Source organism: Mesorhizobium tianshanense (assembly GCF_007830515.1).
GTDB lineage: Bacteria > Pseudomonadota > Alphaproteobacteria > Rhizobiales > Rhizobiaceae > Mesorhizobium > Mesorhizobium tianshanense.
The window spans coordinates 169051-222388 of sequence record NZ_VLKT01000004.1 but is presented as its reverse complement, the minus strand read 5'-3'; the positions used below and the strand labels follow the sequence as shown (position 1 = coordinate 222388).

Below are 53338 nucleotides of genomic sequence, written 5' to 3'. Positions count from 1 at the left end.
CGATCTATGAGGGTGCGCGCGACATGGCCCGCGACATCGCCAAGACCGACGCCTACCAAACCTCACGCTATCAACGGAAGAAGGTGGAGATGCTGTTCGCGCACCTCAAGCGCATCCTGAAGCTCGACAGACTGCGATTGCGCGGCCCCTGTGGTGCCCGCGATGAGTTCCACCTCGCAGCCATCGCCCAGAACCTCAGGAAATTGGCCAAGATCTGCACTACCCGGACGCCAATCCCAGCCAGTTAGGGCAAGGAGGCCGCCTCGACCCAATCGCAACTCGTCGCGGCGAAAAGAACGCCCGGCTTAATCACCGACTTCTTCAACACAATCGGTGGTTCGCGGCCATTTACCGAGCCGTCTCAGCACGCTGTCGCGAACCTTGTCTCACGCCGTACTGCACTCACCAAGCCAACCCGCACTACTTCGCAGTTGGGGGAATTCTTCACCGCTGCGGACACGCAGCGTGTTGACCTGCCGGAGTCGCCAGTCCGGATCAGAGCGACGAGTGTCTTTCACCCAGAAGATGGATCTGGAAGATTGTGGATCGTCATGCCGATCGACAACGACGGCTCAGCCGGCCGATTCGGTATTCCGCCGATAGACGCGGTTGCGGTTTGGAAAGTGGTTCGATCTCGCAAACCCTTGCTGCGGCAGCGCGGGATGCGCAAGGTCTTCTCCCATTTCCCGTTGCCCTTTCGCGCCACACCAGATCACCAGGCCGCCCAGCGACGTCGCAGGCATTCCGTGCTCTGGCCAAAGCGGGCCCAAGGTGCATCAAAAAGGATGAAGGGCAGTATCGGTACTTCGCGCGGATGGGCCTCGAAATCCCGCATCTATAGGCGCCCGACACCAAACTAGCCGCGAAGCCTGAGGAACAAGTCTCGCGCATTGAACAGTTCAGAGCGCAGCAGCACGAAGAGAGCCGTACCATAGACAGCGGCTCCAAGGACAATTGCGCCAATAAGGAGTGTTTCCTCGGCGGCGTGCTCAGGCGCGCTGCGTAGCCACGCGCTGACGGCGCCGAACATCAGGAGGGCGGCGAGAGCCAGTCGTGGGAAGATCTCAAGGGGTCTCAGCACGTCGATACGCGCGATGCGCTGAGCGTAGAAGAGGAAGATTGGTAGGAGGACCAGGCTGCAGGCTACGAGCGCCACCATTGTCAACTCAAGGCTGATCTGCGCAGTGACGGACAACAGCATCGTTGCGACAACAGTGTAGGCTATGTTCAACATCAGGATCAACCTGGAGTGACCCATTGCAAGGATCGTAAACGCGCAGAGGCTGTCGATAGTGCGTTGCAGGCCCAGCAGCATGAGAATCTGGACAGCGACGACCCCGCTGGCCCATTGCGGGCCGAAGATAAAGGGAACCGCGATCGGTGCGATCGCGGCAAACCCGATGAATGCAGGAAATCCCGCTATCCCGGCCATGCGGACGGTCGTGTTGAAGAAACGGTCGATCTTTTCGGGTTGATCTTGAATCCGCGCCACGGTGGGCATGGTGACAGCCATCAGCGGACTGAGGAATACTTGCACCAGAAGGTCGAGCGGACGACGGGCGAGAGCATAGATTCCGACCGCATGGGGGCCGAGGAACGTACCGAGCAGGACCTTTGGAATTTCCTCGTTCAAAAAATTCCAAAAAGTCTGGATGATAAGCGGGCCGCCAAATCCTAATAGGTCACGAACCTTTGCATAGGAGAAGGTCAGACCGGGCCGCCAAGAACTGCCAAGGAGAAGAACAGCGGTTTCCACAACGGCTTTTGCAAGGTGCATCCAAACCATGCTCCACACGCCGAAACCGGCTATTGCCAAGACGATGCCGAGTGTGCCGCCGACGAGGGTGCCGGCAATTGTACGCAACGCGAACAAGCGGAACTCGAGTTGGCGCTTCAACACAGCCGCAGGTACCGACGAGAGGGCCTGAATTACGACGACCACGCTGCTCCAGCGAATGAGATCTTCGAGAATGGGCTGTCCGAATGCTGCAGCAATCAAACCGGCAGACGTCCAGATGAGCCCGCTAATCACAGCGCCGGTCGCGGCGAGAAGCCAGAAGGCCGAGTCAAAGTGTGAGGACTCGATTTTAGGATGCTGGATGAGTGCCTCAGGTATTCCGATCGTGACCGGAACAGCAAGAATGACGGGTACAACCATGGAGAGGGCGGCGAGGCCGAATGCTTCAGGTCCCAGATGCCTGGCTAGTACGACAAAAACGGCAAACATGGCTGCTTGCCGACCCCATGTTTCGACTGCTGCCCAGGCTGCGCCGCTGACAATCTTCGCGCCGATCGATGTCATCGCACGTCTCTTTGCCTGTTGGCATACAGGCCTGCGACTCTCGATCGCGCAGCCAAGGCTTTCCGCCTTCGTCTCACGGCTGCGACGCTAGCGGTCTGGCCTGGTCTACGTGAATAAAAAGGAGAGCCGTCGACCTCTCTCCAGCTATCGTTTGCCGAACTGGAACCTCGCGAACGCAGAGCCGTCGCGGGCCACGGACAGCGTTTAGCGTGCTTGCTCGTCATTCTATTCCACCACCCACAAGCACCCATGGCTGAGGATACTGTGGTTGGAGAGGAAGGGTTGCTGCATCCAGTTCTTATTGGTCATAGGCAGCTCTGGAGATCCTCTTTCTAGCGCAATCAAATTAGGCGGTGTTACGGCTGATATCCTGATGTCATCGCCGCGGGCGCGTTGCTGGGATTGGAATTCGTTCGAGTGCATCGTGCCAAACCTTACGCCGGAGCGTGGGAACGTAAACGTCCCCAAACGGCGTATGTCTGTTTGGTGCAGCCTGATTGCCGATTGACCATCCCGCGTTCCACACGCCCATCCGCGCGGGCGATCAAGACGCGGGCTTGGCAACTGTCTCTTTGCGTGCTGGCCCAACAACAAGGTGCTCGGTCCGCTCGGCGGAGACCTTTCCAGCTTATATTCCCGCTCGACCCTTCTCTTTGAGCGCACGCCAGTCACGCAGCTTGGCGTTTCACATCCCCGGGTTGCGCCGCGGACCGTCAAGCTGACCGTTCAAGGGAATGTAATCGCTGAACCAGCGCTTGATGTACTCGCCCTCTGATTCGAGCGCGATGGCCGTCGCGGTAGTAGCGCATCATGATGTGCCACAGGATCGGCATCGAAGACCGATCACGACCATCGGCTTGGGACGGCTCTCTGTTTCCTTGGCGAGCCGCGGCCCAAACCCTGCGCGAGGATACCAACGTTCATAAGCCTTCCCCACCAGCAAACACGGGTCTCGCACGCCAGTGAGTTCTGTTACCATGGGCGATCGGCGTTCAACGACGCGAGCGAACGGATGATGGAAGCGCACCGATGTGGACTTTTAGGCGGACCTTCAGCACCATGCTTGATAATCAATTGCGACTGCGACTTAGGCCGTTTGAGATAGGCGACTGGTCAGCGTCTGCTGTCATTGTTGCACCCCATCCGGATGATGAGACGCTGGGTTGCGGTGGCGTTGCGGCCAAAAAGATTGCCTCGGGCGCCCAGGTCCGTTTTGTTTTCGTCACCGATGGCGCCGCGTCTCATCGCCACCTTATGCATCCTGAAACCTTGCGGGCGACACGCGAGGCCGAAGCCATAGAAGCAGTTCGTCGTCTGGGCGCATCATCCGAAAGTGTTACATTCTTACGCCTTCCAGACGGGGCGGCCAATCATCACCTTCATGAGATAACAGATGCGGTCGTGTCGAGGCTCAACTCATGGCGGCCGCAGTGCGTTTTCGTGAACCATGCAAAGGATCCGACTTCCGATCATGTCGCCGTCAATGCAGCAGTTCGCGCGGCGCTTCGTGCCTATGGTCGTCCTGTCACGGTATTCGAGTATCCAGTCTGGTATTGGTACCATTGGCCATGGACAAGTCTGTGGGGCGATTTGCCGAATATGTGGCGTGTTACTTTGCGGCAGACGATCAAGACGGCGGCAGGGCTGCGGGCGCCGTTCACGCTCAATAGCCTCGCCTATGTTGGCGATGTTATCGGCGTAAAGCGTGAAGCGCTGGCGGCGCATGCGTCGCAGATGCAGCGCCTGGAGAACCAAGATGAATGGCGGACGCTGTCGGACTTGTCGGGGGGAGATTTCGTCGGGCGGTTGCTGGCCGACTACGAAATGTTCACACGCTACGAAATCAATATTTAGCATGTGTGGCCGCCTGATCGCGGTCATTATGATCGGGTGCACCCTCGCAAGTTGCGACGCCGCTCAGGGACAGGGACCTCCCGAAGAAATGCTAGAGTCGGGTCTTGTTTTTGAACGCAAAGAGATTGCCCCCTATTCAGGAGACGTAAAGCTTGTTGGCGATATAGACGGCGATAATCGACTGGATTTCGTCCTTGGCGGCTTCCCCGAGGATGCGATGTCTTGGTGGCGGTGGCCCGATCTGGTCCGCACCGTAATCGCGAAGCCCCACGTCGAGTTCACCACCGACGGCGTGCTTGCCGACATCGATGGGGACGGTGATCCCGACATCGTCACGGCCGATGGGCCCGATGCTGTCAATCTCGTCTGGTTCGAGAACCCGCGGCCGAATGATAACCCGACCCACGGTCCCAGCTGGAAGCGTCGGGAAATCGGTGCAGTCGGCGGCTGGGGCAAAGACATCAAGGCGGCCGATTTCGACGGGGACGGCCTCGTTGATATCGTCGTTCGGGCGCCTGGCGAAGTGATGATTTTCTTCCAAGAAAGCCCCAGTTCCTGGACCCGCGTGGGCTTGTTCTCCTTCAACTTAGGCGAAGAGGGAATGGCAATCGGGGATATTGACGGCGATGCTGATGTCGATCTCGTCCTGCAAGGAGTATGGGCGTCCAATCCAGGCGCAGCGGCAGCACGCGATCCAGCACTATGGCGCAGCTACGAGCTTGGTCCGTTCAATCCTGCATTCAAGGCGCTCGTCACCGACCTTGACCAGGACGGCCGCGCCGACATTCTGACTTCGAGTTCGGAGCACACTGACGACGTCGCCTGGTTCCAGCCCCTCGCCGGACCGACGGGCCGCTGGATCCGCCATGTCATCCAGCCATCTGTCGCGGGCGCCCATACGCTGCAGGCTGCCGACATGGACGGAGACGGGGACAACGATGTCGTGGTCGGGCAGATGCATACGACCGAGGAGCGCACACTCGCGATCCATTACAATATCGACGGGCAAGGAACGCGCTGGGCCCGTCAAGTGATCGACGATGTGGGTCTCCACAACGGCGTCGTCGCCGATGTCGACAGGGACGGCGATTTCGACATCTATGGGGCGAACTGGGTGGGCAACCCGCCCGTCAGAGTTTGGATCAATCGGCTGGATCCGCCTGCATCGGTCCGCCTCGACCGCTGGACCTATCATCGCATAACGAACGGGCATGTCCGCTCCTTTGGGCTCGCTTTTTCCGACATGGATGGTGATGGTCGCACAGACATCATCTCGGGTCCGTTCTGGTACCGTCAACCGTCCGAAGCCTGGAGCACAGAATGGGAACGGATCCGGCTTGCTGAGGGTGTGGACGCGGTTGCAGCCCTGGATCTCGATGGCGATGGGCGCGGGGAGGTCATAGCACAGCGCGGTGGAGGCAGGGCGCTGCACCTGGTGTGGCTCCATGCCGAGGACATCGAAGCGCACCGCTTTGAAGTGCACGGGATCGGAGAGGTTCCCGCCGCCAGTCATGAGCTCGGCTCTCAGGGCCATGCGCTAGCCCAGATCGTAAAAGGTGGGAAGCCGGAGCTGGCGGTCTCGAGCGGCAGTGGGGTTTTCTATTTTAAGATTCCTGACGATCCAACAGTCGAGCCATGGCCGCGCACCCGCATCTGCGTCGAAGCGTCTGATGAAGGGATCGCATTCGCCGATATCGATGGCGACGGTCTACTTGACCTTGTCGCCACGACCGGCGATGCAAAGACGGCCGCATGGTGGCGCAATCCAGGTGACGGCTCGCCAGACTGGGAGCTTCGGCAGGTTGGAAAAGTTCCTGAAATGGTCTATCCCGACCGCGTGGCGGCCGCCGATCTTGATGGCGATGGACGTGCGGACATCGTCGTGACCGAGGAAAATGGCAAAGCCGACAGCGCTAAGGCGTATTGGTGGCACAACCCCGGCGACAGCTCCTCCGACTGGGAGCAACACGAAATCACCACGCGCGGTTCCCTCAACAGCCTTTCAGTGTCCGATATGACTGGGGACGGCAGGGTGGATCTTATCATGGGCGAGCATCGCGGCGCACATCGCCTCTCAAGCTGGCATAATCTGGGTGGAGGACGGTTCATCGAGCAGCTGGTCGGCGAAGGGATGGAAAGCCATCTGGGAGCAAGGACGGTCGACCTCGACGGTGACGGGGATCTCGACATCGTGTCGATCGCATGGGACGCATTCGAAGCCATCCATGTCTGGCGCAATGACGCGGTCGGCGTGGATGCTGATGGCGACCAAAAGGTCCGCTGACGGGGAGGGGTGAGCATCGGCCGGCGCGCCGCATGAACCGTAGCGACCTCGTCCGGCACCACCTGTTTAGTTTACACCGGTGCGCGGGCGCTCAAGTCCGGGAAAATTCGATGCGCTGAACGAATTCAACCGCTCGACGTATTAAACCATTCGACGTTGTCGATGGCAGGTTGACCAAGCCAGTGCCGCAAGCCGGGCCGCTCATGCCTTTATGACGTTGTCGGTGCGTGACTGGCTACGCGCACAAGCATTTCTGGTATCGAGCACCAGCTTTGCGTGCTTGGTGACGTTCTGCCAATCAATCGCATCATGGTCTGTCGAGATGACAACGGCATCATACGATGCCAGACTGCTAGCGCAGATATCCACAGAGCGGCGACCTGCCAGGGTGGCGTACTCTCTTGTTCCGGGTATTTCCGGTACATAGGGGTCGTGGTAATCAACGACTGCCCCGCGTCGCTCCATGATGTCGATCAGCTTCAACGATGGGCTTTCTCGTGTGTCACCCACGTTTTTCTTGTAGGACATCCCGATCACCAAGATCCGCGAACCGCTCAGGCCGCGGCTGGCTCGCTGGTCCAAGGCCTCCACAAGGCGGGCAACCACATAATGCGGCATGTTCGTGTTGATTTCACCGGCAAGTTCGATGAAGCGCGTTGCTACTTCGTACTCTCTTGCCTTCCAGGTCAGATAGAATGGGTCGATCGGGATGCAGTGCCCGCCGAGCCCTGGGCCTGGATAAAACGCCATATATCCGAACGGCTTGGTCTTGGCGGCTTCGATCACCTCCCAGACGTCGATGCCCATCCTGTCAAAAATCACCTTTAGCTCATTGACCAACGCAATGTTCACAGAGCGAAATATGTTCTCGGTCAGCTTCACAGCCTCTGCCGTTGCGGTGGAGGCCACGGGAACGGTTTGCACAATGATCTGGTCGTACAGTTCCTTGGCAACCTGTAGGGACGATGGGTCGTCGGCGCCTATCACCTTTGCAACCGTGGCGGTGGTGTGTACATCGTTGCCTGGGTCCACCCGTTCGGGCGAATAGGCGAGAAAAAAGTCCTTTCCTAGAGAAAGATTCGTCGCCTCGAGCAGCGGCTGCACGACCTCTCGCGTCGTTCCTGGCCAGGTCGTCGACTCCAGAACGACAAGTTGACCAGGGCGCAGCCGCTCCGCGATCGCACGTGCGCTGTTTTCGACGAACGACAGGTTCGGCTCCCGGTTTTTGGTAAGCGGCGTTGGCACCGCTATCAAGATCGCGTCGGGTTCGCCCAGGTCGGCGAAATCGCTGGTGGCGCGAAACCGGTTGCTGTCGACAGCCACCTTGATGGCAGCACCAGGCAAATGATCTATGCCGGTTTCTCCGCGGTTAAGAAGTGCAACCCGAGACGCGTCGATGTCGAAACCGATGACCTTGAACCCCGCGTCCAGCGAGATCATGGCGAGCGGCAAACCAACGTAGCCGAGGCCCATGATGCCAATGGTGCAGTCCCGCGTCCGGATGCGGTTAACCAGGTCCTGAAGGTCTGGAGCAGTCTGCATGAGATGCTGGCAACTTTCGCTTCAATGTCGACAATAAAGGATCGCCTCAATTACCGCGGGGAAGCAGTTCACAGCAATCAGCAAAATGTATGCGCTTTGCCAGTCCCGGAGCTGAAAATAGCATGGGTTGCACCATTGGGAGAACAGCCGAAGTGCTTACCCCAAGCCAAGTTGTCAAATAAATCTTGCGCTGCCACATTTAACTCTCAAGCGTCCTAAGGATCTGGGAGCCACCTTCGCTCGCGAGATCGAAGATGCCGCGTTTGGCGAAGGGACGCACATTGCATCAGTCGATTAAACTGTTCGGTTGAGGTGGATTATGACGCAATCGATCCTGGTAACTGGTGGAGCGGGCAATATCGGCAGTGCCCTCACTCGCGCGTTGGTCAAGCTACCTCAGACCCAGGTGGTCGTCGCTGACAACCTGTCGACCGGAAGTCGAGACAAGGTACAAATAGACGCGGGCAATCTGACCGTAGTAAAGGCGGATGCGAACGATTTCGACGACATCTCATCGTTGTTCTACCGCTTCCATTTCACCCACGTCTTTCACTTAGCAGCCGTGGTCGGTGTGCAGCGGACTTTGGCAAATCCGTTGCTCGTGCTGCGCGACATCACCGGTATCGAGAACGTGCTGAGGCTATGCAAGAACACCGGCGTCGAGCGTGTCTACTTCGCTTCGTCATCGGAGGTATATGGCGAGCCTTTCGAGTTTCCTCAAAACGAGAGCACCACGCCGCTTAACTCACGCCTGCCGTATGCAGTGGTGAAGAATCTTGGAGAGGTCTATCTGCGCACTTTTCAGCGTGAGTTTGGACTGCCATTTACCATTTTTCGCTTCTTCAACACCTACGGACCACGTCAGAGCGAGGATTTCGTTCTGCCGCGATTTGTGCGTGCAGCCCAGCGCGGCGAGCCCCTGACGATTTACGGGGACGGTTCTCAGACCCGCACCTTCTGCTATGTCGACGACACGGTTGACGCTTGCATCGCGGTTCATCGAACGCGCGCGCACGAGAACGAAGTGATCAACGTTGGCAGCGACGTGGAAATGAGCATTCGACAGCTGGCCGACTTTGTCATCGAAGTGCTGGGCTCGTCATCGAAATTGGAATTCCGACCGCCCCTTGCGGAGGGCGACATGACGCGCCGCTGTCCTGACACGAACAAGATGAAGGCTATATTGAACCGTCCCCTGGTGCCGCTCGAAGAGGGCATTCGCCGCCTCGCCGACCACCTCTCCCGACCGGAAGACCGCCCTGCACTTAGAAGAGTCGCCTGAACGAGCTGACGGTGGGGAGTGACATGAAGCTCGTATATGTCGGTCAGCCCTACGACAGACTTTTTCCGCCTGTTCAAAACTCAATCGGTCTGATCGTCTACAATACGGCGCTGCGGCTCGGCGAAGGCCTGCAGATTACGCTCTATGGCAAGCATTATCGAGACGACACGGTGCCCGCGGACCTGCCGTTCGCGGTGCGGCGGGCTCCGGCGCGGCGTGACCGCGCGCTGCAGCGGGTCATCCACCAGTTTCCGCGTCTGGCGCGCTGGTTGCGGCTGGATCGGAAGGCCGATGACCACTCGCAATATCGTAACAAGGTTCGTCGCTACCTCGCCGTCGATCAACCAGATATCGTCCATGTGATGAATTACTGGGCGTGGTGCCGGGAACTGAAGGCAGCCAACTCATCTCATCGGCTCGTGCTTGAGATGCAGTGTGAGTGGCTGTCACAGCGTGACCACGCTCAGGTGGCCCGTCAGCTCAAGGTGGTGGATGCGGTCGTCGCCGTAAGCGACCACATCGCAACGACCTTTCGTTCTGCATTCCCGGACTATCCTGGCGTCGTTGCCACTGTCGGTAACGGCGTGGACGTTTCTTACTTTCGGCCGAGCGAGCAGCGGGCTTCCGCATCCGCCAGAACCCGACGTGTCATTCTGTTCGTTGGGCGGGTGTCGCCAGAGAAGGGGCTTCACACACTGATCGAGGCCTTCAGTGAGGTTGCGGCCAGGTTCGCGGACGTGGAACTTCGGATCGCAGGGCCGCATTCTCCGCTTCCGCTGGACTTCCTGACCAGCCTCTCGTCGGATCCTCGGGTAACCGCGTTGAGCCGTTTCTACGATCGCTGGGGCAATTGCCAATATCGGGAACACTTAGAAGAACTCATCGAGCGCCACGGGTTACGTGATCGAGTTCACTTCATGGGTAACGTGCCCCACAAGGACCTCGTAGCGACGTACCATGAGGCCGACATTGTTGTGAATCCGTCCCTCAGCGAGAGCTTCGGAATATCGGTCGTGGAGGGCATGGCATGCGGGATACCGGTGGTGGGAACGCGCGTGGGCGGGATGTGTGAATCCATTCTAGCTGGCAGGACCGGGATGCTGGTCGAAGTCGATGCTCCTGGCGAGCTCGCCCAGGCATTGATCACGATGCTGGAGGATACGGTCCGGGCAAGCGAAATGGGAAGCGAAGGGCGCAAGCGTGCCGTCGAGCTGTATTCGTGGGAGGCGCGCGCAGAACGGCTCAAGTCCGTCTATCAGAAACTGCGCCCAGGCAAGCGGGTCCATGTTTCCACAAAGATCGTGAGTCATTGAGCCTTAGCGGTGGGCGGCGATCGCAAGTGCCTCGCAGCTTGTAGGCCGATGTGATGCGCATGCGGCGATCCTCAGTGTAGCGCTCAACCCGTATCGGTCTACGGACCAAACCATGTCGGTTGGAATGGGCCCGTCAGGCCCGCCGCTCTCTTCACCAACGGCCGTCAGGTGCACCCAGCCCAAAGGGCGGAGTGAAGGAGGCCGGAGTGAACCTAGCTGTAACGCTCCGCAACCTGTTCGAGGCGGGTGGCCTCAGGATCGTAACGCGAGCGGCGACCGAGATTTTGCGCGGGGCCCGCCTACGAGCCGCCGGTCCAGCAGCACATGCATCGAACCTGAACGCAGGTGACCAATGTTTACGACATCGATTGCGCCCCGCCGCGTGGGGGCGGCAGGGCGCGTCCACGCATTTGAACCGGTGCCGCAAAGCGCTGCCGCGATTGAGCAGGGCGCTCGGCCCAACAGGTTCGACACCATCTGCGTGTTCGCCGAAGCGGTCGGTCCTAGATGCGCACCGCCCACAGGTGACAATGAGCTCGAAGACGCCAGGCGCGAGGGCTTCAGCGCAAGGCCCGGGCAATCGCGTCGTTTATTGCATCGATGGACCGCCCGTCGGATAGACGCGGTTTCGCTCGCCGGACCGCCAGCGGAGGATCGGCAGCCGCATATGGATCGCGCGTTTCTCAACAAGATGCCAGCTGAGAAAGCCCGCGCAGACTGCTATAGGCAAGGTCAAGATCGTTAGCTGCATAGGCGTGATTGCCGGAACATACATGATCATTAGCTTCTGAACCGGCCATGCGTAGAGATACACGCCGTACGATATATCATTTCTTCGGTTAATCGAATTTAAGACGCTGTTCTCGTTTAGAAACGCCAAATACAGGAGCAGATAACCTCCAAACACGCCCACTGCGAGGGGCGCTAACCGTTCCGAGAACATCCCTGCTATGAGAAGGATACAGCACAAAAGCGCTACCCGATTGCTCCTCCTCACATTCTCCTTGAGCAGCTGAAACAACGCCCCAATGGAAAATATCATCGTAAAACGTACGGCATCGTCCACGTTACCGATGGGCTCAAAGTTTCCTAGATCGTAGCGAAAGTAGACACCTTGTGAAATGGAACTAACGAGCATGATTGCCAGTAAAACCGAGATGGTCGAGAAGACAAGCGTGGCGTGGCCGACGCAGAATACCACGATTGCCACAAGCACATAACAGCGAAACTCGTATGCTATAGTCCATAGCGATCCATTAACATCTGGTGCATGGGAGCCGGCAAACGCCGATCCTACCTGCGCCGGGTTCAGCAAGAGCGCCATTTTGAAAAGCTTAGCCGCCCACCGGCTCGGAGAGAGTTCATCAAAGTCACCACCTCCCAGCCAAAATACCAGACTAATGCTGATCAAGTATGCTACAACAAATCCCGGAACTATACGAAGTACACGTCTGGACATAAAGGTGTATATGCTGCTTCGCATGGCGCTGTCGAGAACGAGGAAGCCGCTAATGAAGAAGAAACTGTAAACAGCCACCTGGCCGGAGGTCAACGTACCGAAGATATTCTTCAGAACTTCACGATTAGAGTTTCCATCTATAAGTTCCTGCGAGTGGGATATGATAACAAGTGACGCAAATAGTAGCCGGAATAAGCTTAGAGCGTTTGGCTTTCGTAAGTCGAAATCACTCATTTGGTCGCCCCCGCGATGTGATCTCTTGCGTTGCGCCCATTGCGACTCAGCAAGGAGAGCCGTGTTTGGGCGGAGCGCGTCAAAGTAAGCTTAGAGGCCGCCGGCGGGTATTATAAGTTCGTCCTTTGAGTACCGAATACATCCTTTCGAGGGTACGTTCCTCACGACGGAGTGGATGATTCCAACGTCTCCGAAGCAAGCGGAGCAATGTTACTTTCATCGATGCGATCGGAGACCGTGTTTCGGATGACTGGTCGTCACGATTTCTTCCGACTGTGCCCAAGTGCCGGCACACGCCAGCGGACAAGGCCAAGACCAACGAGAGCCAGCGCCGTGAAGCCCGCGCCTGCCAGGAAGGTCATCTGCGGTCCAAAAGCGTCCCAGAGCATGCCTGCAAGCAGGCTCGCGGCCAGCAGCGCGAGCCCGCCTGACAGGTTGAACATCCCGAAGGCGGTACCTCTCAGCTCCGGTGGCGCGGTATCGGCGACGAGCGTTGCCAGAAGCCCTTGCGTAAGCCCCAAATGCAGGCCCCAGAGGGCCACGCCGAGCGCTACACCGGCAAGGCTTTCAGGAAGTGCCAGCGCAAGGTCCGCAGCAATCAGGATCAAGAAGCCGAGAATCAGCACGGTCAGGCGATTGACGCGGTCTGAGAGCGCGCCGGCCGGATAGGCGGCAAGCGAGTAGACCACATTCATGACCACGAGCACCAGGGGAGCGAGAACGATCGACAAACCCATGTCCTGCGCGCGCAGTATGAGAAAGGCCTCGCTGAATCTTGCCAAGGTGAACACGGTAGCGACGCAAACGACGAGCCAGAAGGGCAAGCCCAGGCGCCGCAACTCGGGCAGACTCAACGGCGCGCGCACCTTGCGCAGGTCTGCAGGTCGAGCCGGCTCACGCACGGCAATGAGAAGCACCGCAACCGCCAGAACGCCAGGAACAACAGCGGCCCAGAACACGGTCACAAACTGATTGGCACTGAGCCACATCAGGCCGATCGCCAGAAGCGGCCCGACGAACGCGCCAACCGTGTCAAGCGACTGGCGAAGCCCGAAACTGGCGCCGCGCGCGTGAGCCGGGGCGATGTCTGCAATCAGCGCATCGCGGGGCGCACCGCGGATACCCTTGCCGATGCGGTCGACAAAACGTGCCGCCACCAGCCATTCGACCGAGGCGGCCAGCGGGAAGACCGGCTTGCTGAGCGCGGCGAGACCGTAGCCGATGACAGCCAGAAGCTTGCGTTTTCCCAGCCAATCGGACAGCGCTCCGGAGAAGACCTTGGTGATGGCGGCCGCCGCTTCGGCGACGCCTTCGATGATGCCAACCATCACCATCGATGCCCCCATGACGGTCACCAGGTAAATCGGCAGCAAAGCGTGGATCATCTCCGACGAGACATCCATCAGCAGCGAGACGAAGCCAAGCGCCCAGATTCCGCTGGGGATAGAGCGAAGGGAGGCGGGGGTGTCTTGCGACGTCTCGAACTGTTTCATATTCCCGCCCTTAGCGGTTCGATACTGCCGCGATCGCGCCTTTCAAGACTTAACGTGACGTCATTCAGACCAACGTCAGGGCACGCTGTCGGGCGAACTGAGAAACCGACCCCTCGGTTATGAGAGGAGGCATCGACGACTTGGGATTTCGCCTTTCCCCCGCATTGTCGAGAACGATGCACGGAAAGGCGATGCTTCAGCCATGAAGAGATGGCAGCGATGCTGCGGCTGCATGCGCTTGGCTGGGGAGCGAAGCGGCTGGCAAAGGAGTTGGATGCGCGCGCAATACGATGCGTCGGCTCACGACCCGTTGCTGCCGATGACTGGAGCATCGGTGTGAGGCAGCGTCCGTCCATTGCGAACCTTCGCGATCAGTCTAGCCAAAGCTCCTGCTTGCGCTCTTCAAATCCGAGCACGCGCTTGCTGTCGGTCCACCGTGCAACCTCGCCCTCCATTCCATCCGGGTCCTTGAAGGTCACCAGACGGACAGCGCCGAAATCTGTGATAGTCCCATCCGAAGCGCCGGCCTTCACCAGACGTCGTCTGACTTCCTGCAAGCGCTCTTCATCATCTACCTTAAGCGCGAGATGATCTATGTGACCTCTCTTCCCCATCTGCGTCGACCCATCTTCATACCCCGTTGGTTCCGGCATTTGGAACGGATGAAGGGCAAAGCCACCTCCCACGTCGATAAGCGAGTGGCGAAGAGTGCGGCCACCGGGACCGGGCTCGGACAGATCGAACTTCGTATCCGCGTCGAAGATTTCTTCATAGAAGCGAATGAAACGGTCCATATCGTGTGTGAACAACGTGAGATGGTGCGCACCGACGGTTACAGGCATATCGAGCCTCCCTTGCCGATAAGATAATATGAAAAGCATACCTTTTCGTATTGATCCAGGCGACCTGGACCCACGATTGCGATGCTCAGTCGCTGAAAGGCACCAGCGTCTTTAGCAGAGAGTGCTCGCTCGGTCCTTGCCCCAAACATTGCTTGCCAGTTGGTGCGCCTAAAGCACGGTCACGACCAGGGCTGTGCAGACTTCCTTGCCATCGAGACGGTAGCTGTGGGGAACGCTTGAGTCGAAATACATGGCGTCACCGGCGTTGAGCGACGTCTCCTCCCCGACCACATCGACCGCCAAGCGACCGCACAGAACGTAGATGAACTCCACGCTACCGTGCTGGTGCGGCTCCGATGTCGGCGCATCGAGCGGAAACTCGGCGTAAAAGGACTCCATTTTGCGGTTGGCTACCGGGTAATCCAGGCTTTCGAACAAGAATGTGGGTGGGGTCGCGTCCGGCGGCACGGGAAGCTTGAGCCGCTGTTCCTTCCGGACCACCGCGATGAGCGGCTTTTGCGTTTCGGCGGTGAAGAAATGGTCGAGGCCGACGCCGAAAACCATCGCGATCCGAAGCAGGGTCGGGAGCGTGGGAAACATCTGGCCGCGCTCGATCTTCGACAGCAGAGCAGAAGAAAGGCCGGTGTGGGCGGCGAGCTGCACCAGTCCCAGTTTCTTCCTAAGCCGCAGCGCCTTCACGCGGGGGCCGATTCCATAGCGCGCGAGCTCGTTGGTGAGCGTGTCGGAAAGCACGTCGCAAACTCCTTTTCGTCCGGTGAAACATTTCTAGCTGAATTATCGCCACGAGAAAATGAATTCTTTTATCACGAAAATTTCATTGGAAAGAAAATGAGTTTTCTCCAAATGACAATCCGTGCCGTTTGCATCGGCACATCGGTCCATCAACACGAGAGCAATGCCATGAAACTGAAAATCACGATTCTGGGCGCGGCGTTCGCCCTCGCAACGAGCGTCAGCGTGCTGGCCTCGGAAAGAGATATTGTGGATACCGCCGTTAAGGCAGGCCAGTTCAAGACCCTCGCAGCCGCGCTTGAGGCCGCAGGTCTCGTGTCCACCCTCAAGGGCGCTGGCCCGTTCACGGTCTTCGCTCCCACCGACGAAGCCTTTGCCAAGTTGCCCGCCGGTACCGTGGAAAACCTGCTGAAGCCGGAGAACAAGCAGCAACTCACTGATCTCCTGACCTATCACGTGGTCCCGGGGAAGGTGACCGCCGCAGACGTGGCAGGTTTGGATGAAGCCAAATCCGTGAACGGCAAGATGATCGACGTCGAAGTCGACGGCCGGTCCGTCAAGGTCAACGACGCCGTCATCACCGCAACCGATGTCGCGGCGTCGAACGGCGTCATTCACATCATCGATAAGGTGATCCTGCCTCCGCAAGGCTGATAATCCAGCTCCAACCCAGGAAAAAGACCATGAAGTTCATCAACATCCTGACCCTCATTTTCGTCATCGTGGGCGGGCTGAACTGGGGGCTTGTCGGCCTGTTCAGCTTCGATCTTGTGGCTGCGATCTTTGGAGCGGGCTCAGCGCTCGTCAGGATCGTCTATATCTTGGTAGGGCTTTCGGCGGCCTGGCAGGTCGTCCCGCTGTTTGCCTCGATGGGCTCCGGCGAACTGGCCGCAGAGCGAACCCGCTAGTCCTATGGAGGGGGCGGCTTCATAGGCAAGCGGTCCCCTCCATCTCTGCCATATGGATAAATCCTTGCTCATGTTGATCGCATTTGGGGCCGCGAGCTTCGGCGCGGCGGCAACCGGCACGATATTTCGGCCGGGCAATTGGTACAAACAACTCGACAAGCCGCTATGGCGGCCGCCGGATTGGCTGTTTGCGCCTGTCTGGACGGTGCTCTATGTGTCGATTGCCCTGTCGGGCTGGCTCGTCTGGCGCGAGGCAGGCATCGCCGGGGCGGCGCTGCCGCTCGGCATCTATGCATTGCAGCTTCTGCTCAACGCCGCCTGGACGCCGATCTTCTTTGGGCTTCAGCGACCGGGCCTGGCGCTGGTGGAGATCGTGTTGCTCTGGGGCTCGATTGTCGCCACAATTGTCCTGTTCTACCCGGTGAGCGCGGCCGCGGCCTGGTTACTGATCCCCTACTTGGCCTGGCTGAGCTTCGCGTCAGCTCTCAACTTCTCCATCTGGCGACGCATCCGCGCGAATACCGCCGCGAAGGGCGCTCTATGAAGCCGCGGTGGGTCGATGTGAAGGACCGGATCCAGCAGGGCTACCGGTATGCTCTGGTCGCGCCCGCCGGGGGTGACTTCCATCCCGATTTCCGGCCAGACCTGACGCCGGCGGAGATGCTGGCACTCGGGGTTTTCGGCGGTAAGTACATGACCGATTGCCGTGACGAATTCCCCCAAACCTGGTTCGCCAAGGCGCGCCTCTCGCCGCGGCGCAAAGATCCATCGCTCAACTGGTTCGGTGTGGATGCCAGCCAGCCGCTCAGCGTCTGGAGGGCCAAGGGTTGGATACATCCCGACGATCCGCGCGGCTGGTTCCAATGGTACTGCCGCTATTACCAAGGCCGTCGCGTGCCCGGCGAGGACGAGCGACAGATCGGCCGCTGGAAGGCAATACGCCGCCATGTCGGCCAGCTTCGCCGCGCCTGCGAGCCTGGTGATGGACGGTGCCGCCCGCGCCAGCGTCAAGCCTTGTTGCACTGGGCGTATGACAGTCGAGCGCTTTGAAAGGGAGTGTCGGCAAGTATGAGGCCTATACAGTCAACGCGAGTCCTTGGCTCTTAGGACATAACACCGCAAATGGCTCGCTATTGCTCGGTGTGTACACAGCCAAACCCTGTTCCTTAGTTGCCGCGGGAAGCGATAGGGCCGCGGCAAGATTACAGTCCTTCCCACTTTTACGTCCGCTACGGAATCCGATCATCGTCGTCGACGAACTGGTACGCAGCACGACAAATGATCCCGTGTCGGGTGATCCGAAAGAGATGCCCGGCCTATCAATGTCAAAAGAGCGGCCGTCAGACCAACGGCAGCCTTTCAGGTGTGGCGCGGAGACGCAGCCCAAAAAACCCGAGCAGCGCACGCAGCGACCGCCCTTACCGGACCAGGCGAGAGCTTTCGGTACGGCGTCTGACCGTCTGCAATGTCGATACTTGTGTTCCGGACCGGCCGGTTTTTGTCGGACCAGGTGCCGACCAGAAAGATCAGAACACGAATTCGACGGACGTCAGCGGCCAGGAGCCGCGGGTCCATTCGATCGGTACGCCGTTGCGGTCCTCATTGACGGCATTGATGCGGAATACGGGCGTTCCGGGCGTCAACCGCAGGATTTCCGCTTCGTCGGGCGATGCAAAGCCGCCACTGATGCGCGTCTCCGCCCGCCGGTAGTTCTCGATACCATGCGCTCGGAAAACATCGGTCACCGACTGACACGCGCCGTAACTCTGCTCGAAATCAGGAAAGAGATGGGCCGGAAAGACCTTGGTGTTGACGTAAACCGGCTGCTTATCGGACGTTCTGATCCGGCACAGCCGGATAATGGTGGTAGCAGGTGCGAGGCGCAACCGCTCCGCCACGACCGGTTCGGCCGGTTCCCGAAGGATCAGCAGCGTCTGGGTGCCGATTTCCTGGCCGTGGGCTTCGAAATTATCGAGAAAGCGCTGTCCGTCGCGAACCGTGAATGTCGAGGGCAGGTTTCGCACGAAGATGCCGACGCCCTTGCGGGCGGTGAGGTGACCCTCGTGCTGTAACTGCTGCAGCGCCCGGCGAAGTGTGATGCGGGTGACCGCGAGTTTCTCCGCCAGATGAGTTTCTCCGGGAAGTTGGCTGCCTGGCGCAAGGCTGCCGCTCTCGATCAGATTGAAGATGTGATCGTAGATCTGCTGCCAGATTGGCGTATCGCTGCGTGGGCGAAAGACCAGGCCGTCAAAGGCCACAAGGCGATTGCCGCTGCGCTCGTGTGTTGGAATTTTCGTATTCTGGTTCATGAAGCCTTGCTCACCGGCGATCGTTGTGCCGACCGTCGGTCTACGCGGGAGAGTCCAGAGGAATAGACGATTTGTCCATGAACCATGGTGGCCACCACACGCGGATGCGCCGGATCGCTGGCATCGACGAGGATCAGATCCGCCCGGGTGCCGGCAACAAGCAATCCGCGGTCCTCGAGGCCGGCTACCCGGGCCGGATTTGCCGAAACCAGATTCCAGATCGAGGGGAAGTCGCTGGCGCCTGGCGAAGACAGCCTGAAGGCAGCATGCAGGGGTGACGGATAGTGGTAATCGCTGGTCAGCACCGTGCAGAGCCCGGCTCTGATGGCCTCTGTGGCATTTAGCGCACCATTGTGACTGCCGCCGCGCACGACATTGGGCGCGCCGAGGATCACATCCTCACCCATTTGTCGCGCGGCCCTCGCCGTCTCGAGCGTCAGCGGAAATTCCGAGGCCTTTGCGCCGAGACCGCGAAAATACATACGTTCCTCGGGAGACGCTTCGTCATGGGCAAGAAGCACATTGCCATTGGCCCGTGCGGTCGCTGCCAACTTCTCCATCGCGATCGCCACCTTGGCCCGGCGGGACCAGATCTGGTCGAGCAACGTCATGTATTCCTCCCGGCTCAAGCCGGACCGTTCCGCCATCTGGCCGATCTTGCGGGCGATCGTGCCGTTCAACACCGAGCCTGTCGTATGATCGTTGAAGGCGATGATCGGTCGCGGCGAAAGTGAGAGCCATTGTATGACCTGCGCCATCTGATCAAGTGCGAAGGTTTCCCACCGCAGATGCAAACGCGTATCGCAGCCAAGAGTATCGCGGAGATCGCAGAGTGCGCCGATCAGGTGTTCGGCAGCGTCGAGCGAGCGAAGTCCAGGCTCCCATGACACCGTGACGCCGTGGAAGGCCGTGGTTACGCCATTGGCGACAAGCTGGCGGTCCGTATCTTTCAGCGCCAGTGCGGTGTCGAAGCGGACGCCCGGCCGCGGCATGATTTGACGCTCGAAGCCGTCGCCGTGGATGTCGACGATACCCGGAAGCACGAGCAGACCATCGGCATCGATTGTGGACGCATGGGACGCTTGCACCTCCGACAGTATTCCGCCCGTAACGCTCAGGTCCGTCTTTGCAAGCCCCCGGTCGGTAAGGACGCGACCACCCTGGATATGCCAGTTCACTGTATCCCTCAAAAAGCTACGGCTGCCGGTGGCGCCGACGAAATGTCACGAGCACGTCATCTGCTGCGTATAGGGGTAAGCGGGTAACAGTTTCCTGTCTATACAGCAAAGGAAAAAAGATGATCCGCACCATCGCAACCGCACTCGCCATAACGCTCGCTTCCGCCCTTCCAGCTTTTGCGGAACCGGTGAAATTCGCGGTAACCGACATGGAGGGACTGGAGGCTCTGCAGCAGGAATTCGGCGCTTTCCAGACCGCTCTTGAAGAGGCGACCGGCCTGGACATCGAACTGTTTCCGGTCAGTTCGCGGACCACTGCCGTCGAGGCCATGAAATCCGGGCAGGTCGATCTTGTCCTGACCGGTCCTGCTGAATACGTCATCATGAAGGAATTGGACGAGCCGAAGATTGTTGTTGCCTGGCAGCGCCCCGATTATTTCGCTCAGATCGCCGTACTGGCGAATGGGCCGATCCGCTCGATTGAGGACTTGAAGGGCAAGAAGGTCGCATTCGGCTCGATCGGCTCCACCTCTCAGCACCTCGGCCCGGCGCAGGCGCTGGCCGATTTCAACCTGAAATACGCCACCGATTACGAACCGGTGATCATATCGCGCAACATCGCGGCCGAGGCTCTCATCCGCGGCGACATCGCCGCTATCGGCTTGAATTTCGGCTATCTGAACTCGGTCCGTGAAGCGTTCCCCGACGTCGCCTTCTCGGTAGTCGCACGTGGCCGCGATCTGCCAAACGACATCCTTGTCGCTCGCAAGGACATTTCAGACGACGTGCTCGTCAAGGTCCGCGATGCCTTTGCGAAAAACGGCAACGAACTGATGAAAGCGATCCTGACCGGCGAAGACAACCAGAAATTCAAGGGCGGCTTCTTCCTGACCGATGTCAAGGATTCGGACTACGATTATGTCCGCTCGATGTATCGCACGATCGGGATAGAGACCCTTACCGACTTCGTAAACTGAGGCCTGCGTCCTTTTGCTTCATCGCAAAGGCCGGCGGCTAACCGCCGGCCTGCTTCGCAATCCCGGTCTGGGCCGGTCAGGGCCAAGAGGTCTACCATGACAGCAATCATTCGCGCGCACGACCTTGCAAAGAGCTATGCGAACGGAAAGGCCATTTTCTCCGATATCGGCCTCAACATAGCATCGCGCGAACGGGTTGCCTTGATTGGCTCGAACGGCGCTGGAAAATCCACGCTGCTCAAATGCATTATCGGCCTTCTGCCGTCGAGCGGCGGCGAGGTCGTCACCCTCGGCGAAAGTTTTCGCTCGTCGCCATCCGCCGCCCAGCTGCGGCGCATACGCAAGCAGATCGGATTTGTCTTCCAGCACCACGGATTGGTTAGCCGCCAATCCGTTCTCACAAACGTCTTGCAGGGGAAGCTCGGACTGCCCGGCGGCTGGCGCGGCTGGCATCATTCCATCGCTAGGCAACGCTGGCGCGAGGAGGCGATGCAGGCACTCGCCGATGTGCGGCTTCTCGGCAAGGCAGGCGCCCGCGCCGACGCGCTTTCAGGAGGGCAGGCGCAGCGGGTGGCGATCGCCCGGGCGCTGATACGGCGTCCGAAGCTTTTGATAGCGGACGAACCGGCGGCAAGTCTCGATCCGGCGGCTGGACACGATGTGATGCGCGTTTTTTCCGAGCTCACCCAGGAACATGCAATTACCTTGGTCTACACCACGCACGACATGGAACATGCTCTCGACTATTCCGATCGCATGATAGCGCTCAAGGCGGGCAGGATCTTCTTCGACCGGCCAACGGCGCAGGTGACCCGCGCTGATCTGAAAGACGTCTTCGATGCATGACCGCCTTTCGCCGAGCCGGGTTCCGTCGGTCTCGCCGCTCACTTTCAGCTTCGCCGTCGCTCTGGCGGCTCTCGTGATCGTTTCCGCCGGGCAGGTTGCGCCTTCGCCTGAGCAATTGGCAGGCGGAGTGCCCCGCATGGCCAATCTCGTCGGCCGCATGATACCTCCAAACATCGAGCCGGATTTCCTCCTGCGCGTGTTCTGGCGCATGATCGAAACCTTTCAGATCGCGCTCGTGGGAACGGCAATCGGTGTCGTCCTGAGCCTGCCTTTTGCCTGGCTCTCGGCCAAGGAGATAACCCCGATCGGCCCGTTCCGGCATGTTTCCAGGATGCTGGTTTCGTTGTTCAGAACCGTTCCAGACCTGGTCTGGGCGCTTGTTTTCGTGTCCGCCGTTGGTCTCGGGGCTGTTGCCGGAACGATGACCATCATCGTCGATACGATCGGCTTTTGCGGGCGGTTCTTCGCCGAGGCGATGGAGGATGCCGACAAAAGACCTCAGGAAGCGCTGTTTGCAATCGGCGCCGGGCGGTTTTCGGTCCTGTGCGGGGCCGTCCTGCCTGACGCCATGCCGTCGCTGATAAACACCACGCTCTTTGCGCTTGAAAAAGCAGTGCGCTCGTCCGTTGTTCTCGGCCTTGTCGGAGCGGGCGGCATCGGCCAGGAACTGAAAGTCGCGTTCGACCTGTTCCAGTACAAGAATGCCTCGACCATTATTCTCGTGATCTTCGTCATCGTGGTGTTGATGGAGTTCGTGACGGATCGCTTGCGCTCGAAGGTCCAGTAGTCGCAGGCCAGCCATGAGGTGCGGGCGCGTTGATGCTGATCAAGGTGCGCGATACCGGCGCTACCGATCCCCCTCAATTTACGCCACAGCCCACTACCAAGATTGCCGTTGGCACGGCCCCTGCCGTTTAACCCCTCGGTGCCGATATTCTCAACAATTGGGTGAGCCCGATGCCAGAAAATGGAAGGCGCGGGGGAGAGGGAGTAGCAGCAGCGGATGTGGCGGACGGAAAGTCGTTGCGGCTGCATCGGGTGGAGTCGCGGGTTTCTGGGTCACAAGTTTCAAAACAACTCTGCCTTCAGTCGGGCGGCGAGCAGATCCGCGAACCGCCGGGTTCGTTGCAGAGGCACTCGTGTGGGTTGCCAAAGCAATTGGATAGGCATTCTTTCAGCCTCGAATTCCGCAAGGACGATCTCCACCGTTTTCCGCTCGATGAGATCGGCGATTTGCCAAAAAGGGAGCCGCGCAAGTCCGATTCCCTCGCTTGCCGCGGTGCGTGTGACCGCAGCGCTGTTGGTGCACAGGCAACCTCTCACCCTAACGGACCGAAAATCGCCCTCGATACAAAAAGGCCATTCATCGAAGATGCCCTGGTCGGCCCGGACAATGCAGTTGTGCTCGGCGAGGTCCTGTGGGCGCTTCGGCCGGCCGTGCCTGGCGAAATAGGATTCGGCTCCGAAGGTGACGACGCGCATTGAATTCACGCGGCGCGCGATCAGGTTCTCGTTGGCGGACTCGCCGATCCGGACCGTAAGGTCGAGGCCTTCGTCGAACAGATCCACCTGTTCGTCGGAGGCTTTCAGCTCGACCTCGACCCGGGGATACAGGCGCAGGAAATCGCATACCGCCGGTCCGACATATGATGACGCGAACAGCACGGGCGCGCCGACACGCAGCAAGCCTGATATCTCATCCCTGGCGCCCGCGGCCTCGTTTCGCGCCTGCAGGATCTCTGCGAACGCCGGCTGGATGCGCTCGTAAAACGCTCGGCCGGCCGCGGTCGGCTCCGACTTTCGCGTCGACCGCTTGACCAGTTCGACGCCAACGGCGCTCTCGAGCGCCAACAGTGACCGGTTCACGGACTGCAGCGACCGGCGCAGGTGGCGTGAGGCGGCCGCCTGGCTGCCCTTTTCTACGACGGCCAGAAACGCCTGGAGATCATCTAGTCGCTCCATCACGCTTTTCCGCTTTGCGGCATGCTGTATCACCAAAGCCAACTATGGCGGATATGGTTCCGCGCGCCAACTTCCTTTCTGCAATCGCCGGTGATGCAGCAAGAGCAAGGGAATGCAGATGGAACCACGTCCTGGGCCCCCGACCAGAGCGTTAATGGATCCGGCCACCGGGGTCAGGCGCATCCCGCTTCGGCCCCACGAAATGCGCAAGGCCGTTACAAGCGTCGAAGACATGTTCGTCCTGGCGCATCTGGGCATTCCGCGGATCAACGCCTCCGACTGGCACCTGGGCATCGACGGTATGGTCGGGCGGGTCGCCTCCTGGTCGCTTGACGATCTCAATGCAAGGCCGAAAAGGACCGTCGAGGCGGTCCATCAATGCTGTGGAAACCCCCAGGAGCCGAAGGTTCCGACCAGGCGTGTCTCGAACGTCGTCTGGGGCGGCGTCGCCCTCGATGAACTGCTGCGCGACGTGGACGTCGATCCGTCAGCAAGATACCTGTGGTCCTACGGCTGCGATCACGGCCACATCGCGGGTGCACATGTCGATGCTTACGTGAAAGATCTGCCGCTCGATCGCGTGGCCCAAGGCGACGTGCTCGTCGCCTATGAGCTCAACGGCGCGCCGCTTCCGGCCGAACATGGCTTCCCGGCCAGGCTTGTCGTTCCCGGCTATTACGGCACAAACAGCGTCAAATGGCTTTCGCGCCTGCATCTTGCAGCCGATCGGCCGACCAGTGTCTTCACCACGAGGCTCTACAACGATGTCGTGGAAACGGCCGACGGCCGGTTGTTCCATCGCCCGGTGTGGGAGATTGCTCCGGAGTCGGTTCTCGTTTCCCCGGCTCCGGGAGCGATCCTGGCCCGCGGCCAGCCAACGCAGGTGTGGGGGTGGGGCTGGTCCTTTCGGCCCGCTGCACTGGTGGAGGTCAGTCTCGACGGGGGCGCTAGCTACCGTGCGGCCAGCCTCGAACCTCGCTGCGGTTGGGCATGGCAGCGTTTCTCCCTCTTGTGGCGGCCGAATGTTCCGGGGAAAATCGCGTTGCGGGTGCGGGCGGCGGACGAGGATGGGAACGTCCAGCCGGACAACGGCGCGCGCAACGCCCTACATACGGTCCACGTCACAGTCGAGTGAGGGAGATTTAATGCCGGTCACCTTGAAGCAGGGCGTTCGCCTGGCAAGGCATGAGGAACTGGATAAAATCAGCACGCTGGTCTCCGATGCCTTCGCATCGTTCCGGCACGCTCTGCCCCGGCACATCTTTGAACCTTACGTAAACGATGCCTGCGATCTTGCGGGGCGATGGGAGGATGCGAGCCTGGCGGTGCTCGAACATCAAGGACGGCTCGTCGGGACGGTCAGCTACTACGCGGAGGCTTCCCACGAAGACATGGGCTGGCCTCCCGGGCTGGCAGGCCTCAGGACCCTCGCGGTTGCTCCCTCGGCGCAGGGCCGCGGCTATGGCCGCGCGCTTTGCGAATGGTGCGTGATGCGCGCCCGCCAGCAGGGCGCAGGTGCCCTTGCGCTCCACACTGCCTCGTTCATGACGCCGGCATGCACGCTGTATGAGAACCTCGGCTTCCAGAGGCGCCCCTCCTATGACCTGTTCGCATCTGATATTATCGGCTTTGACCCGGCCCTCGGCGATCAAACGGTCATCGCTTACCTATTGCCGCTACAGCATGTCGACAGCCCTGATCGATAAAGGTCCGACCACTGTTGGAACGGTATGGAGCATCTCGCTTTCCGAGATGCTGTCTCGCAGCTTCCGTCCGTTGTTCCGATGCCCATGGATCCTAACTCGAGCTGTGAGACGCCAACCTCAACCGATCGGCGATTGCCAACGAGCCCGACGGGAGTTGGCCAGGTCTAACGTTGTCGAGCAATAAGGAGCCTGAAATGGGTGCACCTTCTCCTGAACTCTGCAATCTTTGGCTGGCGCGAGCTTTCAATGCCCAGGACGTCGAAGCCGCTGCTGCGATGTATCATCCAGATGTGTCGATCGTTCAGGTCGATCAAGTCCATGGTGGTACCAGGACAGCGCGTGGGCGCGACGGCATCCGCGAGACGATGGCCGCCTATATCGGCATGAAGCCTCACATGGACGTTGTCACGCATCACACCACGGTGTCAGGAGGCTTCGCCATGACCCGTTCGCAGTGGCTCATCAGGGGTGAGGACGACCAGCGCAGGCCGATCGAAGTGCATCATCACGGGATGGAGGTGCATCGGAAGCTGCCTGACACCACTTGGGCCTACTTCATTGACCATCCCTTCGGCGCCGATCCTTCCTGGGCGGTCGAAGCTCCGCCTGCGACCAAATAAGGAAGCCCGGTGGGAAGGAGAGGGCGTTGTTCGCCGCGTACCCCCGGAGAAGTTACCGTACCGCGAGGAGGCGCTTTGGCGACCATCTTCACACCGCAGCACATTTGCTTGCGTACATTATAGTGCCAGATAGTGCCAGGCCGGGATTGGTTTCGATTTCGGACTTGAAAGTCATCGACATGTGCCATATTTTTTGCACAAGAAATATAGCTATCTATATGGCGGAGCGCATCCTATGGGTCAGGCACTAAAGATACCCGGGCTGAATGAACCTCTCATCTTGTCCTATATGGACCGGGTCGGGAAAATTGCCATCGAACAGGTTGCGGACGGTTTTGGCATGTCCAAGGGCCAGCTGGCCCAGACCGCGGGCCTTGCTCGCGAGACCCTCTATCGGTCGGAGCGCAGCAGGACGGCAAAGACACAGGGACGTCTACGTGAAATGCTCGAGATCATCAGCCGCGTAATGGACTGGGCGGGCGGCAAGGAACAGGCGATGGCCTGGTATCGGGCTCAGCCGCTTCCAGCATTTGGCGGACGCACCGCTGAAGCGCTGGTGAAGGAGGGCAAGGCCGCTGCGGTCCGCGATTATCTCGATCATATGGCCGTTGGTGGCTTTGCTTGAGGTTTGTCAGAACCTGCTACAGGGCGCACGATCCACGTTGGTCTTTCAAGCCCACTTCCGGTGACGGGGCGGCAATCAGAGGCGCCCGGTTCAATCCCAAAGGTGTGCCGGCACTTTATCTGGCGTTGACCGTCATGACAGCGGTCAAGGAAGCCAACCAGGGTTTCGCACATCGGATCGACCCTTGCGTGCTGTGCTCCTACGAAGTCGATTGCGACGACGTTGCGGACCTGACGATAGAGCAAGGAAGGGGAGAATTCTCCGTCACGCTCGAGGACATGGCCTGCGCCTGGGCGACGGCTCTCAGCGATGGAAATCGCCCAGCGTCATGGTCCATCCATGACCGACTGCGGCCTCAAGGCATTGCTGGTATTCTGGTTCCGAGTTTTGCCCCGGGTGCCGAGACGGAGGATCGCAACCTGGTGCTTTGGGACTGGGGTCCGGATCTTCCGCACAGGGTAACTGTATTCGACCCGAGCGGCCGGCTGCCAAAGGACCAACTGTCATGGCGATAAAGCATTCGCGGAAGGGCAGGGGCGTTTTCGGCCGAGGTGTCAGCGCCAACCCAAGGCCGGGGCGATATGGGTCAGGATCGCTTCGATGACATGGGCATTGTAGTCGACGCCGAGCTGGTTGGGGACGGTGAGCAGCAGCGTGTCTGCCTCCATGATGGCGTCGTCCTTCTTCAGTTCCTCGATGAGGACGTCCGGCTCGGCGGCATAGGTGCGGCCGAACACGGCGCGCGTGTCCGCTTCGATGTAGCCGAAATGATCCTCGCTCTCACTGCTGCCGAAATAGGCGCGGTCGCGATCGTCGACCAACGCGAAGATGCTACGGCTCACGGACACGCGCGGCTCGCGTTCGTGACCGGCCGCCGTCCAGGCCGCACGAAAAGCCCGGATCTGGTCGGCCTGCTGGATGTGAAAGGGTTTTCCGCTCTCGTCGAACTTGAGCGTGGAGCTCTGCAGGTTCATTCCTGATTTCGCCGCCCATTCCGCGGTGGCATTGGTGGCGGCGCCCCACCAGATCCTGTCGCGCAGACCCTCCGAGTGCGGCTCGACCCGAAGCAGGCCGGGAGGATTGGGAAACATCGGCCGCGGATTGGGCTGGGCAAAGCCTTTGCCGCGCAAGACCTCGAGCAGCACCTGCGTGTGTCGCCGGGCCATGTCGGCATCGCTCTCGCCCTCTTGCGGGGCGTAGCCGAAGTAGCGCCATCCGTCGATCACCTGCTCGGGCGAGCCGCGGCTGATGCCCAACTGCAAACGCCCGCCGGCGATCAGGTCGGCAGCGCCCGCGTCCTCGGCCATGTAGAGCGGGTTCTCGTAGCGCATGTCGATGACGGCCGTGCCGATCTCGATCCTACGAGTCTTGGCGCCGGCGGCCGCCAGCAGCGGGAACGGCGAGCCGAGTTGACGGGCAAAGTGATGCACGCGAAAGTACGCCCCATCCGCGCCCAGTTCCTCGGCAGCCACGGCAAGCTCAATGGACTGCAGGAGTGCGTCGGATGCAGACCGCGTCTGCGACTGGGGCGAGGGCGCCCAGTGTCCGAACGACAGAAAACCGATCTTCTTCATGAGGCCGCCGCGTCAGGTGAGAGGTGTTCGCGTTATCTAGTTACGAAACCGTTGGCGCGCTACACCGAATTCGGGGCTGAAAGATGCAGAGAAGGGCAGGAGAGGGTTTTTTGCTGCAGCCCCTCTCCTTGGTGAGATTGATGCGGATTTTCTAATGGACAATCAGCCTGATGATGAGCCCACGCTTGGGGACAAGGAGATCGGTATCGGTCGCGCCATCTTCCAGCGATCAAGCCGGTTCAAGCGCACCAATGCTTGGCAGTGGAGGTGGCGCCGCTACCGAAGCAACTTCGCGCCTCACTCTACATCTCCGTCACAAATTTTGTCCGCAGATAGGCGTCAAGCCCTTCGATCCCGCTCTCCGAGCCATAGCCGGATTCATTGAAGCCACCGAACGGTGTTTCCGGTGTCGACACCATCATATGGTTGACGCCGACCATGCCGGCTTCAACTGCCGCCTCGGTCTTCTGGGCGAGGCTTAGATTGCGGGTGAAGACAAAAGAAGCCAAGCCGTAACGCAGCGAGTTTGCCCGCTCGATCATGTCGTCGAAGGTTGAGAAAGTGGTCGTCGGCGCGATTGGCCCGAACGGCTCCTCAGACATGATACGCGCCGTATCCGGTACGTCTTTCAGCAATGTCGGTGCGTAGAAGTAGCCCTTGTTACCGATACGATTGCCGCCAGTGACGACGGTCGAGCCTTTCGCCGTTGCGTCGCTGACGAAAGCGTCCATGGCGTCGAGCCGCCGAGGCGCAATCATCGGGCCCATTTGCGCGCTGGTGTCGAGGCCGTCCCCAACTCTGAGCTTTTCGGCGCGGGCTGCGAAGCCCTTGATGAAGCGGCCATAGACAGCCTCATGCACGTAGAAGCGGGTCGGCGAGGTGCATACCTGACCGGCATTGCGGAACTTGAATGCGACGACCGTATCAAGCGTCTTATCGAGATCGGCATCCTCATAGACGATGACAGGGGCGTGACCGCCAAGCTCCATGGTGCAGCGCTTCAACGTGTCCGCCGCCTGTTTCTGCAGCAGCTTTCCAACCGCAGTCGAGCCGGTCAGCGAGACCTTCTTCGGGATCGGCGAGGCGATAAGATAGGACGAGACCCGCGCAGGCTCGCCGAACACGATGTTGAGAACGCCTGCCGGAAGACCGGCGTCCTGGAAACAGTGGGCGATGGCCACGGCGGTTCCGGGCGTTTCCTCCGCCGGCTTCAGGATGATCGAACAGCCGGCGCCGAGTGCGCCTGAAATCTTGCGGATGACATTGCTGGCCGGAAAGTTCCAGGCCGCGAACGCAACGACGGGACCAACCGGCTCCTTGAAGACCATCTGCCGCACGCCGGGCAGCCGGGCAGGGACGATGCGCCCGTAGGCGCGCTTGCCTTCTTCCGCATACCAGCGGGTCGCATCGGCGGCGAACTGCACCTCGCCCGTGGCCTCGACCAGCGCCTTGCCGTTTTCCATCGTCAATATACGGGCGATGGTATCCTTGCGCTGCTCGATCAGGTCGGCGGCCTTGTTCATGATCGCCCAGCGCTGCATCGCGGTCATGGCCTTCCATAGCTTGAAGCCTTTGGCTGAGGCCGCAAGAGCGCGGTCGAGATCGGCCGCCGTAGCGTGCGGCACGGTTGCCAGCACCTCTTCGGTGGCGGGATTGATCAACGGTTCGGACTTGCCGTCCGACCCCTGGCACCACGCGCCGTCAATCAACAACTCGATCGTCTCTGGATACATGTCCTGGCCCTTTCTAGCCCGGCGGTCCCACGGAAAAGCCGCCGGCAGTGCACGTCGAAAATTTCCGCGATGGCTTGACCAGTACATTGTATACAGTATGGTGTCGACATGATTTTAGCGCGCATCCAAAAGTTATCGGTCGCCATCCCTGAGAATCTCGCCGAGATGCTGGAAGAGGAGATTATCTTCGGTCGCCTCAAGTCCCGGGAGCGATTGACCGAGGAGATGGTCGCCGCGCGTTACGGCGTCAGCCGGTCACCGGTACGCGAGGCGCTGAGGCTGCTCGAGCGGGACGGTCTTGTGATGCGCGAGGCCAGGCGCGGCATCTGGGTCTCGCCGATGTCGCAGCGCGATTTCGATGAGGTCTATACCTGTCGGATCGAGCTTGAGGGGTTGGTTGCCAAACAGGCCGCCGAATCCGCCGACATCGAAAAGAAGGCCGAGTTTAAGAACCTGCTGTCGGAGCTGAAGTTGGCTCAGGCCCGAAACGATGCGCGGCAGTTCTTCATCGTCGACGTGCGCGGTTCTTTCCTGACCTACACCCTAGCCGGCAACAAGACCCTGACGCGCCTGCTCGGCGGGTTGGAAAAGCAGGCCCTGCGGTATCGCTATCACGCCTATGAGCAGGATCCCAAGATCATCCAGCTCTCGCTAGATGATACGGCGCGCATCTATGACGCGATCACCGAAGGCGATGGCGAAAGTGCCAAGGCGATGACCGAAAACCTCATTCGGGAAATCTGGCAGAGCATGCGGGCCGGCATTCGCGATGCCTTCGGAGAGGGCTAGTTCGTGTCTGCGTTCTCATCAGCCTTCAGCGTCATCGATTCCCATACGGCCGGTCACCCAACGCGAGTCATATTGAGCGGCGTCCCGAAGCTCATTGGTTCGAGCGTGCGGGAGAAGCGGGACCATTTTCGTCAACGTTTCGACCATCTTCGCCCGGCATTGCTGCATGAGCCGCGTGGTCATGCCGCCATGGTCGGTCTGGTGCCGGTTGCCTCGGATGTCGCCGACTACGGCGCATTCTTCATCTCGTCCTATGTCTATCTCGACATGTGCGGTCATGGCACGATCGGCTTTGCCAGGACGCTGGCCTTCACCGGTCAGATCAGTGCGACGACAGGCGACAGTTTCACGCTGGAAACGCCGGCCGGGATCGTAACGGTTCATCTCAACTGGAACGAAGACGGTTCGCTCGACCGGGCGCGCATTGCCAATGTTCCAAGCTATGTCGGGCTCGAGCATCTGAGCGTTGTTGTCGAGGGTGTCGGCAATGTCGACGCCGCCATCGTCTATGCCGGCATGTGGTACGCGCTGGTGGACGCGGCTTCACTCGGATTCAAGCTCCTCCCGGACAGCGCATCGGCTTTGATGCAGGCCGGCGCCAGGATCAAGGACGCGATCAAGGCGGCAACGCAGGACATGCCGCTGTTCGCAGGCGCCGCCGCGCCGAGCGTGCTCTTCTACGATGCCACCAGCGAAAGCTCCGCGACGCATTTCCTGGTGCTGGAATCAAACAAGTTCGACAGATCGCCCTGTGGCACTGGGACCTCGGCACGACTGACTTATCTGCTGCAGAAGGGGCTGATCAGCCCCGACCAGACTTACCATGCCAGGAACATCCTCGGCGTTCCGTTCGAAGCGCGCCTGCAAGGCCGCGCCCAGGTCGAAGGCCGGGAAGCGATGATTGTCGGGATCGAAGGCGCCGCCTTCATCACCTCTACCCAGACCATCTACTTCGAGAAAGACGATCCTCTCTCGCAGGGATTCTTATGCCGCTAATCAGCCAATAACTCAGAAAGGGGAATGAAATGAAACTCACAGTCATTCATACGTTCATAGCCGCCTTGACCATCGGCCTCGGCCTGCTGTCGGCGCCTGTCGCCGCCTCGGCGGACGACAATCCATCTGCTGTCATCGACCAGATCCGCGCCAGCGGTGTTCTCAAAGTTCCGGTCATGACCGGCGAGGAGCCGGGCTATATCAAGGATCCGGCCACGGGGCAGTGGAGCGGCTTCTACTACGAGTTCCTGGGTGAGATCGCCACCCAACTCGGCGTCAAGCTCGAGCCTGTCGAGACGACCTGGGGCAATCTGGCGGCCGACTTCCAGTCCAACAAGATCGACATCGCCATCGGCGTGAATCCGAACCCGAAGCGCGGACTCGTCGTCGACTATCTGTGGGAGCCGCTGTTCACCGACGCCTGGGCCGTGCTGACGCCTCCCGACAAGCCGGTCAAGACCTGGGCCGAACTCAACTCGTCAGACAAGACCGTCGTCGTGCAGAAGGGCAGCACGATGCAGGTCGTTGCCGAAGCCCTGTTGCCGAAGGCGAAGATCACGCCGGTGGAAGATCGCGGGCTGGCGCTGATGGAACTCCAGGCTGGCCGTGCCGATGGCGTAGTCTTTTCCATTTTCGATGCGCTGCAGATCACCAACCAGAAGATCGGCAATGTCTCCCTTCCTGAGCCGATCCTGCGCAATCCGGCAACGCTTGCCGTTGCGCGCAAGCCCGGCAATGCCGGCTTCATCAACTTCCTGACCAACTGGATCCTGCAGGAGCGTTCGCTCGGCCTCGCCCAGGGCAAGCTTGCCCGCGCCTGGGAGGCCCGCGGCATCGATCTGTCGATCCTTCCGGCAGGCTTCAGCTTCTGATCGCAACAGCCTGGCCGCAGCGTGACGCGGCGGTCAGGCCTCCACTGGCGCGTCTCCCCAGCTGGACGTGCACCGCACCAGTGAGGACACTATGTTCGACTATACGGTCATAACCAACAACATCGGGTTGCTGTGGCAGGGCCTCCTGATGACGCTCTACTTCACGGTGATCACGATCGGCGCGGGCCTGGTGCTGGGGCTCTTCGTCGGGCTTATCCAACTGAGCACGTTCCGGCCGCTGGTCTTGCTCGGCCAGGCCTATGTCGAATTCTTCCGCAACATTCCGCTGCTCGTCACGCTGTTGTGGGTCTACTACGCCTTCCCGATCTTCGCCGGCATCAATGTCACCAAATTCTGGGCCGGCTTCATCGGCCTCAGCTGCTACGTGGCGTCCTTCTATGCCGAGATCCTGCGCGCCGGCGTCCAGTCGGTCGATCCGGGCCAGACCGACGCGGCGACCGCGATCGGCATGTCCTATGGCCAGCGTATGCGTAGAATTATCCTGCCGCAGGCCTTTCGAAAGATGATCCCGCCGCTGGCCGGTCAGTCGATCATCCAGATGAAGAACACGACGCTTCTGTCGATGATAACGGTCCCGGACCTTCTCTATCAGGCCAGCTACATCAGCAGTTTCACCTATCGGCCGATGGAGGTTTATACCGCCGTCGGCGTCATCTTCCTGATCATCCTGATCCCGCTGACGCTGCTGTCCAGGAAACTTGAAAAGAGCGGGGCTAGCGCGAAATGAGCACCACCCAATCGAACGCTCCCACGCCGGAGAAGGGCAAAACTTCCGTGCTGCGGCTGGATCGCATCTGCCTTAAGTTCGGGGACAAGCGCGTATTGAACGGTATCGACCTCTCGGTTGTCGAAGGCGAGGTGGTCGTGCTGATCGGCGCCAGCGGATCGGGCAAGACATCGCTGCTGCGCTGCATCAACCTGCTGAACACACCGACCAGCGGCAGCATCGTCATCGACGACGAGGTTCTGTTTCACAGGCAAGCCGATGGCAAGAACGGCACCCCGATCCCCAACCAGGAAGTCAACCGGATACGCTCGAAGACCGGCATGGTGTTCCAGCAGTTCAATCTCTTCCCGCACATGACCGCGCTCGAAAACGTCATGGAAGGCCCGGTCATCGTCAAGAAGGAGCCGAAGGAACAGGCTCGCCAAACCGCGCTGAAGCTTCTCGACCTGATGGGTCTGGCGCAGCATGTGGAAAAATATCCCCGCCAGCTCTCCGGCGGCCAGCAGCAGCGCGTGGCGATAGCTAGGGCAATGGCCATGCAGCCGAAGGTGATGCTGTTCGACGAGCCGACCTCGGCGCTCGATCCCGAACTGGTCGGTGAAGTGATGAAGGCGATGGTCGAACTGGCGAAGAGCGGCATGACCATGGTGATCGTCACCCACGAACTGGGCTTTGCCTTCGAGGTCGCTGATCGGGTGGTGTTCCTCGACCAGGGGCTGGTCGCGGAGCAGGGGCCACCATCCAAGGTGCTGCTGCATCCCGAACATCCGCGCCTCAAAAGTTTTGTCGGACGCTTCCATGAATCGGCGGATCTGCTTCGCCCATTCCTCGAGGCGCGTCAGGCCGAAAAGGCGTGTTGAAGGCACGCCTGCTTCACGCACAACAGTCAAGCGGACATCGTCGAATGCGCCCCCCTTCGAGTTGGCCGCAAAAGGAAAAATATCAATGACGCTGAGTTTCGATCCCGCCACAATCGCCATCCCAAGGGGGCATCATATCGGCGGGCAGTTCATGGAATTGCCCGGCACGGAAATCGAAGTCCTCAGGCCGTCCGACCTCCAGCACATGGGCAGGATCACCGACGGTGGCGAAGTCGCGGTGCAACAGGCGGTCGATGCCGCCAGGAAAGCACTTGCGCAAAGCCGTTGGGCGAAGATCGCGCCTCGCGACCGCGCCGCCGTGCTGTTGCGCTTCGCGGCATTGATCAAGGACAACGCCACCTACCTTGGACAGCTGGAGGCGATGGGATCGAGCCGGCTGATTTCGATGACCATCACCCGCGACGCGGTTCGCACCGCCGGCGTCGTGCGCTACTACGCCGAGTTCTGCGACAAGATCGAAGGCACGGTCACCTCGACCGAGGCGAATGCGCTGAGCATCGTCAAGCATGAGCCCTACGGCATCGTTGGCGCGATCGTTCCGTGGAACTTCCCGATGATCACCGCCGCCTGGAAATTCGCGCCGGCGCTGGCCGCCGGCAATGCAGTGGTGATGAAGACTTCCGAGCTGACGCCGCACAGCCTTCTCGCCTTGGCCGAGCTGGCGGGCAAGGCCGGCGTTCCGGCCGGCCTGTTCAACGTCGTCAACGGCTATGGCCACACGACGGGAGCGGCGATCGTGCGCCATCCCGATGTCTTGAAAATCTCGTTCACCGGCTCGACGCAGACCGGTGCTGGGATCATGACGCTGGCGGCCCAGTCCGGCATCAAGCCGGTCACCCTCGAACTCGGCGGCAAAAGCCCGCAACTGGTGCTAGCCGATGCCGGGGATATCGATGCGGTGGCCGGCCGTGTCGCGGCGGCTTTCATGGACAATGCCGGGCAGGTCTGCACAGCGGGCTCGCGGCTGATCGTCGAGGACAAGATCGCGGATCAGCTCGTCGAGCGTGTCATCGCCCGGGCCAAGGCGATCAAGGCCGGTGCGACCTGGGACGAGACGACGACCTTTGCTCCGATCATCAGCCGCAAACAGCTCGAGCGGATCGACACGATGGTCCGCAACAGCGTCAACCAAGGCGCTTCGGTGGTCACCGGCGGTACGGTGCTCGAAGGCCGCAACGAGGGCAGCTTTTTCGCGCCGACGATCCTGGAAAACGTTTCCGACGACAATATCGGCTTCAAGGACGAGTTTTTTGGTCCGGTCCTGACCGTGCGTACCTTTGCCGACCTCGAGGACGGTCTCGCCCAGGCGGCGCATCCAGTCTACGGGCTTGCCGCCAGCGTCCACACCACGGACTTGAAGAAAGCGCTCAAGGCAGCGGATTCGATCGAGGCCGGCATGGTCTGGATCAACCAGCACGGGCGCGGCCCGGAGTTCACCTATCCGGCCGGCGGCTACAAGGGGTCCGGCTTCGGCAAGGATATGGGCCGCGCCGGAATCGAGGCGTTCCTTCGCCAAAAGGCCATCTGGGCCAACTACGCCTGAAGCGAGCGCACGCCTATGCAATTCGACTACATCATTGTCGGCGGCGGCTCGGCCGGAGCAGTGCTCGCCAGCCGTCTTTCGGAAAACGGCACCAAGCAGGTCGCGCTCTTCGAAGCCGGACCCGACACACCTCCAGATGACGTCCCGGAGGTGATCGCGGACAGCTATCCCGGTCTTTCCTATTTCGACCCGAAATACCACTGGACGGAACTGCGCGTCTTCAACCGCTCGCCGAAGCAGAATGCACAAGTGGTCAAGACTGCCAAGCTCGAACAGGCCAAGGTGATGGGCGGCGGTTCCAGCATCAACGGCCAGTTCGCCGTGCGCGGCCTGCCGCATGACTATGACGAATGGGAAGGGCTCGGCCTCGCCGGATGGGGATGGGACGGCATGCTGCCCTACCTCAAGAAGCTCGAGCGCGATCTCGATTTCGACGGCGATCTCCACAACAAGACCGGCCGGATTCCGATCCGGCGGGTCTTCCCGCAGGATTGGGCCGGTTTCACCAAATCCGTCCTCAAGGTGACGGAAGCCGAATACCCCTACCGGCCGGACTACAATGCCAGCTTCCAGGACGGATCGTTCCCGCTGCCGCTGTCGAATGAGAACGACCGCCGCGTGTCGACAGCGACCGGCTATCTCGACAAGGAGGCGCGCGCCCGCGAAAACCTGCATATCTTCGCCAACGCCTTCGTCGAGAAACTAGTGACCAGCGGAACGCGCATCACGGGCGCCGAGGTCACGATCGATGGCCGGACGAACACCTACTATGCCAATGAGACGATCGTTTCAGCCGGCGCCTTGCACTCGCCGGCCATCCTGCTTCGTGCCGGCATCGGACCGGCGGCGCAACTGAAGCGGCTGGGCATCGAGGTCATAGCCGATCGGCCGGGCGTCGGTGAGAACCTGACCGACCATCCGCATCTGGCCGTCGGCGCGCATTTCAAGAAGTCCGCGCGTCTCAAGCCTGGCCAGCGGCGACACATTTTTCTCGGCGTCAGATACTCCTCGAATTATGCCGACTGCCATCCGGGCGACATGCTCTTGATGCCCGTCAACCGCGCAGGCTGGCATCCCCTCGGCAAGGCGATGGGCGCGCTCAATGTCTGCGTCAACAAATCCTATTCGCGCGGAACCGTCACTTTGAAGACCTCGGCGCAGGCTGAGGAGCCGATCGTCGATCTGAATCTCGCCTCGGACGGTCGCGACCTCATGCGCCTGGTGGATGGCTTCAAGCGCATTTGCAGGATCATGGAAACGCCTGACGTCCAGCAACACGTCAATACCTGGTTCCTGGCGGGCTACAGCGACGAGGCGCGTGCGCTCAGCGTCCGCAAGCCGTCGAACTGGGTCAAGACGGCGACGGCCGCCTACCTCTTCGACTATGCGCCGTTCTTCCGCGAGATATTGCTCAGGCGCAAGTTCGGCACCACCGACCGCATCCATGCGATGGTCAGGAACGAGGAGCTGATCGCCGATTGGGTCAAGCAATCCGTCTGGTCCGGCTGGCATGTCTCTGGCACCTGCAAGATGGGCAGCGATAACGATCCGATGGCAGTGCTCGATGCCGAGTGCCGCGTGCGCGGCGTGCAGGGGCTGCGGGTCGTCGACGCCTCGATCATGCCGACGATCATCGCCGCCAACACCAACATCACGACGATCGCCATCGCTGAAAAGGCGGCGGACCTGATTTTGCATTCTCGACAATAGCAAAGGACCTCAAGGCTATGCGCAAGAACAAGGTTAAAGACATCTGGGCCGCCGGCGGCGAAGTGGTGACCGGCTGGCTGGGCATTCCATCGTCGATCTCGGCGGAACTGATGGCCCAGCAGGGCTGGGACGCGCTGACGGTGGACCTCCAGCATGGCGCGACCGACTACATCGATGCGGTGCCGATGCTGCAGGCGATCTCGACCACGGACACGACGCCGCTGGTGCGCGTGCCCTGGAACGATCCGGCCATCATCGGCAAGGTGCTCGATGCCGGCGCCTATGGCGTGATCTGTCCGATGGTCAACACCGCCGAGGAAGCGGAGGCCTTCGTCAAGGCTTGCCGCTATTTCCCCAAGGGCGGCCGCAGCGTCGGTCCGCTGCGCGCCTCGCTCTATGCCGGCGCGGACTATTTCCAGCATGCCAACGACACCATCATCACCATGGCGATGATCGAGAGTGAACAGGCGGTCAAGAACCTGGAAGACATCCTGAAGACGCCAAACCTCGATGCCATCTTCGTCGGCCCGTCGGATCTGGCCGTGACCATGGGCGAGGCGCCGGGCTTCGATCCCCGCTATCCGGCCGTCTATGAGGCGATCGAGTACATCGCCGCCAAGTGCAAGGAAGCCAGCGTCATTCCCGGCATCCATTGCGGCTCGGTCGCCTATGGCGTCGACATGCGCAAGATGGGCTATCGCTTCATGGCCTATCTCTCCGACTTTCGCATGCTGCAGCAGATGGTGTCGCGTTCGCTGCCGGCCTTCCGCGCCGGCACGCCGAACCCGATCGCACCCTGATCGGCACAATCCGGATCGATCGTCATGACACCGACAAGCACGCGGCGCGGCAAGGTGACGGTCATCGGCGCCGGCATTATCGGGGTCTGCACCGCGAACTACCTGCTCGAGCAGGGTTTCGCCGTCGAGGTGGTCGATCCTGCCTTGCCGGGCTCGGAAGAGCAGTGCTCGTTCGGCAATGCCGGCGGCATCTGCCCGGGATCCTGCATCCCGAACTCGATGCCAGGCGTGCTCGGCAACGTGCCGAAATGGCTGATGGACCCGGAAGGGCCGTTGATCGTGCGGCTGGCCTATCTGCCGCACGCACTGCCATGGCTGCTGCGCTTCCTTGCCGCCAGCCGCAAGCCCCGCGTCGAGGAGATATCGGCGGCGATGCGCTCGCTGCACCGCTATACATTCGAGTGCTACGAGCCATTGATCAAGGCTGCCGTCTGCGAGGACTTGCTGCAGAAACGCGGCCAGCTTTTCGTCCACGAAACGGCCGATGGGCCTTCCAAGGGCGCTTATGGCTTGGGGCTTCGCCGCGAGCACGGCGTCAGGGTGGACATCCTCGATGGCGACGAAATCCGCCAGCTCGAACCGGCTCTGGCGCCGATCTTCAAGAGCGCGGTCTATCTGCCCGAACAGGGGCAATGCCCAAACCCCGGCCGGCTTGTCGCTAGGCTCGCCGAACATGCGGCGCGTCAGGGCGCCCGCTTCGTGCGCGCAAAAGTGCTCGGCTTCGACATGGCCGCCGATGGCCCGTCGGCGCTGCGGCTTGAGGGCGGCGGGAGCATGCCGGTGGAGACCGTGGTGGTTTGTGCCGGCGCCTGGTCCGGCGAGCTTGCCCGCAAGCTTGGCGACCGCATTCCGCTGGAGAGCGAGCGCGGCTATCACATCATGGTCAAGGGCGCCGACACGGGCCTGCGGATCCAGACGATCTCGGCCGACCGCAAATTCGTCGCCTCGCCGATGGAGGATGGACTGCGGATCGCCGGCAATGTCGAGTTCGCTGGCCTGCAAGCACCAGCAAACATGCGCCGGGCGGACGTTCTTCTCAAACAGGCGCGGCCGATGTTCAGGAAACTGGAAGTTGGCGAGGTCACGCGCTGGATGGGGCACCGTCCCGGCACGCCCGACAGCATTCCGGTCATCGACCGGGCATCGCGGGCGAAGAACGTCATCTACGCCTTCGGCCACGGCCATCAGGGCCTGATCGGGGGCGCCGTCACCGGCAAGATCGTGTCGCAGCTTGCCGCGGGTCTGCCGCCGGCAATCGATCTGACGCCTTTCCGGGCTGATAGATTCTGATTGATCGGCGGTTGTCTGCTGGCGAGGCTGGAAACTGCTTAGGCCAGCGATTGCCAACGGACACGCTCTCGCAGGAGGAAATGACGACGTGATCGCGGATGCAAAGACAGATTTGGACGCAGCCGATCAGATCGATCCGCAGACCGTCTACACCGTGCTGATCTGCGATCTGGTCGGCCTGCGCTTCGGACCCGACGGCAAGCCTGACCCCAGCGAAGTGCGCACGCATATCGAATTCAAGGGCGGCAGCTTTCACGCGGCTGCGCTTAGCGACAGGACAGAACTCGAGCGTGGCCGGGTGCATTTCTTCTACCAGCCGGATCTTAGCACCCGTGAAGAGCTGCTCGAAGCCGCGAGCGACGGGCGCTATGACGCGGTCATTGCCGCCGCGACATTCCTGCCTCCCGAAACCGTCTTTCCGCTGGCCGGCGTGCGGATCGGTGCCGGCACCGGCAATATGGGCTCACGCTCCTGGGGTGGCGGCAGTGGCGATGGCGGCACGGCGGTGCTGATGAACACGCCCGGCATCAACAGCCGCGCCACCGCGCAGATGGTGATGAAGGCGATCCTCAAGGTCATGCCGGATCTCCCGATCGAAAGGCTTCACGGCCGGGTCGCGCGGGGCGCGTTCGACACCGGCAGGGACCTGCGCGATTTCCCCACCGAGAAGCTCGAAGGCAAGACGATCGCGATCGTCGGCTACGGCAATATCGGCAGAGAGGTGGCCAAGCTTGCCCGCGCCTTCGGCATGCGCGTGGTGATCCACGCACGGCCGCGCCACCGGGAGTGGATAGAGGCCGAGGGATTCGCCTATGCGCTAAGTCCTGCCGAGGCGGCTGAGGGCGCGGACGTGCTGAGCGTCCATGTCGGGCTGGGCAAACTGAATGCGCAAACCGGGAGCTATGCCAATGCGGGGCTGGTCGGCGCGGACGTCCTGTCACGTATGAAGAATGGTGCGGTGCTGATCAACTACGACCGCGGCGAGCTTGTCGACGTTCAGGCTCTCGAGGGCGCGCTCGCCTCTGGCCAGCTACGTCACGCCGCCATCGATGCCGACCTGTTCAGGGACGCTTCGACCGGCAGCCTTTCCGGCCCGATGCTGCCTTATCTCGACTTGGTGGAAAAGCACGGCGCCAAGCTTGAACTTCTGCCGCACGCCGCAGCCGATACGGACCATCCTTCGCGCGTCGCCGGAGCCAAGCAAGCCGTCGACGTGATCTTCGACCTCATCTGTCGCAAATCGGTGACCAACGCAAAAGGCACCGTGCCGTCAGACTACGTTTCTCTAGGGGCGACCACCCCCTCCGGCATTGGACCGGTGACGGAACGTGATCTTTTGAAATTGACCGTGCAGGAATGTTCGGAACTGGCTGATCTCTGTGATCGACAATCCCGGTTGTGGAGGGCTCTTTCGGACGCGCGTCCGCACGAGCGCGGCAAGATCGTCGCAGAACAAGGCGAAGAGCTTGTCCGGCTGATAAATCGCCTTTGCCTTGGTATCGAACAATCGAACCTCAGAGGTCCGTATCACCAGAATATTATTCCGGGATAGCGCGAGCCAGCGGGCGGGCAGTGCTTTTTGATCCGCACCTGGCCAAGGACTTCGAACGAACCATCGCATCCGCCGAAGCGCGGGTCTTCATCGCAAATATCCGCCTGCTCACGCGCAGGCTCGCAGGGCCCTGAAACCACGACGCTCATTTTGATTCAGACACTCAGCACTGCTCACAAGCATAACCGCGTGAGTTCTGCCGGTCGGCCGCTGGCGCCATCAACGACAGTCGCACCATCAACAATGAGGTGGCCGGCTGATCCGCCGTCTTGGTCAGGGCGGCGGCATTTGCTCAAGCCGTAAAAGCGATGCAGTTGCCGGCAAGCTCGCGGCTGACGCTCTCTCACCGCGTCCGGAGTGCCTGAGGAGCGATGTAAGTTGAACTACGGTTAGGACCTGACGTTCAGCACGCGGCGTTTCGTGCGAGATCGTGGATACGAGTGCTAGAAAACCTACCTGTTAGAATGGGGTATGTGGAGCGCGTAGCGTGTGTGCCTACGCTCCCCGGTCCTTGTAAGCGCGCCCTTCGTAACCAAATCCTGTAAATCTCTGGTAGCCGTTGCGCGTGATGCCTGCGTGATGGCGATGTAGTTTTCGGCGCTGAGACCACCCTTGAAGCCGTCGATCCCCTCGCGGAACATACGAGCGATAACCTTTTCCTGCCGCTCGTTGAACTGATTGCGGTGGCGTTCGTAAAACTTGGCCTTGGCGACGGAGAATTCGACACGGGCTAGCGTTACACGCTGCGCTTCAAGGATCGTGTTGGCGAAATAGAGCAGCCAATCTGTAATCGCGTTGCTTTTGTTGCTGGCTTCCAGGCTGTCGTAATAGGCCTTGCGGTGGCGTTCGATCGTGTACGCCAAAGCAATGAGGCTGGGCTCGCCCAGGTTTTGTGCCAGCACCTTTTCGCAAAGGGCACGCCCTATGCGGCCGTTGCCATCCTCGAACGGGTGAATGCTCTCGAAATAGAGGTGCGCGATCCCGGCACGCGTTAGCGCGGGGAGCGGTGCCTTGCCTTTGGGCGAGGTGCCGTTGAACCAGGCGGCGAAGGCATCCATTTCAGTTTTCACCCGCGCCGAGGGCGGCGCTTCGAAATGCACCTTGGGCTTGTCCAGCCGATTGGAAACGATCTGCATGGCATCCTCATGCTGGCGATAGTTGCCGATCGTCTCGATGCGTCGCTCACCCGACATCACCATCTTGTGCCAAGCGTAGAGGGTGCGATGCGAGAGCGGATCGGCAAAATGCAAATACACATTGGCCATCATTTCGGCGATACCGCGCTCGGCGGGCGGAATGCGCCTGGTCTCGCTGCCCAGCCCAAGTTGCTGGCGCAAGGATGATTGCAGGTTCGCGCGGTCAAGGTACTCTCCCTCAATCGCAGATGTCTTCAAGGCCTCTTCACTGATAAGATCGATGCGGATCTGATCGCGATCGTCGGAACCGACGTGACGAAAGACGCCCAGGAATTCGCCCGATCGCAACAGGAACTCGCTTTCCAGCGGTTCCAATACCTTCTTGTCGTAGGCAAAATACGGCCAGTCAGCCTGCTCCCAATTCCATGCCATGAGCTATAGAGCACCTTTCTATAACTCATCCTGTCATAGATAATGATCTATAGCAATCTTCTCTATGCCTCAGAGCCAGGGACTTCACCCCAGGCGCGATTCAACGACAGTCCGCTCATGACGCATATTGATCATCGTCACTGCCGATGTCACTTTGCGAACCCGTCGGCATCATCAGCACCATGTACGCCACATCGCAGCTGCGACGATCGCGACAACCATACGGCCATTCAACTGTCTGTGGCGGAACCATACGAGACAATGCGGGAAGATTTATGATTTTGGGCCCACGAAAAAGCTGAAATCAGTCTTCTTGTGACGTCCTCCGGGTCCACGATTCAGTTCGCCAGTCTTGGCGGTTTTTCTACCGTCTCAGAATAGTTTCGACATTCCCGTCGGTTAGCGGCGGCGGCAACCGCGACATCAAACGACTGTTCGCATACTCTTCGATCGAACGTATGGGAAGCGTGCGATATCGGGCCCAACGGTCAGAGCGGCCCTTGGACCGTTGGCGTTGGATCACCTCGCCAAATCATCCGATAGATGACCCCCTGCCGAACCGACTGTACCGCAGCAGGCCTCAACGCAACGAGGCAGGTGCCGCCCTTGTGTCTCACCGAGGGATAGATGATACCGTTGAGACCCACGACCCGGGCACTGTCGGCCAACGCGTTGCCAACGGGATAGGCCTTCGCCTTATCCGGATCGAGCGATGGATGACCAGAAACCTGTCGCAGATCGAGGAAATCGCCAGCGAGACTGCAAAACATTTCCGCATATTCGACGGTGGCGTTGAAGTCGCCCGCATCCGCCAACGCGTTCGTCAGGTGATAGCCTACTTCACTCAGGCAGGTGGCGACGTCGAGAGCGGCGTACCAGGCACCGCGGTCGGCGCCATTGAACCGGTTGGGTTGCTGCGGCTTGGCGTAGGCAAAGGATGCATTGATGAAGTGTGCATGGGGCACGTCGTAGACGAGTTCGTTGGCGGCAAGACCTGAAATGCCTCGGTCCTGGGCGATAAGCCGGGTGCTCGTTGCTCCTTCAATTTCCGCCAGGAGATCGAGTTCATCATCGCCGTCCACCAGTGGGACAAGCACCGCCGCGCGAAGGCGCGCCGTCGTCACCAATCGGACAGTCTTCGGGAACGCCTCGGTGACGACCGGCACACTGTCGATCGACAATCACAGTCCTCCACGGACTGCATCGACATATCTGCGCACCTCGAGCATCTGTGGAATGCCGCCCCTCATCATCGACTCGATGGGATTCATGCGGGCGAAGAGGGGACCCTTGTTGTCGAGCTTGGGCCAGCGATCGGCCATATCGTCAGCGAACAATAGGTGGAGGCCCTTGTAGATCCCGACCAAGGCCGAGATGCGGGTCAACTGGTCCTGGCTGAGGGACTTGTCCTTTCCCCCTTGCTTCAGCCGCTCCCAGGTGCTTGTCGAAACGTCTAGCAGTGCCGCGGCCTGTTGCCCCGTAAGTCCCCAATGCTCGACAAGACGCTTATAGGCCTTGAGCGCCACCTTCGACAGTCTGGCGCGATCGGCTTCGGCAGAAAAGTCCTGTCGTTCCGGCAGGATGGTAGGTGGGCGCGCGGCGGTAAGCATTGGTTCTCTCCATCACTTGATAGTGAACCCATACATCAGATGATGGCAAACTGTCCAGAATGCAAGCCCTGGTCGACGGGCAACCAAGAGCAACTGGGTTGCTGCATCAGGACGCCGGCGTTGAGGTAGGTCACGGTCGCATCTGCGAGCCCAGCGCCGCCTTTGGCCAATCCGAGAGCAAGGTGATGCCGAACCTTGGCGAAGCTTGGCGGAGTCGCTCGATCTCCTCGGGTGTCGGCGGTCCTACGGCTTCGTCCGGTTGATGTTCGTGGCCACCTTCCTCGAGAAACCGGTCGAACAGAGCTGGGACCCCGATCAAGATATATCTGCAAGGATTGCCGCTCATGTTCATAAGCTGGTGCGGAATGCCGCGCGGCAGGAAGATGCTCTCGCCAGCGATCAGGCGCCTAGGTTGGCCGTCGACCACCGCAGTCAGCTCGCCTTCGACAATGTAAACCGTCTCGTCGTCCTTGGCGTGGACATGGATCGGCGTCCTCGTATTTCCGTCGCTTTTGTTTTCGAAGAGGCAGAACTGCCCCGCGGTCTGTTCTCCGGATAACAGGCGTTTCATGACGACGCCCGCAAGAACGAACTCCTTGCTGTCGATATCACTCATCGTCGTTTCCTTTCCACGGATCGTAGAAGTAAAGGGTGGCGGGATCTCCATTCAGCGAGCCTAGAATACCCAAAGACGATCGGCGCCGCGATGCGCCGGTCATGGTACGAACCTCGATCAGTCCTGGTGCGCGATGATCCAGTCGGCTGCCGCCGCTAGATCGGCGACGGTTGCGGTCGGGCGCGGATCAAACCGTTCCTCGTCGCCTTGCCGGTATTTACCCGTCCGCACCAGCAACGCGCCCGAAAGTTCGGCGCGCAGGGCGCCAGCTATATCGGCCTCGGCGTCGTCGCCGACCATGATCGCCTGATCTGGCGCACAGTCCATGCTTGCCAGCGCCGCCAGAAAGAATGCCGACGAGGGCTTGCCAAGAACGGTCGCGCGTTTCAGCGAGGCAAATTCCAATGCCGCTACGAATGGCCCTGCATCGAGGCTGAGCCCGCCGTCGCTATCCCGAAACGTCCGGTTGGTGGCAAGGGCCAGCAATTCGGCGCCGTGCTCAAGCTCGCGGAACGCGTCATTCAACGCCGCATAGGTGAAGGCCTCTCCGGCGTCACCGACGATGACGGCGCGCTTGTCGCGATCCGGCAGTTCGTAAAAATCCGGCGCAAGGCCGGGGTGAATCAACAAGTGTGGCGCACGGCCATTGCTAAGGAGCCATTCGCGCGCGGCTTGCGCCGGCGTGAAAACATCTGCCGTGGCAAGGGTGAGTCCCATCGCCTCCAGACGTTGGAGGACCCTTTGTTTCGCCGAGCGCGTGGTATTGCTTACGAAGCGTACGGCAAAACCAGCCTGACGCAAACGCGCGACTGCGTCGACCCCGCCTGGTATGGCGGTCTCGCCATCATAGATGACGCCTGCAAGGTCCAGCAGCACACCCCTTGTCATCGGCCCAGCATGACCACGCGTGCGCCATGCGTCAAATCCGGAACAAAGCCGTGGTTCTACCTTTTGGATCAGAGCAGGCACGGGTGCCGATCGCGGGATGGATCTCGTGACCACTGCCGCGGAAGCTGACGGCTGGGCGGATCTGCCACCGGTCATCGCCTTCGAGGCGATCTGCTTCGGGACTGTGAGGCTCGCATGACCGCTTGTTCTTCCTCCATCCAAGATCGGCTTGGATTGGTTGCACCTTGAACCGACGCTCACTGCCACCATTCGGGGAAGGCCGTGCGCGCGGCTTCGGCCAGTGTCGCGATCTCCTCTTCGGGAACCGAGCTGTAAGGCCAGAGCAGTCGCGGGCCAAGCGGCGCCCAGCCGCCTGCCGCCGCCATCGCTTTGTCGAGCGCCGCATCGCCGACATCGTAGCGAGCGCGAAAAGGCAGAACCTGTGTGGCGAGAAAGGCCTGGATGCGCGCCTCGACCTCGGCTGCGGCTGCCGCGTCGGTGCGGATCATGTGCCACCATGTCATCGCGCCCTTCGGATTGAGGCAGGCGACGTTGGAATAGCTGCCGTGGGCGCCCTGGGCATATCCCGTCGCCAGCGTATGGCCGGGCACGAAGACCGAAAATCCCGGCAGTTCGCGGCGCATGTCGGCGTACCAGCTGGCGTCTCCGCCCGGCAGCTTGGCGCCGACCAGCGATGGCATGGCTGCACGCAGCCTGGCGATGTCTTCGAGCGTTAGGCGGCGCTTGGCGTGCGGTGGATTGTAGAGCACCAGCGGCATGTCAGGCGCAGTCTCGCACAGACCGCCGACGAAGCGCATGACCTCGCTGTCGCTGGGCGGCCACCAGTCAGGCAAGGTGAATTGCACGGCCGCCGGGTGAAGCGCCGACATTCGCATCAGCCGCTCGCGCGCGACCCGCGGATTGGACTGGCTGATGCCGATCTGGAAGGGGAGGCGCGCGCGGCCGGCTATCGCGGCTACCAGTTCGCAAAGACGGTCGAACTCGGGTTCGGTCTGGCAGTGGAATTCACAAGCCGTGCCGTTGCAGTAGATGCCGTCGACACCGGTCGCGCAGAGCCGTGCGATTGTCTCTTCCGTCGCCTCCCAGTCGATCGCGCCGCGATCGTCGATGGCCAGCATCACCGCGCCCCAGACGCCGCGCGGCGCGCGTGCGGGCAAGTGGGTCAGGTGGTCGTAGAGCTCAGCGCGCACCGGCGATCTCGTGCTCGCGCCGGGTCTCGTTCGACGCAAAGGCGGCCTCGATGATGCCGATGATCTTGCGTCCATAAGCACCGTCGACCGGCACCGGCCTGTCGTCCGCAACGGCATCGCGCATCGCGCTCCATTCGCGCACCAGCGCCTTGTGCATCCATTTCGGCTCGAACGAACCGGGCAGCTCGGTCCAGATCGTATCGCGGCCAAGCATCGTGCCGCGGTCCATGTCGATACGCAGCGTTCCCCGCTCGCAGACCAGGTCCATGGCGTAGCCGGCCGCGCCATTGCGATAGCCGACGCTCTGCACCTGGCCGAGCCCGCCGCCGGCAAAGCGCAGCCCGAGCAGGGCGGTGTCGTCGGCTTCCTGGTCATGGCACTTGGCGCCAAGCATTGCACTCACCGACACGACATTGTCATCCATCAGCCAGACCAGGCGGTCGAGCGCATGAATACCGGCCGTCAACAGCATGCCGCCGCCGGTTACCTTGCGCAGATGCCAGTCGCGGCGATTGTGCTCCATCCACAGTTTGATGATCCAGCTCGATCCAACGAGCGGCCGGCCGAGTGCTCCTTCCTCCAGCGCCTGCCTGGCCGCCATGCAGGGCAGGGCGAAATGCATGAGATGCGCGACCATGAGCTTGACACCGCCGGCGGCGACGGCGGCGTTGATCGCGTCGCAGGCCGCAGCCGTCGGTGCCATCGGCTTTTCGAGCATGATGTGCTTGCCGGCCTTTGCCGCACCGATGGCCATTTCGGCGTGGAGATGGTGAGGGCTGGCGATGAGGACGGCGTCGACATCCTTGTCGTCCAGCAGCTTGCGCCAGTCGGTGTGGCCGCGACCACCATGTTCGGCCGTGAAGGCGGCCAGGGCATCGTTATTCCCGCGGCACGATGCGACGAGATGCAGGCCGTGCACTTGCCCGATTGCCCTTGCATGGGCCGCGCCGAAATCGCCCGCTCCGATAATGCCTATTCCAATCATCGTCCTGCCTTTTCATACGCGGCGTCGATCAGCGACATCGCCGCAACATAGTCACCGATTGAAGTCGCCGGCGGCACCTTTCGGGCCAGCCGGTCGAGCGTGTCGCTCATGCCTAGGCGGTAGCGCGTCGCCGGCAATTCGATCGGCAAGTCGACAAAAGCGCCATCGTCGAGTGTGGCGCAGATGGCGCGGTCGCCATAGTCGATGAGGGTCGCATTCGCACTGACGATGCGCCATTCGAAGTCGCCGCCAGGGCGCATCGACGCGAAAGTGTATCCTGCCTCGACAACGAACAACGCTCCGGCAGCGTCTTCCAGCATAAGCAACGCATGGTCCTCGACCGGGGCGCGGTGAATGCGGTTCTCGATCGAAACGGCTTTCAGGCCAAGCCCGCCGGTTGCCAGGCTGAGCGCGGCGTTCACGCCGTGTATGCCGAGGTTTCTCAGCGCACCACCACCGCCGATCGCCGGGTCCACGACCCAGCCGACACCGTCGGCCGCGTAGCGCTGCGGCGGGCCATTGACCAGCCGGAACTGGCAATGCGCAACCGCACCGGCACGGCCCTGCTGGCGCAGCCGTTCAAAGGCAATGACGGCCGGCCCAAAGCGGTTGGGCAGGGGAACGCCGACAAAGGCCTGATGCTGCCTTGCCAGGTCGCGCAGCGCGGCCAACGCTGCGGTGTTGCTCGCCGCCGGCTTTTCCAGGATCAGCGGTATGCCGGCTTCGATGACGGCACGTGCCCGCGCGGGCACCGTCGAAGGATGCCCCATCAGCAGGATGACGTCCGGCGGGCTGGAGAGGATTTTCCCAAAATCCGCAATGGACGGCAAATGATGGCGTGTCGCGAAGGCGCGCGCATGCTCCGCGTCCTCATCCCAAATGCCGGCAATTTCGGCGCCACAAGAGTGTGCAGCGTCGAGATGCATTTCGGCGTGCCAATGGCTTGAGCCGGCCAGGACAATCTTCATTTCAGTGACGCATCCTTTTGCTTGCAGGATATCCTACAAGTCGCTATACTACAAGTATCGACCGCTTTGCGATGCGCATCGGGCGCAGTTGCAGCGGCGCTGGGAGCAAAATGCCGGAACCCAAGTCGATCGAACCTTTGACCCGACCGCCGCTGCTTCACGTCAGCGTGCAGGAGAGCCTCAGGAAATATATCCAGAGCAACACGCTCAAGGCAGGCGATCCCTTGCCTCCTGAGACCTTCCTGGCGCAGCGGCTCGGCGTCGGCCGCAACTCGGTGCGCGAAGCGATCAAGGCGTTGGAGTCGATCGGCATTCTGGAGACGCGTCGCGGCATCGGCGTGTTCGTCAAGGAATTCTCGTTCAAGCCCTTGCTGGATAATCTGGCATATGGCCTGCAGGATTCGTTGCGCGACGTGGAGGAGCTGCGCGAAATCCGCCGCGTCCTTGAAACCGGCCTCATCGCCAAGACCATCGAGATGATCAGCGCCGAAGACATCGCCGCGCTGCGCCAGCTGACCGAAAGCATGCGGCGGCGCGCCGAGCGCCAGGAGAGCTTTGCCGAAGAGGACCAGCAGTTCCATCAGCTGCTGTTCCGCTGCCAGAACAATCACATGCTGAGTGCGCTGATCGACATCTTCTGGGTGGCGTTCAACAAGGCCTCGAACTTCACCAGCCTCGACAATCCGACACCGCTTGCGACGTGGCGCGACCACCACGAGATCGTCGAGGCGGTCGCCGCCAAGGATGTCGACCGGGCGCGCCAGCGCCTCGACGACCACTACCGGGGGATTGAGCAAGTTATCGCCAAAAACCGAACGACCTGACCCAAAGCCGAACTATCTGACAATGCCAAGGGAGGAAAACCATGCGCATCAAGACTATCGCTCGTCATCTGGCCGTCACCGGGCTGCTGCTCGGCGGCATCGGCCTGGCCGCCAGCGTCCAGGCACAGGAAGCAAAGACCATAACCGGAGGCTTCGACGTTGGCCCCGGCGGCTTTCCCAAGAACTTCAATCCGCTGGCTGCGACCGGCGGCTTTACCTGGCTCAGCACCTATTTTGAACCGCTGATCATCTACAACGCCGATCTGACCGAACTCGAAGGCGATCTGGCCAAGGACTTTAAGGTCAGCGATGATCAGCTGACCTACACGTTCAACCTTGTCCAAGAGACCTGGCACGACGGCAAGCCGTTCACATCCAAGGACGTCAAGTTCACGCTTGAGCTCGCCAGGAACAAAGCGTCCGGCAGTTTGTTTGCCGCGCGTCTGGGCGATATCGCGTCGGTCGACGCGCCGGACGATCGCACAGTGGTCGTCAAATTGTCGAAGCCCAACGGCTCCTTCCTGTCCATTCTCTCGCAGGTGATGATCCTGCCAGAACATGCCCTGGCCGGGATGCCACCGGATCAGCTGGCAACAAGCACTTGGTGGTCCACCACTCCGGTCGGCACCGGCCCCTTCAAGTTCAATCGCTATGTCAGCGACCAATATGTCGAATTGGCCGCCGATGACGACTATCGCGGCGGCAAGCCGAAGGCCGACGTGCTCATCAATCGGTATTTCGAGAGCCCGGCGGCGGCCGTTGCCGCGCTGCGCGCCGGCGAAATCCAGTTCACCTATGTCGAGCCCGACGATGCGGTATCCTTCAAGAGCGACAGCAATTTCAAGGTGATCGAGGGCGCCTCCTATGTGGTCAACTACATCGGCCTCAACCAGAAGGTCGAGCTCTTCAAGGATGCTCGCGTCCGCCAGGCGATCATGTACGCGATCGATCGCAACGCCATCATCGAGAGCCTCTATGGCGGGGCGGCCAAACCAGCCAATTGCGGCTACGTCGCGCCGCATCTGCTTCCCGAAGGCCTCGAACCCTATGCCTACGACCCAGCAAAGGCCAAGGCTCTGCTTGACGAGGCGGGCTGGGACAAGATCAACGCCGACAAGCCCATCACCTTGCTGACCTATTATGGCTCGCCGCAAGCGGCCAATGTGATGGCCGCCATCCAGTCGATGCTGGCCGAGGTCGGGATCGATGTGGTGCCCCGCGTCGTCGATACGCCGACTTATAATGGCATCGTCTACAAGGAAGGTACGCCGGACTGGAACGCGTTTGCGATGGTCTATGCCGGCCTGCAGAACGGTCCGAATCCGGCTGGCATCAGCCCGGGTCTCAACAAGTCCCAGATTCCGCCGGCAGGCTTCAACACCATGCGCATCGAGTTCGACGATCTGAGCGCTGCATTGGACGCCGCGCTCGGCCAGACCGATCCGGCCAAGATCGATCAATCCTGGCAGGAAGTCTGCAAGGTGATGAACAAGGATCTGCCCTGGGCGACATTATGGGTAGCCAACCGCTATGGCGTGGCCTCCAACAAGCTGCGTGACTTTGTCTGGACGCCGGCACCGGCCGGCGGTCCTTATGCGGCTCACCCGGAACGCTGGGACATCCAGTAAAACGCTTGGTGGGCCACTCTCCCCGCCCACCTGTGCGAGGGGCCGGCATGATGCAGGCTCCGCTCATCATCACGGACAGCCAATGCTGAGTTTCATTGCCCGCCGCAGCGCTACAGGACTGTTGATGCTGGTCGCGCTCAGCCTCCTCATCTTCACCCTACTGCGACTGGCGCCCGGCGATCCGATCGACGCGTATATCAACCCGTCCAGTCCGATGTCTGCTTCCGACCTGGAAGTCCTGCGTGACCGGCTTGGGCTCGACCGGCCGCTTCCCTTCCAATACCTCGCCTGGCTTGGCGCTGCGCTCAGCGGCGACTTCGGCTATTCGATCCAGCGCAGCGGCGTTGCCGTGCTGCCGCTGGTCATGGAGCGCATCGGCCCAACCGCACTTCTGATGGGCACGGGCCTGGCCATCGCCATCGTGCTCGGCATTTCCGCCGGCATCTTCAGCGCCGTCCGCCGCAACGGCCTGCCCGACATCATGCTGTCAGTGGTTTCTTTCGTCGGCATCTCCAGCCCGGCTTTTCTGACCGCACTTCTGGGACTGTACTTTTTCTCGGTGTTGCTGCGCTGGGCGCCATCAGGCGGCATGCAGACCGCCGGCGCACCTTTTTCCGTATCGGACGTGCTCGCGCACCTCGTCCTGCCCGCCTGCCTGCTGTCCATCGGACACGCGGCGCTGATCATGCGCTACATGCGCGCATCGCTGCTGGAAGTACTCAACCAGGACTATGTGCGGACCGCGCGCGCCAAGGGAGTGCGCGAATTCTGGGTGATCATCAAGCACGCGACCCGCAATGCGCTTTTGCCGGTCATCACCTTGATCGGGTCAACGGTCGGAATCGCGATCGGCGGCGCCATCTTCCTCGAAAGTGTGTTCAACTGGCCGGGCATGGGCCTGCTGCTGGTGAACGCCGTAGGCACGCGGGATTACCCGGTGATCATGGGCGCCACGCTGGTGATCGGCATCTGCGTCATTCTGGTCAATCTCCTGACCGACATCGTCTATGCGGTCGTCGACCCGCGCATTCAGGTGTCGTGATGACGATCATCGCGCCGGATCCGACAGTCGACCCGACAGCCGTGCCGCAAGCCAAAGGACCGCTCCGTCGCGCGCTCGACCGCTTCTTTGAAAATCGCGCGGCGCGCGCCGGTCTGCTTATTGTCGTCCCCATCCTGCTGGCGGTTTCGACCTATCCTCTATGGTGGCCGTTCAGCCCCAACGCCATCGATCTCAGGGCGATCAACAAGGGACCGTCCGCCATTCATTGGCTGGGCAGCGACGGGGTGGGCCGCGACGTCATGGCCCGGCTGCTGCAAGGCGGGCGGATCTCGTTGCTGGTCGCCATATGCTCCGTCGCCATCTCGATCGTCATCGGCTTCCTGGTCGGCGCCGTCGCCAGCTTCGGCGGGCGTCTTGTCGACGGCACGGTGATGCGCTTCGTCGATCTCGCAATGACGCTGCCGCCGGTGATCTTCCTGCTCGTGCTCGCTTCGATCGCCGGCACCGGCATCGCGCCGACCATCCTGGTGATCTCGCTGCTCTCATGGCCGGTGCTGTCGCGCATGGTGCGCGCCCGGCTGCTTGAGCTGCGCGAGCGTGACTTCGTCGTCGCCGCTCGTGGCATGGGGGCAGGGCTGCCGCACCTCCTGTTCCGTCACGGCCTGCCGAACTGCATCGACATTCTTGTCGTCTACGCCACGCTCCAAATCGCCAACGCCATTCTGCTCGAAGCCGGCCTTTCCTTCCTCGGCCTCGGCATCGCGCCGCCCGAAGCCAGCTGGGGCAACATGCTCAATCTCGCCCGCTCCACCGTGGTGCTCGAACAATATCCCTGGCAATGGATGTTTCCCGGCGCCGTACTCGTGCTCACCGTCCTGGCGATCAATTTCATTGGCGATGGCCTGCGCGATGCATTCGACCCTCGTTCCGATCTCAACTGACCTTGAAGGTTCATCAAATGCCCCTGTTTACCGGTGTCGTGCCACCCGTCGTCACTCCGCTCCATGCCGATTTCACCGTCGATTTCGCGTCATTTACGCGGACGATCGAAAACCTGCTC

51 protein-coding genes and 1 pseudogene (1 of these 52 cut by a window edge) are annotated in these 53338 nt (G+C 60.8%); 33 read left to right on the top strand and 19 right to left on the bottom strand.

The genetic code is table 11. The features are described 5' to 3' along the window. Positions 1-248: transposase (locus tag IQ26_RS04990; protein ID WP_208760102.1), on the top strand; the 248-nt coding region annotated here is incomplete at its 5' end. Between the two features lie 608 nt (positions 249-856). On the opposite strand, the gene IQ26_RS04985 is transcribed toward IQ26_RS04990, so the two are convergent. Next, positions 857-2302 (bottom strand): lipopolysaccharide biosynthesis protein, encoded by a 1446-nt coding sequence (locus IQ26_RS04985; protein WP_145714472.1) that lies wholly within the window; start codon positions 2300-2302, stop codon positions 857-859. A gap of 1059 nt (positions 2303-3361) precedes the next feature. Here IQ26_RS04985 and IQ26_RS04975 point away from each other — a divergent pair. Continuing rightward, positions 3362-4156, top strand: a complete 795-nt coding sequence (locus IQ26_RS04975; RefSeq protein ID WP_240547007.1) for a PIG-L deacetylase family protein — start codon at positions 3362-3364, stop codon at positions 4154-4156. A gap of 88 nt (positions 4157-4244) precedes the next feature. Further along, positions 4245-6440, top strand: a complete 2196-nt coding sequence (locus tag IQ26_RS04970) for an FG-GAP repeat domain-containing protein (protein ID WP_240547006.1) — start codon at positions 4245-4247, stop codon at positions 6438-6440. A gap of 201 nt (positions 6441-6641) precedes the next feature. Here the strand turns inward: IQ26_RS04970 and IQ26_RS04965 are convergent, their stop codons facing one another. After that, on the bottom strand, positions 6642-7982 hold the full coding sequence (locus tag IQ26_RS04965) for a nucleotide sugar dehydrogenase (protein WP_145714468.1): 1341 nt from the start codon (positions 7980-7982) through the stop codon (positions 6642-6644). Positions 7983-8301: 319 nt separating this feature from the next. On the opposite strand from IQ26_RS04965, the gene IQ26_RS04960 reads away from it, so the two are divergent. Both IQ26_RS04960 and IQ26_RS04955 read left to right on the top strand, forming a co-directional pair. Further along, a complete protein-coding gene (locus IQ26_RS04960; RefSeq protein WP_162457866.1) occupies positions 8302-9264 on the top strand; it encodes an NAD-dependent epimerase/dehydratase family protein in 963 nt (320 codons plus the stop codon). A 23-nt stretch (positions 9265-9287) separates the two neighbouring features. Continuing rightward, positions 9288-10577, top strand: a complete 1290-nt coding sequence (locus IQ26_RS04955) for a glycosyltransferase family 4 protein (protein ID WP_145714466.1) — start codon at positions 9288-9290, stop codon at positions 10575-10577. A gap of 589 nt (positions 10578-11166) precedes the next feature. Here IQ26_RS04955 and IQ26_RS04950 read toward each other — a convergent pair. The 4 genes from IQ26_RS04950 to IQ26_RS04935 all read right to left on the bottom strand — a co-directional run bounded on the left by IQ26_RS04950 (position 11167) and on the right by IQ26_RS04935 (position 15358). After that, positions 11167-12270: an acyltransferase family protein gene (locus IQ26_RS04950; RefSeq protein ID WP_145714464.1), complete on the bottom strand. Its 1104-nt coding sequence runs from the start codon at positions 12268-12270 to the stop codon at positions 11167-11169. 257 nt (positions 12271-12527) lie between these two features. Next, the gene (locus IQ26_RS04945) at positions 12528-13763 is read right to left on the bottom strand and encodes an MFS transporter (protein ID WP_145714463.1); all 1236 of its coding nucleotides are present in this window, start codon (positions 13761-13763) and stop codon (positions 12528-12530) included. Between the two features lie 371 nt (positions 13764-14134). Beyond that, entirely contained in the window at positions 14135-14605 is a 471-nt protein-coding gene (locus IQ26_RS04940; protein WP_145714461.1) for a VOC family protein, read from the bottom strand. Between the two features lie 168 nt (positions 14606-14773). Beyond that, a complete protein-coding gene (locus IQ26_RS04935) occupies positions 14774-15358 on the bottom strand; it encodes a helix-turn-helix domain-containing protein (RefSeq protein ID WP_145714459.1) in 585 nt (194 codons plus the stop codon). A gap of 168 nt (positions 15359-15526) precedes the next feature. On the opposite strand from IQ26_RS04935, the gene IQ26_RS04930 reads away from it, so the two are divergent. From IQ26_RS04930 to IQ26_RS04915, 4 genes are all read left to right on the top strand, one after another. After that, the gene (locus tag IQ26_RS04930; RefSeq protein WP_145714457.1) at positions 15527-16012 is read left to right on the top strand and encodes a fasciclin domain-containing protein; all 486 of its coding nucleotides are present in this window, start codon (positions 15527-15529) and stop codon (positions 16010-16012) included. A 29-nt stretch (positions 16013-16041) separates the two neighbouring features. Beyond that, a complete protein-coding gene (locus tag IQ26_RS04925) occupies positions 16042-16266 on the top strand; it encodes a DUF378 domain-containing protein (protein WP_145714454.1) in 225 nt (74 codons plus the stop codon). 70 nt (positions 16267-16336) lie between these two features. Beyond that, entirely contained in the window at positions 16337-16810 is a 474-nt protein-coding gene (locus tag IQ26_RS04920; protein ID WP_407660216.1) for a TspO/MBR family protein, read from the top strand. Continuing rightward, positions 16807-17316, top strand: coding sequence for a hypothetical protein (locus tag IQ26_RS04915; protein WP_145714450.1), 510 nt, complete (start codon positions 16807-16809; stop codon positions 17314-17316). Before IQ26_RS04920 ends, IQ26_RS04915 begins: the two co-directional genes overlap by 4 nt. Positions 17317-17792: 476 nt before the next feature. Here the strand turns inward: IQ26_RS04915 and phnF are convergent, their stop codons facing one another. Together phnF and IQ26_RS04905 are read right to left on the bottom strand one after the other, a co-directional pair. After that, entirely contained in the window at positions 17793-18575 is a 783-nt protein-coding gene (gene phnF, locus IQ26_RS04910) for a phosphonate metabolism transcriptional regulator PhnF (RefSeq protein ID WP_145714448.1), read from the bottom strand. Beyond that, positions 18572-19753 carry an alpha-D-ribose 1-methylphosphonate 5-triphosphate diphosphatase gene (locus IQ26_RS04905; protein WP_162457865.1) on the bottom strand — a complete coding sequence of 394 codons (1182 nt, stop codon included), beginning with the start codon at positions 19751-19753 and terminating at the stop codon, positions 18572-18574. Before IQ26_RS04905 ends, phnF begins: the two co-directional genes overlap by 4 nt. Before the next feature lie 119 nt (positions 19754-19872). Between IQ26_RS04905 and IQ26_RS04900 the strand changes: the two genes are divergently transcribed. The 3 genes from IQ26_RS04900 to phnE all read left to right on the top strand — a co-directional run bounded on the left by IQ26_RS04900 (position 19873) and on the right by phnE (position 22363). Continuing rightward, on the top strand, positions 19873-20730 hold the full coding sequence (locus IQ26_RS04900) for a PhnD/SsuA/transferrin family substrate-binding protein (RefSeq protein ID WP_145714445.1): 858 nt from the start codon (positions 19873-19875) through the stop codon (positions 20728-20730). A gap of 96 nt (positions 20731-20826) precedes the next feature. Beyond that, positions 20827-21576 (top strand): phosphonate ABC transporter ATP-binding protein, encoded by a 750-nt coding sequence (locus tag IQ26_RS04895; protein ID WP_145714442.1) that lies wholly within the window; start codon positions 20827-20829, stop codon positions 21574-21576. Then, on the top strand, positions 21569-22363 hold the full coding sequence (phnE, locus tag IQ26_RS04890; RefSeq protein ID WP_145714440.1) for a phosphonate ABC transporter, permease protein PhnE: 795 nt from the start codon (positions 21569-21571) through the stop codon (positions 22361-22363). Before IQ26_RS04895 ends, phnE begins: the two co-directional genes overlap by 8 nt. 281 nt (positions 22364-22644) lie before the next feature. Here the strand turns inward: phnE and IQ26_RS04885 are convergent, their stop codons facing one another. Beyond that, complete coding sequence (locus IQ26_RS04885; protein WP_145714438.1) at positions 22645-23538, bottom strand: LysR family transcriptional regulator; 894 nt, start codon at positions 23536-23538, stop codon at positions 22645-22647. A 202-nt stretch (positions 23539-23740) separates the two neighbouring features. Between IQ26_RS04885 and IQ26_RS04880 the strand changes: the two genes are divergently transcribed. The 5 genes from IQ26_RS04880 to IQ26_RS04860 all read left to right on the top strand — a co-directional run bounded on the left by IQ26_RS04880 (position 23741) and on the right by IQ26_RS04860 (position 27004). Continuing rightward, positions 23741-24673 carry a molybdopterin-dependent oxidoreductase gene (locus IQ26_RS04880; protein WP_162457864.1) on the top strand — a complete coding sequence of 311 codons (933 nt, stop codon included), beginning with the start codon at positions 23741-23743 and terminating at the stop codon, positions 24671-24673. Positions 24674-24683: 10 nt separating this feature from the next. Continuing rightward, complete coding sequence (locus tag IQ26_RS04875) at positions 24684-25244, top strand: GNAT family N-acetyltransferase (RefSeq protein ID WP_162457863.1); 561 nt, start codon at positions 24684-24686, stop codon at positions 25242-25244. Between the two features lie 194 nt (positions 25245-25438). Further along, positions 25439-25864 (top strand): YybH family protein, encoded by a 426-nt coding sequence (locus IQ26_RS04870; RefSeq protein WP_145714432.1) that lies wholly within the window; start codon positions 25439-25441, stop codon positions 25862-25864. Between the two features lie 235 nt (positions 25865-26099). Then, entirely contained in the window at positions 26100-26489 is a 390-nt protein-coding gene (locus IQ26_RS04865) for an MbcA/ParS/Xre antitoxin family protein (protein WP_145714430.1), read from the top strand. Continuing rightward, positions 26486-27004 carry an RES family NAD+ phosphorylase gene (locus IQ26_RS04860; RefSeq protein WP_145714428.1) on the top strand — a complete coding sequence of 173 codons (519 nt, stop codon included), beginning with the start codon at positions 26486-26488 and terminating at the stop codon, positions 27002-27004. The genes IQ26_RS04865 and IQ26_RS04860 overlap by 4 nt, the downstream gene beginning before the upstream one ends. A gap of 39 nt (positions 27005-27043) precedes the next feature. On the opposite strand, the gene IQ26_RS04855 is transcribed toward IQ26_RS04860, so the two are convergent. Together IQ26_RS04855 and IQ26_RS04850 are read right to left on the bottom strand one after the other, a co-directional pair. Then, positions 27044-28063, bottom strand: a complete 1020-nt coding sequence (locus IQ26_RS04855; protein ID WP_145714425.1) for an LLM class flavin-dependent oxidoreductase — start codon at positions 28061-28063, stop codon at positions 27044-27046. A gap of 302 nt (positions 28064-28365) precedes the next feature. Beyond that, positions 28366-29796, bottom strand: coding sequence for an NAD-dependent succinate-semialdehyde dehydrogenase (locus tag IQ26_RS04850; RefSeq protein ID WP_145714422.1), 1431 nt, complete (start codon positions 29794-29796; stop codon positions 28366-28368). A gap of 108 nt (positions 29797-29904) precedes the next feature. On the opposite strand from IQ26_RS04850, the gene IQ26_RS04845 reads away from it, so the two are divergent. The 11 genes and pseudogenes from IQ26_RS04845 to IQ26_RS04795 all read left to right on the top strand — a co-directional run. After that, on the top strand, positions 29905-30585 hold the full coding sequence (locus IQ26_RS04845; protein WP_145714420.1) for a GntR family transcriptional regulator: 681 nt from the start codon (positions 29905-29907) through the stop codon (positions 30583-30585). A gap of 3 nt (positions 30586-30588) precedes the next feature. Further along, positions 30589-31581, top strand: a complete 993-nt coding sequence (locus IQ26_RS04840) for a proline racemase family protein (protein ID WP_145714418.1) — start codon at positions 30589-30591, stop codon at positions 31579-31581. A gap of 29 nt (positions 31582-31610) precedes the next feature. Continuing rightward, positions 31611-32453: a transporter substrate-binding domain-containing protein gene (locus IQ26_RS04835; protein ID WP_145714416.1), complete on the top strand. Its 843-nt coding sequence runs from the start codon at positions 31611-31613 to the stop codon at positions 32451-32453. 91 nt (positions 32454-32544) lie between these two features. Beyond that, positions 32545-33201 carry an amino acid ABC transporter permease gene (locus IQ26_RS04830; protein WP_145714414.1) on the top strand — a complete coding sequence of 219 codons (657 nt, stop codon included), beginning with the start codon at positions 32545-32547 and terminating at the stop codon, positions 33199-33201. After that, complete coding sequence (locus IQ26_RS04825) at positions 33198-34061, top strand: amino acid ABC transporter ATP-binding protein (RefSeq protein ID WP_145714411.1); 864 nt, start codon at positions 33198-33200, stop codon at positions 34059-34061. Before IQ26_RS04830 ends, IQ26_RS04825 begins: the two co-directional genes overlap by 4 nt. An 85-nt stretch (positions 34062-34146) precedes the next feature. Beyond that, on the top strand, positions 34147-35625 hold the full coding sequence (locus IQ26_RS04820; RefSeq protein ID WP_145714409.1) for an aldehyde dehydrogenase family protein: 1479 nt from the start codon (positions 34147-34149) through the stop codon (positions 35623-35625). Positions 35626-35640: 15 nt separating this feature from the next. Beyond that, a complete protein-coding gene (locus IQ26_RS04815) occupies positions 35641-37335 on the top strand; it encodes a GMC family oxidoreductase (protein ID WP_145714406.1) in 1695 nt (564 codons plus the stop codon). A gap of 17 nt (positions 37336-37352) precedes the next feature. Continuing rightward, the gene (locus IQ26_RS04810; RefSeq protein WP_145714403.1) at positions 37353-38135 is read left to right on the top strand and encodes an HpcH/HpaI aldolase family protein; all 783 of its coding nucleotides are present in this window, start codon (positions 37353-37355) and stop codon (positions 38133-38135) included. Positions 38136-38159: 24 nt separating this feature from the next. Next, on the top strand, positions 38160-39425 hold the full coding sequence (locus IQ26_RS04805) for an NAD(P)/FAD-dependent oxidoreductase (RefSeq protein WP_145714400.1): 1266 nt from the start codon (positions 38160-38162) through the stop codon (positions 39423-39425). A gap of 88 nt (positions 39426-39513) precedes the next feature. Then, positions 39514-40977, top strand: a complete 1464-nt coding sequence (locus tag IQ26_RS04800) for an NAD(P)-dependent oxidoreductase (protein WP_145714397.1) — start codon at positions 39514-39516, stop codon at positions 40975-40977. 38 nt (positions 40978-41015) lie between these two features. Further along, positions 41016-41111: pseudogene (locus IQ26_RS04795) on the top strand (IS5/IS1182 family transposase); the annotation flags it as partial. A gap of 318 nt (positions 41112-41429) precedes the next feature. Here IQ26_RS04795 and IQ26_RS04790 read toward each other — a convergent pair. From IQ26_RS04790 to IQ26_RS04755, 8 genes are all read right to left on the bottom strand, one after another. Continuing rightward, positions 41430-42545 carry a Fic family protein gene (locus IQ26_RS04790; protein WP_145714393.1) on the bottom strand — a complete coding sequence of 372 codons (1116 nt, stop codon included), beginning with the start codon at positions 42543-42545 and terminating at the stop codon, positions 41430-41432. Between the two features lie 488 nt (positions 42546-43033). Next, entirely contained in the window at positions 43034-43711 is a 678-nt protein-coding gene (locus IQ26_RS04785) for an RES family NAD+ phosphorylase (protein ID WP_240547004.1), read from the bottom strand. 15 nt (positions 43712-43726) lie between these two features. Further along, entirely contained in the window at positions 43727-44155 is a 429-nt protein-coding gene (locus IQ26_RS04780; RefSeq protein ID WP_145714387.1) for an antitoxin Xre-like helix-turn-helix domain-containing protein, read from the bottom strand. A 130-nt stretch (positions 44156-44285) separates the two neighbouring features. Next, positions 44286-44771, bottom strand: coding sequence for a cupin domain-containing protein (locus tag IQ26_RS04775; protein ID WP_145714384.1), 486 nt, complete (start codon positions 44769-44771; stop codon positions 44286-44288). A gap of 117 nt (positions 44772-44888) precedes the next feature. Further along, positions 44889-45659, bottom strand: coding sequence for a TIGR01458 family HAD-type hydrolase (locus IQ26_RS04770; protein WP_145714381.1), 771 nt, complete (start codon positions 45657-45659; stop codon positions 44889-44891). 257 nt (positions 45660-45916) lie between these two features. Further along, a complete protein-coding gene (locus IQ26_RS04765) occupies positions 45917-46870 on the bottom strand; it encodes a dihydrodipicolinate synthase family protein (RefSeq protein ID WP_276316401.1) in 954 nt (317 codons plus the stop codon). Next, the gene (locus IQ26_RS04760; RefSeq protein WP_145714375.1) at positions 46860-47855 is read right to left on the bottom strand and encodes a Gfo/Idh/MocA family protein; all 996 of its coding nucleotides are present in this window, start codon (positions 47853-47855) and stop codon (positions 46860-46862) included. The genes IQ26_RS04765 and IQ26_RS04760 overlap by 11 nt, the downstream gene beginning before the upstream one ends. Continuing rightward, positions 47852-48823: a Gfo/Idh/MocA family protein gene (locus IQ26_RS04755; protein WP_145714371.1), complete on the bottom strand. Its 972-nt coding sequence runs from the start codon at positions 48821-48823 to the stop codon at positions 47852-47854. The genes IQ26_RS04760 and IQ26_RS04755 overlap by 4 nt, the downstream gene beginning before the upstream one ends. A gap of 110 nt (positions 48824-48933) precedes the next feature. Between IQ26_RS04755 and IQ26_RS04750 the strand changes: the two genes are divergently transcribed. From IQ26_RS04750 to IQ26_RS04730, 5 genes are all read left to right on the top strand, one after another. After that, the gene (locus IQ26_RS04750) at positions 48934-49647 is read left to right on the top strand and encodes a FadR/GntR family transcriptional regulator (protein WP_145714368.1); all 714 of its coding nucleotides are present in this window, start codon (positions 48934-48936) and stop codon (positions 49645-49647) included. Between the two features lie 41 nt (positions 49648-49688). Further along, positions 49689-51275, top strand: coding sequence for an ABC transporter substrate-binding protein (locus tag IQ26_RS04745; RefSeq protein WP_145714365.1), 1587 nt, complete (start codon positions 49689-49691; stop codon positions 51273-51275). Positions 51276-51357: 82 nt separating this feature from the next. Next, entirely contained in the window at positions 51358-52317 is a 960-nt protein-coding gene (locus tag IQ26_RS04740) for an ABC transporter permease (RefSeq protein WP_145714362.1), read from the top strand. Beyond that, on the top strand, positions 52317-53219 hold the full coding sequence (locus IQ26_RS04735; protein ID WP_145714356.1) for an ABC transporter permease: 903 nt from the start codon (positions 52317-52319) through the stop codon (positions 53217-53219). The genes IQ26_RS04740 and IQ26_RS04735 overlap by 1 nt, the downstream gene beginning before the upstream one ends. A 17-nt stretch (positions 53220-53236) precedes the next feature. Further along, positions 53237-53338: the start of a dihydrodipicolinate synthase family protein gene (locus tag IQ26_RS04730; RefSeq protein WP_145714352.1), read on the top strand. The gene runs 816 nt beyond the window's last position; the window shows 102 of its 918 coding nt (coding positions 1-102); it begins with the start codon at positions 53237-53239; the stop codon falls past the right edge of the window.

Bases quoted from the DNA above. Each gene is read 5' to 3' on its own strand.
- IQ26_RS04855 (WP_145714425.1), bottom strand. From the start codon at position 28,063: ATGAAGAAGATCGGTTTTCTGTCGTTCGGACACTGGGCGCCCTCGCCC.
- IQ26_RS04750 (WP_145714368.1), top strand. From the start codon at position 48,934: ATGCCGGAACCCAAGTCGATCGAACCTTTGACCCGACCGCCGCTGCTT.
- IQ26_RS04925 (WP_145714454.1), top strand. From the start codon at position 16,042: ATGAAGTTCATCAACATCCTGACCCTCATTTTCGTCATCGTGGGCGGG.
- IQ26_RS04885 (WP_145714438.1), bottom strand. From the start codon at position 23,538: ATGGAGCGACTAGATGATCTCCAGGCGTTTCTGGCCGTCGTAGAAAAG.
- IQ26_RS04900 (WP_145714445.1), top strand. From the start codon at position 19,873: ATGATCCGCACCATCGCAACCGCACTCGCCATAACGCTCGCTTCCGCC.
- IQ26_RS04805 (WP_145714400.1), top strand. From the start codon at position 38,160: ATGACACCGACAAGCACGCGGCGCGGCAAGGTGACGGTCATCGGCGCC.
- IQ26_RS04975 (WP_240547007.1), top strand. From the start codon at position 3,362: ATGCTTGATAATCAATTGCGACTGCGACTTAGGCCGTTTGAGATAGGC.
- IQ26_RS04770 (WP_145714381.1), bottom strand. From the start codon at position 45,659: ATGACAAGGGGTGTGCTGCTGGACCTTGCAGGCGTCATCTATGATGGC.
- IQ26_RS04945 (WP_145714463.1), bottom strand. From the start codon at position 13,763: ATGAAACAGTTCGAGACGTCGCAAGACACCCCCGCCTCCCTTCGCTCT.
- IQ26_RS04815 (WP_145714406.1), top strand. From the start codon at position 35,641: ATGCAATTCGACTACATCATTGTCGGCGGCGGCTCGGCCGGAGCAGTG.
- IQ26_RS04895 (WP_145714442.1), top strand. From the start codon at position 20,827: ATGACAGCAATCATTCGCGCGCACGACCTTGCAAAGAGCTATGCGAAC.
- IQ26_RS04920 (WP_407660216.1), top strand. From the start codon at position 16,337: ATGTTGATCGCATTTGGGGCCGCGAGCTTCGGCGCGGCGGCAACCGGC.
- IQ26_RS04970 (WP_240547006.1), top strand. From the start codon at position 4,245: ATGCTAGAGTCGGGTCTTGTTTTTGAACGCAAAGAGATTGCCCCCTAT.
- IQ26_RS04755 (WP_145714371.1), bottom strand. From the start codon at position 48,823: ATGAAGATTGTCCTGGCCGGCTCAAGCCATTGGCACGCCGAAATGCAT.
- IQ26_RS04955 (WP_145714466.1), top strand. From the start codon at position 9,288: ATGAAGCTCGTATATGTCGGTCAGCCCTACGACAGACTTTTTCCGCCT.
- IQ26_RS04740 (WP_145714362.1), top strand. From the start codon at position 51,358: ATGCTGAGTTTCATTGCCCGCCGCAGCGCTACAGGACTGTTGATGCTG.
- IQ26_RS04875 (WP_162457863.1), top strand. From the start codon at position 24,684: ATGCCGGTCACCTTGAAGCAGGGCGTTCGCCTGGCAAGGCATGAGGAA.
- IQ26_RS04950 (WP_145714464.1), bottom strand. From the start codon at position 12,270: ATGAGTGATTTCGACTTACGAAAGCCAAACGCTCTAAGCTTATTCCGG.
- IQ26_RS04915 (WP_145714450.1), top strand. From the start codon at position 16,807: ATGAAGCCGCGGTGGGTCGATGTGAAGGACCGGATCCAGCAGGGCTAC.
- IQ26_RS04780 (WP_145714387.1), bottom strand. From the start codon at position 44,155: ATGCTTACCGCCGCGCGCCCACCTACCATCCTGCCGGAACGACAGGAC.
- IQ26_RS04775 (WP_145714384.1), bottom strand. From the start codon at position 44,771: ATGAGTGATATCGACAGCAAGGAGTTCGTTCTTGCGGGCGTCGTCATG.
- phnE (WP_145714440.1), top strand. From the start codon at position 21,569: ATGCATGACCGCCTTTCGCCGAGCCGGGTTCCGTCGGTCTCGCCGCTC.
- IQ26_RS04960 (WP_162457866.1), top strand. From the start codon at position 8,302: ATGACGCAATCGATCCTGGTAACTGGTGGAGCGGGCAATATCGGCAGT.
- IQ26_RS04850 (WP_145714422.1), bottom strand. From the start codon at position 29,796: ATGTATCCAGAGACGATCGAGTTGTTGATTGACGGCGCGTGGTGCCAG.
- IQ26_RS04810 (WP_145714403.1), top strand. From the start codon at position 37,353: ATGCGCAAGAACAAGGTTAAAGACATCTGGGCCGCCGGCGGCGAAGTG.
- IQ26_RS04880 (WP_162457864.1), top strand. From the start codon at position 23,741: ATGCGCAAGGCCGTTACAAGCGTCGAAGACATGTTCGTCCTGGCGCAT.
- phnF (WP_145714448.1), bottom strand. From the start codon at position 18,575: ATGAACCAGAATACGAAAATTCCAACACACGAGCGCAGCGGCAATCGC.
- IQ26_RS04985 (WP_145714472.1), bottom strand. From the start codon at position 2,302: ATGACATCGATCGGCGCGAAGATTGTCAGCGGCGCAGCCTGGGCAGCA.
- IQ26_RS04940 (WP_145714461.1), bottom strand. From the start codon at position 14,605: ATGCCTGTAACCGTCGGTGCGCACCATCTCACGTTGTTCACACACGAT.
- IQ26_RS04735 (WP_145714356.1), top strand. From the start codon at position 52,317: ATGACGATCATCGCGCCGGATCCGACAGTCGACCCGACAGCCGTGCCG.
- IQ26_RS04760 (WP_145714375.1), bottom strand. From the start codon at position 47,855: ATGATTGGAATAGGCATTATCGGAGCGGGCGATTTCGGCGCGGCCCAT.
- IQ26_RS04865 (WP_145714430.1), top strand. From the start codon at position 26,100: ATGGGTCAGGCACTAAAGATACCCGGGCTGAATGAACCTCTCATCTTG.
- IQ26_RS04830 (WP_145714414.1), top strand. From the start codon at position 32,545: ATGTTCGACTATACGGTCATAACCAACAACATCGGGTTGCTGTGGCAG.
- IQ26_RS04790 (WP_145714393.1), bottom strand. From the start codon at position 42,545: ATGGCATGGAATTGGGAGCAGGCTGACTGGCCGTATTTTGCCTACGAC.
- IQ26_RS04930 (WP_145714457.1), top strand. From the start codon at position 15,527: ATGAAACTGAAAATCACGATTCTGGGCGCGGCGTTCGCCCTCGCAACG.
- IQ26_RS04870 (WP_145714432.1), top strand. From the start codon at position 25,439: ATGGGTGCACCTTCTCCTGAACTCTGCAATCTTTGGCTGGCGCGAGCT.
- IQ26_RS04835 (WP_145714416.1), top strand. From the start codon at position 31,611: ATGAAACTCACAGTCATTCATACGTTCATAGCCGCCTTGACCATCGGC.
- IQ26_RS04745 (WP_145714365.1), top strand. From the start codon at position 49,689: ATGCGCATCAAGACTATCGCTCGTCATCTGGCCGTCACCGGGCTGCTG.
- IQ26_RS04820 (WP_145714409.1), top strand. From the start codon at position 34,147: ATGACGCTGAGTTTCGATCCCGCCACAATCGCCATCCCAAGGGGGCAT.
- IQ26_RS04965 (WP_145714468.1), bottom strand. From the start codon at position 7,982: ATGCAGACTGCTCCAGACCTTCAGGACCTGGTTAACCGCATCCGGACG.
- IQ26_RS04845 (WP_145714420.1), top strand. From the start codon at position 29,905: ATGATTTTAGCGCGCATCCAAAAGTTATCGGTCGCCATCCCTGAGAAT.
- IQ26_RS04825 (WP_145714411.1), top strand. From the start codon at position 33,198: ATGAGCACCACCCAATCGAACGCTCCCACGCCGGAGAAGGGCAAAACT.